Source organism: Kitasatospora sp. NPDC048722 (genome assembly GCF_040650235.1).
Classification (GTDB): Bacteria; Actinomycetota; Actinomycetes; order Streptomycetales; family Streptomycetaceae; genus Kitasatospora.
The window spans coordinates 1-49,936 of the sequence record NZ_JBEZGX010000064.1 but is presented as its reverse complement, the minus strand read 5'-3'; the positions used below and the strand labels follow the sequence as shown (position 1 = coordinate 49,936).

Sequence of the window (49,936 nt, the reverse complement as noted above, 5' to 3'; positions counted from 1 at the left end):
GCACCGCGGCCAGCCGCTCGCCGCCCCGCCGGTCGAGCGCGTCGGGCAGGTCGACGACGCCGCCGAAGCGCTGCGGGTGCTCCAGGGCGGCCGTCCAGCCGAGGCCGTGGACCTGCGCCTGCACCGGGTTGGCGACGGTGTCGGTGCGCCCGGCGGCGACGGCGCCGCGGGTGAGGCACCACAGCGGCGCGTCCTGCCCGGCGTCGCCGAGGGCCTGGATCAGGGCCAGGGTGAGCGCGACGCCCTCGGGCAGGGCGGGGTGTCGCTCGCTCGGCCGCTCGGCGGTGGCGAGCAGGGAGACGATGCCCGCGAGTTCGCCGTGCGTGAGCAGCGCGGCGAGCCGCTGCCGGTCGGCGTGGGTGTCGTCCAGGACGAGCCGCTCGACCGTCGCGCCGTGCGCGGTCAGCGCCTCGGTGACGTCCTCGCCCTCGCCGTCCCGAGCGGTGACGAGCAGCCAGGTGCCGTCCAGGCGGGCGGACGCGGCGGACAGCGGCTTCCAGGTCGCCCGGTAGCGCCAGGAGTCGAGCGTCGAGCGCTCCCGTCGACGGCGGTGCCAGTCGGACAGCGCGGGCAGCACCGGCGCGAGCGCGCCGCTGTCGATGCGCAGCCGGGCCGCCAGCGCCTCGACGTCGGCCTCCTCGACGGCGCTCCAGAACTCGCCGTCCTCCGGCTCCCCGCCGGGGCGCGGCGCGACGGCCCACAGGTGCTCGTGCTGGAAGGCGTAGGTGGGCAGCGGCACGCGGCGCCCGCCGGCCGTGCGGGCGGACCAGTCGGCCCGGCCTCCGCGGACGAAGGCCTCGGCGAGCGAGGTGAGGAAACGGTCGGTGCCGCCCTTGTCGCGGCGCAGGGTGCCCACGGCGGTGGCGCGGTCGCCGCGGTCCTCGGCGGTGGCCTCGATCGCCATGGTGAGCACGGTGTGCGGGCTGACCTCGACGAACAGGCCGTGGCCCTGGGCCATCAGCTCCCGCACGGCCGGGTCGAAGCGGACCGGGTTGCGCAGGTTGCGGTACCAGTAGCCGGCGTCCATGGCGGTGGTGTCGAGCCAGTCGCCGGTGACGGTGGAGAAGAACGGCACCTCGGCGGCACGCGGGCGCACGGGTGCGAGGTCCGTCAGCAGGTCGTCCCTGAGGAGTTCGACCTGGGCGGAGTGCGAGCCGTAGTCCACGCTGATCCGCCGGGCGCGCAGGCCCTCGGCCTCGAACTCGGCCATCAGCTCGTCGAGTTCTCCGGCCGGACCGGCGACGACGACGGTCCGCGGCCCGTTCACGGCGGCGACGGCGAGCCCGCCGCCGCGCGAGCGCAGCCGTTCCTCCGCCTCCTCGGCGGACAGCGGCACGGAGACCATCCCGCCGGAGCCCGCCAGGACGCGGCCGATCAGCCGGCTGCGCAGCGCGGCCACGCGGGCGCCGTCCTCCAGGGAGAGTGCCCCGGCGACGACGGCGGCGGCGATCTCGCCCTGGGAGTGGCCCACCACGGCGTCCGGGTGGATGCCGTGGGCGCGCCACAGGTCGGCGAGGGCCACCATGACGGCGAAGGTCGCGGGCTGGACGACGTCGACCCGGTCCAGCGCGGGCGCGCCCTCGGCCTGGCGCAGCACGTCGGGCAGCGACCAGTCGACGTGCGCGGACAGGGCCGCCGCGCACTCGGCGATGCGCCCGGCGAACACCGGTGACTCGTCCAGCAGTTGGGCGCCCATGCCGGCCCACTGGGAGCCCTGGCCGGGGAAGACGAAGACGGTGCGGCCGCCGTCCTCGGCGAGGCCCTGGACGGCGTTCGGCGCGGAGGCGCCGGCGGCGAGCGCGGCGAGGCCCTCGCGCAGGTCGGCGGCGTCGGCGCCGAGCACGACGGCGCGGTGCTCGAAGAGGGCGCGGGTGGTCAGCAAGGTGTGGGCGACGTCGTGCGGGCGCAGGTCCGGCTCGGTGTCGAGGTGGTCGGCGAGGCGTGCGGCCTGGGCGCGCAGCGCGGCGGGGGTGCGGGCGGAGAGCACCCACGGCACGGCGCCGTCGGGCGCCTCGGCCGTCTCCGTCGGGGTGGCGGCGGGCGCCTCCTCCAGCACGACGTGCGCGTTGGTGCCGCTGATGCCGAACGAGGAGACCGCGCAGCGGCGGGTCCGCTCGCCGGCCGGCCACGGCGTGGCCTCGTTGAGCAGCGTGACGGTGCCCGGCGTCCAGTCGATGTGCGAGGACGGCTCGCCCGCGTGCAGGGTGGCCGGGAGCACGCCGTGGCGCAGCGCCTGGACCATCTTGATCACGCCGGCGACGCCCGCCGCCGACTGGGTGTGGCCGATGTTGGACTTGACCGAGCCGAGCAGCAGCGGCCGCTGCGGGTCGCGGTCGCGCCCGTAGGCGGTCTGGAGGGCCTGGGCCTCGATCGGGTCGCCGAGGGCCGTGCCGGTGCCGTGCGCCTCGACGGCGTCGACGTCGTCGGGGGTGAGGCCCGCGTTGTGCAGGGCCTGGCGGATGACGCGCTGCTGGGAGGGCCCGTTGGGGGCGGTGAGCCCGTTGGAGGCACCGTCCTGGTTGATCGCGGAACCGCGGATGACGGCGAGCACCTGGTGCCCGTTGCGCTCGGCGTCGGAGAGCCGCTCCAGGACGACGACGCCGACGCCCTCGGCGAGGGTCATGCCGTCGGCGGACTCGGAGAAGGCCTTGCAGCGGCCGTCGGCGGCGAGGGCGCGCTGGCGGCTGAAGGCGATGAAGGCGTTCGGGTTGGTCATGACCGTGGCACCGCCGGCGAGCGCGAGGGAGCTCTCGCCGCCGCGCAGCGACTGGCAGGCCAGGTGCAGCGCGACGAGCGACGAGGAGCACGCGGTGTCGACGGTGACGGCCGGGCCCTCCAGGCCGAACAGGTAGGCCAGGCGCCCGGAGAGCACGCTCGGGCTGGTGCCGGTGACGGCGTGCCCGGCGGAGCTGTCGTCCATGCCGAGCCCGTACTCCTGGTACGTGGACCCGATGAAGGTGCCGGTCGCGCTGCCGTGGACGGAGGTCGGGTCGATGCCCGCGGATTCGAGGGCCTCCCACGTGGTCTCCAGCAGCAGGCGCTGCTGCGGGTCCATGGCGAGGGCCTCGCGCGGTGAGATGCCGAAGAACGCGGCGTCGAACTCGCCGGCCTCGTGCAGGAACCCGCCCTGCGTGGAGTAGGTGCGGCCGGGGGTGTCGGGGTCGGGGTCGTGGAGACCGGTGTCCCAGCCGCGGTTCTCCGGGAACTCGGAGATGGCGTCGGTGCCCTCGGCGACGAGCCGCCACAGCTGCTCGGGGCTTGCGGCGCCGCCGGGGAATCGGCAGCCCATGCCGACGATGGCGATCGGCTCGTCCGGGTCGGCGGCGGCGACCGGCGGCGCCGTCACGTCCTGCGGCCCGTCGAGCAGCTCGCCGCGCAGGAAGGCGGCGAGCGCGACGGGCGTCGGGTGGTCGAAGGCCATCGTGCTGGGCAGCGGCAGGCCGGTCAGCGCGGCGAGGCGCTTGCGCAGTTCGACGGCGGTGAGCGAGTCGAACCCGGCGTCGCGGAAGGCGCGCTTCTCGGGCACGCCGTCGACGGAGCCGTGGCCGAGGACCGCGGCGGCCTCGCGGCGCACCAGGTCGACGAGCAGGCGGTCGCGCTCGGTCCCGGACAGGCCGCGCAGGCGGCGGACGAGGTCGGAGGCGGCCCCGGCGTCGGCGGCGGCGCCGCGGGCGAGGGCGCGGACCTCGGGCAGCTCGTCGAACAGGACGCTCGGTCGCGCGGCGGTGAAGACGGGGGCGTAGCGCTCCCAGTCGACGTCCGCGACGGTCACGGCGACGTCCTCGTGGACGATCGCGCGGCGCAACTCGGTGAGCGCGGTCTCCGGGGCGAGGAAGCGCAGGCCCTGGCGGCGCAGTCCGTCGGAGACGGCCTCGTGGGCGGCCATGCCGGCGCCGGCCCACGGGCCCCAGGCGATCGAGGTGGCGGTCAGGCCGCGGGCGCGGCGGTTCTCGGCGAGGGCGTCGAGGTAGGCGTTGGCGGCGGCGTACGCGCTCTGGCCGGCGCTGCCCCAGATGCCGGCGACGGAGGAGAACAGGACGAAGAAGTCCAGGTCGTGGTCGGCGAGGAGGGTGTCGAGGTGGGCGGCGCCGTGGAGCTTGGCGGCGGTGAGCGCGGCGACCTCGGCGACCGGGGTGTCCGAGATCGGGGCGGCCTGGCCGACTCCGGCGGCGTGCACGACGCCGGTCAGCGGGTGCTCGGCCGGGACGGCGGCCAGGACGGCGGCGAGCGCGTCGCGGTCGGCGACGTCGCAGGCGACGACGGCCGCGGTGGCACCGTGCTCGGCGAGTTCGGCGACGAGTTCGGCGGCGCCGGGGGCGTCCGGGCCCCGGCGGCCGGTGAGCACGAGGTGCCGGGCGCCGCTGCGGGCCAGCCAGCGGGCCACCTCGGCGCCGAGCGCGCCGGTGCCGCCGGTGACGAGGACGGTGCCGTCGGCGGTGAACTCCTCGGCGCGGGGCAGCTCGTCGACGGCGTGCCGCACCAGGCGGCGGCCGTAGGCGGCGCTGCCGCGCAGCGCGATCTGGTCCTCCGCTCCGCGCTTGCCGCTTGCCAGGACGCCGACGAGGCCCTGCACGGTCGGCGCGTCCAGCACCGGCGGCAGGTCGACCAGCCCGCCCGGCGCCTGCGGGCGCTCCAGGGCGGCGACCCGGCCGAGACCCCACGCGGCGGCCTGGACGGGGTTGGTGAGCGGGTCGGCGGGCCCGGTGGAGACGGCGCCGCGGGTGGCGGTCCACAGCGGCGCGCCGGAGCGCAGGTCGCCGAGGGCCTGGACGAGGACGACGCCGAGCGCGACGCCCTCCGGCAGGCCGGGCCCGGGGACGGGCCGGTCGGCCAGGGCGACGAGCGACAGGATGCCGCTGAGCTCTCCGAACTCCGCTATCCGGCGGGCGAGTCCGGCGCGGTCACGGCAGTCCTCGTCGAGCGCGAGGCGCTCCAGGCGGGCGCCGTGGCCGCGCAGGGCGTCAAGGAGCTCGGCGTCGTCCACCGCGTCGGTGGTGACGACCAGCCAGGTGCCGTCCAGCACGGGCGCGGCCGCCGGGCGGACGGGCCGCCAGTGGACGCGGTAGCGGGCGGCGTCGAGCTGCGCCTTCTCGTGCCGGGTTCGGCGCCAGTCGGCGAGGGCGGGCAGGAGGGCGTAGAGGCCGGCGTGCTGTTCGTCGCGCAGGCCGAGCAGACCGGCGAGTTCGGCGGCGCTGCCGCGCTCGACGGCGCCCCACAGCGCGGAGTCGGCGGGGTCGGCGACCGGCGCGGCGCCGGGCTCGGCCTCCGGCCAGTAGCGCTCGTGCTGGAACGCGTAGGTGGGCAGGCCGGTGCGGCGGGCGCCGGTGCCCGCGTACAGCGCGGCCCAGTCCAGGGCGTGGCCGCGCACGTGGAGGGCGGCGAGGGCGAGGGCGGCGGTCCGCTCCTCGGGCCGTCCGGCGCGCAGCAACGGGACGGCCGTCACCGCGGTGTCGTCGGCGAGGACGTCCTCGGCGAGCGCGGACAGCACGCCGTCCGGGCCGAGTTCGAGGAAGGTGGCGGCGCCGGCCGCGCGGGCGGTGCGGACGCCGTCGGCGAAGCGGACGGCCCGGCGGACGTGCTCGACCCAGTACTCGGGCGAGCACAGCTCGGCCTCGGTGGCGAGCTCGCCGGTGCTGTCGGAGACGAGCGGGATCGCCGGGGCGCGGAACTCCAGCTCCGCGACGGCGCGCCGGAACTCCTCCAGCATCGGCTCCATCAACGGCGAGTGGAAGGCGTGGGAGACGCGCAGTCGCTTCGTCCGGCGCCCCTCGGCCGCGAACTCCCCGGCGATGCGCAGGACTTCGTCCTCCAGCCCGGAGAGCACCACGGCCCGCGGCCCGTTGACGGCCGCGACGGACACGCCGGGCACCAGGTGCGGCAGCACCTCGTCCTCGGTGGCCTCGACGGAGACCATGGCGCCGCCCTCGGGCAGCGCGTCCATGAGCCGGGCCCGGGCGGCCACGAGCGCGCAGGCGTCGGCGAGCGACAGCACCCCGGCGCAGTGCGCGGCGGCGATCCCGCCGACGGAGTGGCCGAGCAGCACGTCGGCGCGCACGCCGAGCGAGGCGACCAGGCGGAACAGCGCGACCTCGACGGCGAAGATCGCGGGCTGTGCCCAGCCGGTGCGGTTCAGCAGTTCCTCGTCGTCACCGTGGAGGACCTCGCGCAGCGGGCGCTCCAGCCGGGGCCCGAACGCGTGCAGCACCTCGTCCAGCGCGTCGGCGAACACCGGGTAGCGCTCGGCGAGTTCACGTCCGGTGCCGAGGCGCTGGGCGCCCTGGCCGGCGAACAGCACCGCGAGCTTCCCGGCGCCGGTCTCGCCCGCGACCAGCCCGGCGGCGGACCCGCCCGTGGCGAGGGCGGCCAGCACGGCGAGCAGTTCGTCGCGGTCACCGCCGACGGCCACCGCGCGGTGGTCGAAGCCGGAGCGGGTGGTGGCGAGCGAGAGGCCGAGGTCGGCGGGGCTCGCCGCCGGGTCCGCGGCGGCGAACGCCCGCAGGCGGGCGGCCTGGTCGCGCAGCGCGGCCGGACTGCGGCCGGCCAGCGGCCAGAGCAGGACGGGCTCCGGGACCGCCGGAGCGGTCTCGCGCACCACGGTGGCGGGGGCCTGTTCGAGGATGACGTGGGCGTTGGTGCCGCTGAAGCCGAAGGAGGACACGCCGGCCCGGCGCGGGCGGCCGGTCTCCGGCCAGTCCGCCTCCTCGGTCAGCAGCTCCACCGCGCCCTCGTCCCAGTCCACGTGGGAGGACGGCTCGGCCGCGTGCAGGGTGCGGGGCACGACGCCGTGCCGCATCGCCAGCACCATCTTGATCACGCCCGCGACGCCGGCGGCGGCCTGGGTGTGGCCGAGGTTGGACTTCACCGAGCCGAGCAGCAGCGGCAGTTCGCGGTCCTGGCCGTAGGTGGCGAGCAGCGCCTGGGCCTCGATCGGGTCGCCCAGGGAGGTGCCGGTGCCGTGCGCCTCGACGACGTCGACGTCGGCCGTCGCGAGCCCGGCGGTGGCCAGGGCCTGGCGGATGACGCGCTGCTGGGACGGCCCGTTGGGCGCGGTGAGCCCGTTGGAGGCCCCGTCCTGGTTGACGGCGGAGCCGCGCACGACGGCGAGCACCTGGTGCCCGTTGCGGCGCGCGTCGGAGAGGCGCTCCAGGGCGATCACGCCGATGCCCTCCGACCAGCCGACGCCGTCGGCCCGGTCGGAGAACGCCTTGCAGCGCCCGTCCGGGGCGAGGCCGCGCTGGCGGGAGAACTCGATCAGCGACGTCGGGGTGGACATCACTGTGACGCCGCCGGCCAGGGCGAGCGTGCACTCGCCGGCGCGCAGGGCCTGCATGGCCCAGTGCATGGCGACGAGCGAGGACGAGCACGCGGTGTCGACGGTGACGGCCGGGCCCTCCAGGCCGAGCGCGTAGGACACGCGGCCGGAGGCGATGCTGGGCGAGGTGCCGCTGCCCTGGTGGCCCTCGAAGCGCCCGCCCGCGAGCAGCGCGGAGTAGTCGTTGTACATCACGCCGGCGAACACGCCGGTGCGGCTGCCGCGCAGCGACACCGGGTCGATCCCGGCCCGCTCGACCGCCTCCCAGCAGGCCTCCAGCAGCAGGCGCTGCTGGGCGTCGGTGGCCAGCGCCTCGCGCGGACTCATGCCGAAGAAGCCCGGGTCGAAGTCGGCGGCCTCGTGCAGGAAGCCGCCGAAGCGGGTGTAGCTGGTGCCGAGGTGGTCCGGGTCCGGGTGGTAGAGCGACTCGACGTCCCAGCCGCGGTCGGTGGGCAGGCCGGAGATCGCGTCGGTGCCCTCGCGCAGCAGGCGCCACAGGTCCTCGGGCGAGGCGACGCCGCCGGGGTAGCGGCAGCTCATGCCGACGATGACGATCGGGTCGTCGTCGGCCGCCGCCCGCACGGGGACCGCGGCGGCGGGTTCCCGGTCGCCGGTCAGGCCGTCCAGGACGTGCCCGGCGAGGGCGGTGACGGTCGGGTAGTCGAAGACGACGGTGGCGGAGGTGCGCAGCCCGGTGGCGGCGCTCAGGCGGTTGCGCAGCTCGACGGCGGTGAGCGAGTCGAAGCCGAGGTCCTGGAAGGGGCGGTGCGGGTCGACGTCGGAGGCGTCGGCGTGCCGCAGGACGGCGGCCACCTGGGCGCGGACCAGGTCGACGACGGCCTCGGTGCGGGCGCGGTCGTCCAGCCCGGCGAGCCGGCGGGTGAGGGCCCCGGCCGCCTCGGTGGCGGTCACGGCGGCGCGCCGGGCGGGGGTGCGGATCAGGCCGCGCAGGAGCGGCGGCACCTCGCCCCGGGCGCGCAGCGCCGGGAGGTCGAGGCGGACGGGCAGCAGGACGGCCTCGGTGCGGGCGAGGGCGGCGTCGAACAGCGCGGTGCCGTCGGCTTCGGAGAGCGCCGGGGTGCCGAGCCGGGCGAGCCGGTCGAGGTCGGCGTCGGTGAGCGCGCCGGTCATTCCGCCGACGGGTGCCCAGGGGCCCCAGCCGAGCGCGAGTCCGGGCAGTCCGGCGGCGCGGCGGGTGCGCACGAGCGCGTCCGCGAAGGCGTTGCCGGCGGCGTAGTTGGCCTGGCCGGCCGCGCCGACGGTGCCGGAGAAGGACGAGAAGACGACGAACGCGGCGAGGTCGAGACCGCGGGTGGCCTCGTGGAGGTGCCACAGGGCGTCGGCCTTGGGCCGCAGGACGGCGGCGAGCCGCTCGGGGGTGAGCTGCTCGACGACGCCGTCGTCGAGCACACCGGCGGCGTGCACCACGGCGGTCAGCGGGTGCTCGGCGGGCACGCCCGCGACCAGGCTCTCGACGGCGGCGCGGTCGGTGAGGTCGCAGGCCTCCACCGCGACCTGGGCGCCCGCCTCGGTGAGCTGTGCCACCAGGTCGGCGGCGCCCTCGGCCGCGGCGCCACGACGACTCGCGAGCAGCAGGCGGCGGACGCCGTGCTCGGCCACCAGGTGCCGGGCGAGGACGGCGCCGAGGCCGCCGGTGCCGCCCGTGATCAGGACGGTCCCGTCCGGGTTCCACCCGGTCCCTGCGGCGGCCACCGCGCCCGCGCGGGCCAGCCGGGCCGCGAGCACGGCGCCGCCGCGCACGGCCAGCTGCGGCTCCTCGCCGCCCAGTGCACGCTCGGGCAGGGCACCTTCGGGCAGCGGGCCGCCCGCCGGGTCCAGGTCGACCAGGCCGAACCGGCCCGGGTGCTCGGCCTGCGCGGAGCGCACCAGGCCCCACACGGCGGCCGCGGCCGGGTCGGTGACCTCGCCGTCCGCCGCGGTGGCGACGGCGCCCCGGGTCACGAAGACCAGCCGGCCGTCCGTGTCCTCGGCGAGCCACTGCTGGACCCGGGCCAGCGCCAGGGCCGTCAGCGCGTGGGCCGAGCCGACCGGGTCGGCCGGGTCGCCCGCGAGCGGCACGAGCACCACCCCGGTGCCTTCCGCCCCCGCTGGTCCCTCGCCCGCCGCCGGCAGCACGCCGAGGCCGAGCGGGTCCGCGTCCGGGACGGCCACCGAGGCCGGCGCCTGCGCGCCGCCGCGCGGCCGGGACCAGCGCAGCTCGAACATCGCGTCCCGCACCGGCCCGGCGCCCGCGCCGGCCAGTGCCGGGAGCGCCCGAAGCAGCAGCGAGCCGACCGAGGCGACCGGGCCGCCCGCCGCGTCGGCGACCTCGACGGCGACCGAGTCGTCCCCCGTCGCGGACAGCCGCACCCGCACCACCGACGCGCCCGCGGCGTGCAGGCTGACGTCCTGCCAGGAGAACGGCACCCCGCCGAGCCCCAGGAACGTCGTCGCGTGCAGCGCCGAGTCCAGCAGCGCCGGGTGGATCCCGAACGCGCTCGCCTCGCCGCTCACGCCCTCGTCCAGCGCGACCTCGGCGAACACGTCCTCGCCACGCCGCCAGGCCGCGCGCAGCCCGCGGAACGCGGGGCCGTAGCGGAAGCCCGCACCGGCGAGGCGCTCGTCCAGGCCGTCCAGGTCGAGCGCCTCCGCGCCGGCCGGCGGCCAGGCGGTGAACTCCTCCACAGCGGCGCGGTGTTCGTCCGGCGCGAGGATGCCGTCGGCGTGCTGCGTCCACGGGGCGTCCTCGTCGCCCTCGGGACGGGCGTAGACGCCGACGGGGCGCCGCCCGCTCGCGTCGGCCCGCCCGGCCCACACCTGCACCTGCACGCCGCCCTGCTCGGGCAGCGGCAGCGGCGCGGTGAGCGTCAGCTCCTCGACGCGCTCGCAGCCGACCTCGTCGCCCGCGCGCACCGCGAGCTCCAGGAAGGCCGTGCCGGGCAGCAGCACGGCGCCGTCGACGGCGTGGTCGGCCAGCCACGGGTGGGTGCGCAGCGAGAGGCGGCCGGTCAGCAGCAGTCCGTCGGTGTTGGCGAGCGAGACGGCGGCGGCGAGCAGCGGGTGGTTGGCCGAGCCGAGCCCGGCGGCGCGGACGTCGCCGGTGCGCGAGAGCGCGCTCTTCGGCCAGTAGCGCTTGTGCTGGAAGGCGTAGGTGGGCAGGTCGGCGCGGCGGGCGCCGGTGCCCTCGAAGTAGGCGTCCCAGCGCACCGGGACGCCGCGCACGTGCAGTCCGGCGAGGGCCTCGGTGAGCGCCTCGGTCTCGCCCCGCCCGGGGCGCAGCCCGGCGAGGGCGGTCACCGGCTCGTCGAGGGCACCCTGGGCGAGCGCGGCGAGGGCGCCGTCCGGGCCGAGTTCGAGGAACACGGTGGTGCCGTGGCCGCCGAGCCAGCCGGTGGCGTCGGCGAAGCGGACGGCCTGGCGGGCCTGGTCGGTCCAGTGGTCGGCGGAGGTGAGCTGCTCGACGGTGGCGAGCGTGCCGGTGAGGGTGGAGACGATCGGGATCGCGGGCGCCTGCGGGTCCAGTGCGGCGACGACGGCGCGGAACTCGTCGAGCATCGGGTCCATGAGCGGCGAGTGGAAGGCGTGCGAGACGCGCAGGCGCCGGACCTTGCGGCCGAGTTCGGCGAAGTGCGCGCCGACGGCCTCCGTCGCGGCGGTGCCGCCCGCGACGACGACGGCCTGCGGGCCGTTGACGGCGGCCAGCGACACGCCGTCGCCGAGCAGCGGGAGGACCTCGTCCTCGCCCGCCTGCACCGCGACCATCGCGCCGCCGGCCGGCAGGGCCTGCATCAGGCGGGCCCGGACGGCGACCAGGGCGCACGCGTCGGCGAGGGTGAACACCCCGGCGACGTGTGCTGCGGTGATCTCGCCGACCGAGTGGCCGGCCAGGAAGTCCGGGCGCACGCCCCAGGACTCCAGCAGCCGGTAGAGCGCGACCTCCACGGCGAACAACGCGGGCTGGGCGTGGCCGGTGCGGTTCAGGGCGTCCTCGTCGTCACCCCAGATGACGTCGCGCAGCGGAACGTCGAGCCGGCCGTCGAACCCGGCCAGCACCTCGTCCAGCGCGGCGGCGAACACCGGGAAGCGGGCGGCCAGTTCGCGGCCCATGCCGAGGCGCTGCGAGCCCTGGCCGGCGAACAGGAAGGCGAGCTTGCCGCGGCCCCGGGTGGTGCCCAGGACGGCCCGGCCGCCGTCCTCGCCGTCCGCGAGCGCGGCGAGCGCCGCGACGGCCTCGGCGCGTCCTGCCGCGGTGACGACGGCGCGGTGCTCCAGGGCGGCCCGGGTGGTAGCGAGCGCGTGGGCGAGGTCGGTGTCGGACCCCTCGGCGTCCGCCGCCAGGAACGCGACCAGCCGCCGGGCCTGGGCGCGCAGCGCCTCGGGGGTGCGGCCGGAGACCAGCCAGGGCAGCGTCCCGGCGTCGGCGCGCTCCTCCGCTTCCGGCGTGTCCTCCGCCGCCGGGGCCTCCTCGATGATGGCGTGCGCGTTGGTGCCGCTGAGGCCGAAGGACGAGACGCCCGCCCGGCGCGGTTCGGTGCCCTGCGGCCACGGCGTCGCCTCGGTCAGCAGCCGGACGGCGCCGGACTCCCAGTCGACGTGCGTGGACGGCTCGTCCACGTGCAGGGTGCGCGGCAGCAGCTCGTGCCGCAGCGCCAGCACCGTCTTGATCACCCCGGCCATGCCGGCCGCGGCCTGGGTGTGACTCAGGTTCGACTTCACCGAGCCGAGCAGCAGCGGGCGCTGCGGGTCGCGCCCGCGCCCGTACGTGGCGAGCAGCGCCTGGGCCTCGACCGGGTCGCCGAGGACGGTGCCGGTGCCGTGCGCCTCGACCGCGTCGACCTGGTCGGCGGAGAGCCGGGCGTTGCGCAGCGCCTGCTCGATGACGCGCTGCTGGGACGGCCCGTTGGGCGCGGTCAGCCCGTTGGAGGCCCCGTCCTGGTTGACGGCGGTGCCGCGTACGACGGCCAGCACCCGGTGCCCGTTGCGCCGGGCCACCGACAGCCGCTCCAGGACGAGCACGCCGACGCCCTCGGCCCACCCGGTGCCGTCCGCGGAGTCGGCGAAGGAGCGGCAGCGGCCGTCCGAGGCCAGGCCGCCCTGGCGGGCGAACTCGACGAAGGTGGTGGGGGTCGACATGACGGTGACGCCCGCGGCGAGCGCCATGCCGCACTCCCCCGCGCGCAGCGACTGCGCGGCCAGGTGGAGCGCGACGAGCGAGGACGAGCACGCGGTGTCGACGGTGACGGCCGGGCCGACGGCGCCGAGGACGTAGGAGAGGCGGCCGGAGATCACGCTGGTCGCGTTGCCGGTCAGGACGAAGCCCTGGACGTCGTCGTCCGGCCCGGTGCGGTAGTCCTGCGGCATCGCGCCGACGAAGACGCCGGTGCGGGTGCCGCGGACGCTGCTCGGGTCGATGCCCGCGCGCTCGATGGCCTCCCAGGACGCCTCCAGCAGGACACGCTGCTGCGGGTCCATGGACAGTGCCTCGCGCGGCGAGATGCCGAAGAAGCCCGGGTCGAAGTCGGCGGCGCCCTGCAGGAACCCGCCCCGGACGTCGACCGGTCCGTCCGCCGGGTCGAGCTCCCAGCCGCGGTCGGCGGGCAGGCCGGTGATGCCGTCCTCGCCGGCGACCAGCATCGCCCAGAGGTCCTCGGGAGCCGCGACCCCGCCCGGGAAGCGGCAGCTCATCCCCACGATGGCGATCGGCTCCCGGGCGGCCGCCTCCAGCTCGTCCACCCGCTGCCGGGAGCGCTGGAGGTCCGCGCTGGCCCGCTTGAGGTAGTCCCGGAGCTTCTGTTCCTTGTCCATCATCGACGCAACCCATCTGGAAGACCGGCGAACGGCAGGGATCCGCTTGAGGACGGCCCGCGTGCCCGGCACGCGCGGCGCTCGCATTCCCGCACTCCAGCGCCCAGTCTCGATCGGGGCCGCGCCGAATTTCCCTAGGGTCTGTCGATCTTCGCCGAACGGCCCTCGGACTCTAGGGAATTGCCGGGCCGTTCGGCTGGATCGTCAGTTGCGCGAGCCATGGGTGCGGCCCGACCGGGCGCGGCGCCCCGACGTCGACGAGGATCACCGCCATGCCCGAACCGTTCCCGCACGGCGACGCACCGAGAGTGCCGCGGCCCTCCCCCGAGGGCACCGCGGACCCGGCCGCGGCCGAGCTCAGCGAGCTCGACGAGCAGCTGATCGCCCAGCTGGTCCACCGCATCCGGCTGGCCCGCGGCCAGCAACTCAGCCGCCGCGCCGCCGGATTGCCCACCACCAGCCTCGCGCAGGAGAACGCCATGCTGCGCCGCTACGCCGCGCGGCTCGGCGACCAGGGCGCCGGGATCGCGCTGGCGATCCTGGAACTCTCCCGGCCGCCCAGCGGGCCGGCCCTCGAACAACGCTAGGGCGGTGGGGACTTCGCGTCCCCACCGCCCTTCACCGTTCCCCGGCCGGTGTCACCAGCGGGCGCCGGCCAGCACCTCGCCGTAGTCGCGGGCGACGCGCGCCTGCTCCAGGTCGGACTCCACCATCATCCGCATGAGCTCGGGGAAGTCGACCTTCGGCTCCCAGCCCAGCTTCTCCCGCGCGTTGCCGGCGTCGGCGCAGAGCGTCTCCACCTCTGCGGGCCGCACGAGCCCCGGATCCACCTCGACGTACCGCTCCCAGTCGAGCCCGACGCACTCGAACGCGATCCGGGCCGCGTCCCGCACCGAGTGCATCCGCCCGGTGCCGATGACGTAGTCGCCCGGCTCGTCCTGCTGGAGCATCAGGTGCATCGCCCGGACGTAGTCCCCGGCGAAACCCCAGTCGCGCACGGCGTCGAGGTTGCCGAGCAGCAGCCGGTCCTGCAGGCCGAGCTTGATCTGCGCGACCGCGAGGGAGATCTTCCGGGTCACGAACTCGGCCCCGCGGCGCGGCGACTCGTGGTTGAACAGGATCCCCGAGACGCCGTACATCCCGTAGGACTCGCGGTAGTTGCGGGTGATGTAGTGACCGTAGGTCTTCACCACGCCGTACGGGCTGCGCGGGTGGAAGGTCGTCCGCTCGTCCTGCGGGGTCTCCGCCACCATGCCGAACATCTCGGAACTGGAGGCCTGGTAGAACCGGATCCGCCCGGGACCGCCGGCCGTGCCGGCCGGCTTGTTGATCCCGCTCACCATCCGGATCGCCTCCAGCACCCGCAGCACGCCGGTGCCGTTGACCTCGGTGACGAGTTCCGGCTGACGCCAGGACATCGGCACGAACGAGATCGCCCCGAGGTTGTAGACCTCGTCGGGCTGGATCGAGTCGACGGCGGAGACCAGGCTGCCCTGGTCCATCAGGTCTCCGTCGACGAACCGCAGGTCCGGGATCAGCCTGCTGACCCGGTCCTTCCGCGGATTCGCCTGTCCCCGGGTGAGGCCCCAGACCTCGTACCCCAGGGAGATCAGGTGTTCGGCCAGGTACGACCCGTCCTGGCCGGTCACCCCGGTGATCAGTGCACGCTTGGACATCCGTTCCCCTTCAGCCACTGCTCGCGGGCTCGCGGGCCGTTCTCGGCACAGCCAGCGAACCAGAAGCACGGCTAAGGAATTTGCGAGACTTCCGGCCGGATCACGACGTCCACGCCCCACGACGTCCACGCCCCACAGCGGGCCCGGAAGCGGGCTCGACCCGGGCTAGAGAAAAACCGCCGCCCCCGCGGCACGGGCTTAGGGTGCGGACGCATCCGCACACTCCTTCGACGACCACGCCGAGCCCGCACCCAGGGGAGAACCGCCATGCGCATCCAGGTCCTCGGCCCGCTCACCGCCGACCTCAACGGCACCTCGATCGTCCCCACCGCCGCCAAGCAGCGGCAGATCCTCGCCCTGCTCGCGCTCTACCCGAACCGGATCCTCCCCACGAGCACGCTCATCCACGAGATCTGGGGCGACCACCCGCCACGGCGGGCCCTCACCACCCTGCAGACGTACATCCTCCAGCTGCGCCGCCGCATCACCCACGCCCTCGCCGGGGAGCCGCCGGCCGGCCCGGACACCACCGCCAAGGACGTCCTCACCACGAGACACTGCGGCTACCAGCTCACCCTCCCGCCCGCCGACCCCGACCGCCACGCCCTCGACCTCCAGGCGTACAACGACCTCACCACACGCGGCCAGGAGGCCTTCAACCGCGGCCACGACCTCGACGCCAACGCCCGCTTCCACGAGGCCCTCGCCCTGTGGAACGGCCCCGCGCTCGTCGACATCAGTCCGGGACCGATCCTCAGCACCGAGATCATCCGGCTGGAGGAGAGCCGTCTGGTCACCCTCGAACGCCGCATCGACACCGACCTGCGCCTGGGCCGGCACAACGAGCTGATCCCCGAACTGACCCACCTCACCCACCAGCACCCGCACCACGAGGGCCTGCACGCCCAGGCGATGGTCGCCCTCTACCGGGCCGGGCGGCAGACCACCGCGCTCACCACGTACCACCACCTGCGCCACCGCCTCACCGCCGAGCTCGGCATCCAGCCCTCACCCCACCTCCAGCACCTGCACCACGCGATCCTCACGCTCGACCCCACGCTCAACACGCCCGCCACCAGCCTCCACCCCACGACCTACAACCTGTATCCGGCCTGAGCACCCACACCCTCCTCACCCAGGACCCGCCATGACGCCCACATCCGGCAAACCCCTCGCCCTCATCACCGGCGGGACGCGCGGAATCGGCCTCGCCATCGCCCGCGAGCTGGGCAACCGCGGTCACCGCGTCCACATCTGCGCCCGCACGGCCCAGGACATCACCGACACCCTCGGCACGCTCCGCGAGGAGGGCATCGAGGCCGACGGCGCCCCCTGCGACGTCCGCGACCCGGCCCAGGTCACCAGGCTCGTCCAGGACGCCGTGGACCGGCACGGGCCCATCACCGTGCTCGTCAACAACGCCGGCCGCACCGGCGGCGGCCCCACCGCGACGACCACCGACGACCTCTGGTACGACGTCATCGACACCAACCTGAACGCCGTCTTCCTCGTCACCCGCGAGACCCTCAGACACGGGCACATCACCGCCACGGCCCACCCGCGCATCATCAACATCGCCTCCACCGCCGGGAAGCAGCCGGTCACCCTCGGCGCGCCCTACACCGCGAGCAAACACGCCGTCATCGGCTTCACCAAGGCCCTGGCCAAGGAGCTCGCCCCCACCGGCACCACCGTCAACGCGATCTGCCCCGGCTACGTGCACACCCCCAACACCACGCGCATCCACCACGAGTACGCGACCGCCTACAACACGACGCCCGAGACGATCCTCCAGCACTTCCAGACCCAGATCCCGCTCGGGCGCTACACCACCCCCGAGGAGGTCGCCGCCCTGGCCGGCTACCTCACCACCCCCACGGCCGCGAGCATCACGGCCCAGGCCCTCAACGTCTGCGGCGGCCTCGCCACGCAGTAGGCGGCCCGCAGCAGGCGGGCCGCCTCCCCCTCTCCCATCCGAGCCCCCAACACGGCCACCGACGGAAAGGACCCGGGCCAGGTGCCCGCTGATCAATGATGACGACACGTCAGTTCGCCAGCGCACCGGTCACCTTGCTCGTCTCCGACGCCCCGGCACCGCCCCCCTGCCTGCCCGCCCGGCGCCCACCGCGGCGCCTGGACGCCGGCTCGGTCACCGCCGCGCTGGCCCGCACCGCCACCCGGCAGTGGCTCCCACCGGCACCCGAGGAGCGGCAACCCCCGCGCCGGGCTGCCGAGTTCCACCTCGTCGAGCTCTACCAGCCCTACGACAGCACCGTGTTGCGCACGGCCCTGCGCGCCGTCGAACCCGGCGCGGGACCGGACGTCCTGTGGGAGCGCGAGGCCGCGGGCCCGGACGAGCTCGACGGCGTCCTCGCCGAGCTCGGCCGCAGCCTCACCCACGGGCCGCGCGTGCGCGCCGTCCTGGTCGGGCGGCCCGGCGCGGCCCCGCGGCTGTTCGTCGGAATCGCCGCCGGACCGCCCGCCCGCCCCCTCGGCGTCCTGGAGGAGCTGCGCTCCGCGCTCTCCCACCCGCCCGCGCCGGCGACCGTCCCCACCAGCGCCCTCCAGCGCGAGCTCCTGCGCGACACGACCGGTCGGGCCGACCGCGGCGGGCGGCACGTCGAACAGCTGTCCTGGACCTGGCACGGCCCGCTGGACACCGACCGGTTCACGGCCGCCTGGCAGTCCGTCTTCGACCACGAGCTCGTCCTGCGGGCCGCCTTCGACTGGACGGAGGACGCGCACGACGACCCGTGGATCGTCCTCCACGACCGCGCCGTCCCCGAGGTGACCCTCCACCCGTCCGACGCGCCCGGCTGGGAGGAGCTCCTGGACGCCGACCGCCGGCGCGGCTTCGACCTGCGCCGGCCCGCCCTGCTTCGCGCCACGCTGGTCGACACCGACCCGTCCGACGAGGGCCCCGTCACCCGCGTGCTGCTCACCTACCACCACGCCATGCTGGACGGCTGGAGCGTGCGCCTGCTCCTCCAGTCCTTCTACCGCGCCTACCTCACCGGCGGCACCCTCCCCGGCGGCGAGCGCCGCCCGGACCTCCGCGACCACGCCCGCTGGCTCGGCGCCCAGGACACCACCCCTGCCCGGCAGTTCTGGTCCACCCGGCCCGCCGCCACCGTCGTCGCCCCGGCGGGACCCGTCGCCGACGGCCGCGGCAGCGGGCGGGCCCGGCGCCGCCTCACCCCGTACGAGGCGGTGCGACTGCGCGGCTGGGCCGCCGCCTGGGGCGCGGGCGAGAGCAGCGCGCTCCAGGCTGCGTGGGCACTGCTGCTGTACCGCGCCGCGCAGGAGCCCGACCCGCGCGTGGCCCCCCGGGCCGTCCGGGTCGGGTTCGCCGTGACGCTCTCGGGCCGCGGGATCCCGCTGGACGGCGTCGACCGGCTCCCCGGGGCCCTGCGCACCCCGCTGCCGCTCACCGTCCGGGTGCACCCGAGCACGACGGTCCCGCAACTCCTCGCGGCCCTGCGGGACGGCGTGCTCGACGTCTCCTCCTACGAGTGGGTCTCCCCCGGCCAGGCACACCGGTGGAACGGCACGCCGCCCGGCAGGCGCCCGCAGAGCCTCGTCGTCCTCGAACACCTGCCCCTCGCGCCGCACCACCCCCGGCTGGACACCGACCTGGCGGCCCACGGGATCCACGTCGACACCCCGACCCCCGCCGGCACCTTCACGTCGTACCCGATCACGCTCACCGCACACTACGACGCGACGGGCGGGCTCGTGCTCACCACCGTCCACGACCGCGCCCTTCTCGCCGACCGGGACGCGACCGAACTCCTCAGCCAGAGCGCGCACCTGCTGCGCAGCTTCCCCGACCTCCCGAGCGGCCTGGCCACCACCGAGCTCCTGCGTGCCACCCTCGCCGGCCACCCGACGCCGCACCCGGGCGGTCCCTCCGGCACCGCTCCGAGCGAGCCGACCGAGCCGCTCGAAACGGTCCACCTCGACGTCCTACGCCGGGCCACCCGCCCCGGCGCCGGCTGGGTGCTCCTACTGCCCCCGCCCGACACGCCGGACTCCCGCTTCCCCGCCACCGCCCGCACCTGGTCCGGCCCGCAGGCCCTCGCCGTGCTGCGCCCGCTGCGCGACGACGCACCACCCGCCGCCTACCGCCCGCTGCTGGCCCCCCTGCTGGAGTCCCGCGTGCCGGTCGCCCTGGTCGCCACCGCCGGAACCGGCCTCATCGCCTGCGAGATCGCCCGCCTCGGCCCGTCCGCGACCACCCCCCTGGTGGTCCTGGCCACCGCCGAAACCGACCTGGCCTCCCTCGCCGCCGTCCTCGCCCGCACGTAGCCGACCCGACACGTCGGACGGGCCCGGCCCACAGTGATGTGGACCGGGCCGGTGACACAGCCTCAGCTCCGCGGCTCGGGCGCCGCCTCGTGGCTGCCGTAGGGACGGGTGATGATCTCCATGCCGTGGCCGGCGGGATCCAGGAAGTACAGCCCCCGCCCGCCGTGGTGGTGGTTGATCTCGCCCGGCTGCTTCATGCGCGGGTCGGCGTAGTACGTGATCCCGGCCCGCCCGATCCGCTCGAACGCCGCGTCGAACTCGTCGTCGGAGACGAGGAAGGCGTAGTGCTGCATGGTGATCGACTCTTCGGGGACGCTCGCGAAGTCCAGGGTGACGCCGTTGCTCGTGGCGACGGGGACGAACGGGCCCCACTCGGTCCCGACCTCAAGGCCCAGGATCCCCGCCAGGAACCCGGCGGATTCCCGGTTGTCCCGGGCGTGGACGATGGTGTGGTTCAACTCGACTGACATGTGCGGAATGCCTCCGTAAGGCACCTCGCGGACACCTCCATGCCTCACCCGGCCGGTGACCGACACGCGATGCCGCACTCACGACCCTATGCCACACGGCCCTGATCGTCGAGCGCCTCGCACGGACCCGGCGGGCACGCGAACGGCCCCGGCGGGCCGGTGGCCACGCCGGGGCGGAGGAGCGATGCCGGTGTCAGCAGCCGAAGTTGATCAGCCGGAACGTCGCGTAGTGGTCGCTGGTGTAGTAGTCCTCCCGGGCCCGCTTGCCGGTGACGATCCGCCGGGCGCCGCGCGTCGGCGCGCCCGGGGTCACCACGGTGTACTCGTGGTAGTAGCCGTACGACTGGCGCGGCAGCACGCCGCCGTTGTTCTGGAACACGATCCCGTCCTGGCGGTACGGGAACGGCCCGTTGGAGGCGATGAGGTCGAGCGTCGTTCTGGCCTGCGGGGGCAGGGCGGAGACGCACACGCTGCCGCTCACGGCGGCGTCCGCCCCAGTGGCGGCGACGACGGGGGCGAGGGCGATCAGGGCGACGGTGGCGGCGGAGGCAGCAGTCTTCCACGCGCGTAGAGTGCTGGTCATGCCAACGAGTGTGGCGAGCCCCCGACTGTCACGGAAGCCCCGTGACAAGTCTTCACTTCCGGGTAACTCAAGCCACCCACAGGCGACTTGAGCACGTCAGCGGCGGGCCCACCGGCAATCCGATACCGGGCGCAGCAGAAGGACCGTCTGGACCTCGCCGTCGTCGACCGGGCGAACGGCCGCTGCGTCGGCGAGGCCGTGCTCAACGAGTGGAGCCCCGCCAACCGCAGCTGCAACTTCCGCATCGCCCTGACGGCTGCCGGCCGCGACCGGGGTCTGGGCACCGAGGCCGTACGCCTGATCGTCGGGCACGGATTCGAGCGCCTCGGACTGCACCGGATCTCGCTCACCGTGTTCGGCCACAATCCGCGCGGCCTCCGTGCCTACGCGAAGGCCGGGTTCGTCCTGGAGGGCACCCGCCGCGAGGCCCTGCGGTTCGGCGGGGAGTGGGTCGACGACCACGACATGGCGATCCTCTCCTCCGAGTGGCGGCGGCACCGCGGCCGGCCGGAGAGCACGTGTTCGCCCGTCAGCCCGCCGCGTCCCGGGGCCCCGCACCCGCCCAGCACGTCGTAGACCTCCGCTCTCCGTCGGTCAGTTCTCGGTGTTGTTCGTGGCCACGGAGCGCTGGGCCGAGCGGAGGGCGTCGGTTGCCTGGCGTTCGACGAGGATCGGGATGAACGAGCGGATGGGGCTCGCGTCGAAGCCGCGCTGCACTCTCTCCACCACGCGGTCAACCGTGTTCGCGCCGAGGCAGCTGTCGAAGCGCTGGTGCAGGCGCTGTCTCACCGCCCGCAGTGCCGCTTCTTCTTGTGCCTCGGGATCCTGGCCCACGGGGCCTCCTCGATACATCGTGCCGGCCACGGTGCGGCTGACCGAGGCGGTGCGGCTGACCGGCACCGATCGTCATGCCGGGGTCTCGCTCAGGTGTTGACGGCAGCAAGGACGGGCTGTGCCGACAAGGCCGGAGGTGCTGACGGCTCCGACGGAGCAATGCCGCGGGGGCACTCCGCGAATGCGGCTGCACGCGACCGTGCGGGGTGCAGGATGATCTCGACGGAGGCCCGGCAGGTGTCGGCGTGGCTGACCGTGTGGGTGATCAGACGGGCCTCGCTCAGTCGGCCGAGGGTCGCCAGCAGCACGGCCGGTGACATCCCCAGCGCGATCGCGGCAGTGGCGATGGGCAGGCTCAGCAGATGTGCGGTGTAGGCGCGGGGCGCGTCCGCAGCCAGGTCGGCCAGCAGGTTGGCCACCTTGGCCGCGCCCGTCGCCCGCGCTTCGGTGGCCCACTCGTGGGCCCACTCCCACTGCGGCGTGTCGTCCATCGACCCTCCACGACATGCGGTGCGGATCTTCCTCCCGTCATCGTCACTGCCTGCACTCGACTCCGCCCGCTCATTGCGCCAGCGGGGTGCGTCCTGCGCTCGCATGGGGACAGCCACCCCCCGACCCCGTGCTCAGGGGACGCAGCTCGTGCGTGAGGCGCTCAGTGGCAGGACGCGGCCACCTGGACCTGGTGGCTGTTGCGATCTCTCAGCCAGCGCGCAGCTGCGCCGCCGGTCCCGCGTGCAGCGGGCCCGGCGGCGGAGGATCAATCCTGTGAAACCGTCCTGGTCGTTCCGGCGCAGAGAGCCCAGATGACGAAGATGTCGATGGCGATCAGCACGATGGCCCAGAACGGGTAGTAGGGCAGCCACAGGAAGTTGGCGATCGTGCCGAGCCCGACGATGACGATCCCGACGACACGCGCCCACACGGCACCTGAGAAGAGCGCAATTCCTGCCAGGACGATGAGCACCCCGATGATCAGGTGGATCCAGCCCCAGCCGGTGACGTTCAACTTGTAGGCGTAGTTGCGGGTGACGACGATCAGGTCGTCCTTGGCGATGGCGGCGATCCCCTCGAAAATCGCCATGGCACCGCCGAAGATCATCAGAACTGCGGCAAAGACAGTCCAGCCGGTTGCGAACGGCCTTCGGGAAGTCCGGGTACCCGTCGTCGTTCCACTGACGTTGCTGGCCATGTTCGAGCTCCTTCGAGTACAACCTCGTCGCCGAGTTGGACGACCTGGTCGGAGACTCCACATCCAGGCTGACACGGCGGAAGCCAGGCAGCACCTCCGGACCGTCCCGCGCCCTCTCCCGTTCGCGTCCGCCCGTCGGCATCCGCCGCCGAGGATTGCCTGGCGGCCACGACCCCGGCCCGAGTGACGGCCCGGCCGGGGGCCTCGCCATGTGGTCGGATCGGCTCGCGGCTCGGCGCAGCCCTCCGATGACGATCTCAGGAGTTTGCCACGGGCTTGGCCTGACGAGGTCACAAACCGTTACCGTCAAGCACCCTACGTGGCCATCGGATGCGAGCCGGGGGGCGTTGTTCCGGACGGTCCTCGGTCCGGTGGCACGATCTTCCGTGTGGCCAACGACATATGACCGTCCGTCACCGCCCATCCTCCTCGGTCGGTGCGACCGACGGGCCGGCAGGCACCCTTGCGGACCAGCCGGAGGCAGCCGAGGAACACACCGAAGCGAGCACGCGGACGGGCCCGGGAGCGACATCCAGGGCTGACGCAGTCACCACCTGGTGCCACGATGGAGGGACGGGGGGGCTTTGTCGCCGGGGCTTCAGGGAGGCGATCATGGGCCGCGAGTACCACTTTCATTGCGAGCACGCCGGCTGCTCGGTCACCGTGGGCCTGCGAATGGGCGGGACGCGGGAGCTGGAGCTCCTCGTGGACGGGAAGCAGGTCGCCGCCACCCACGTCCATGGCCACCATGCCCAGACGGCGGTGATGGCCACGACCCTGCCCACTGACCCGCCTCGCGACATCGAGGTCGAGGTGACGCTCCCGGGCGCTCTTCGCGGCGAGCCGGCGAGCACCCTGCTCGCGGGTGGCGAACGCAGGCCCATGCCCGCCCGGGAGGTGCCACGGCGGTCGCGGCCGACGGAGGCCTCCTGGTACTCCTGACCGTGCCGGGGCGCCCGACACGGCGTGTCGGTGAAGGTCTCCTCCGCCGGAGACGTCCGTGGCCGGCGAGCCGGGGGCGGACTGACACGAAGCGCGTGCCGGCGACACGCCCGCGCAGCACCCGACGAGCACGTCCTGGCTCACGAGATGCCCGGCCGAGTGTCAGGCTCCTTCCACGGAAGCCTCGTTCACGCGGCTTCCGCAGCGAGCCGACCGGAGGCGACGGCGCCGGCCAGCGCCTCGTGGTCGCGCTCGTTCTGGTCCGCGTAGCTCTCCGCGAAGGCGGTCAACGCCCGGTCGAAGGAGTCGCCGCCGCCCAGGTACGCCGCGATGGCGATCCGGTCTCCCGACCGGGCGTGCGCCCGGGCCAGCGAGAAGCCGCACAACTCGCCGAACATCCCCAGGCCCTGTGGCAGCATCACCGCGGTGTCGACGCTGCCTTTCCAGTCCCGCAACTGCCGAACGTAGAAGTCCCGCTCCTGGCCGTCGATGCCGGTGGCGCGCTCCCAGCCGAGGAAGATGTCACTGGCGGCCTGCATCAGCCGCTGTCCGGCGACCACGCGCTGCCCCTGGTTGTCGTACTCGCTCTCTCCGGCGTACTCGGCGAGTACCGACCGCTCTGCCTCCTTGACCTGGATGAGCAGCGGGTCCTCCTCGTCCCTGCCGAGCATGAGGACGATCCAGCAACGCGTGCCCACACTGCCCACGCCGACCACCTTTCGGGCCATGTCGACGAGGCGGAACTGCGTGAGCAGTTGCCGGTAGTCCGGCCGAAGTGTGCCCGCGTACCGCTCGATCAGCTCGCGGATCTGGTGTTCCAGGACGGCGCGCTCCACATTTGGGAGCAGGTCGCCGATCGGCACGACGAGCGGAGGGGCGGGGATGATCCGGCGCTCCCCGTCGACGATGCCGGTGAGCTTCTCGAACGCCTGGATGTTGTCCCGGCTGCGGGCCTTCTCCAGGGCTTTCGAGAGCTTCCTGCGTTTGTCCTTCCCGAGCTGGTCGGCCACCAGGGCCTCGATCCGTTCGATCTTGGTCTGGGCGTACCAGACGTCGAGGTTGTGCATGCCGGCGAAGGTCCGGATCCACTCGCGATACGACCGCACCGCGGCCGAGATGACGTCCGCGCGCTCCTGGTCGGTGAAGCCGTTCTCCCGGCCGGCGATGGCCAGGCTGGCCGCAAGCCGTTTGACGTCCCACTCCCAGGGGCCTGGCAGGGTCTCGTCGAAGTCGTTCACGTCGAACACCAGGTGGCGCTCGGGCGAGGCGAAGAGCCCGAAGTTCAGCACGTGCGCGTCACCGCACAGCTGGACCCTGATTCCGGTGACGGGGGTGTTGGCGAGGTCGGCCGCCATGGGCGCGGCCGCGCCCCGGTAGTACCGGAACGGTGACTCCGTCATCCGGCTTCGGCGGATCGGCACCAGCTCCTCGACCCGCACGGCCGCCTGCCTTTCGAGGATCTCCAGCGGATCGACCCGACGCTTCGAGGGCTCGAAGTCGGCATGGCTCGATCGAGGTACCCGGGCACGGGCGGCCTTGCCGATGGCAGCACGTTCACGTGGGCTCGGATGAGGGCGGCCCCGAAGGGACCCGGTGTCGTCGGTCATCGGGATGTCCTCCGTCCCGGACGAGGTGCACGCGTTGCGTGCCGGACCTCCCCGTCACCACACTAGGCCGGTGCGGCGGGCGGCGCCCGTCCGGTCCGTGCCCGGAGGTCGGGGACCGCGCACCGGAGTCGGGTCGAAGCCGTGTCCTGCTCGGCTGATCGGTACCGGGAAAGTCACGTCGGGCATTCACTGCGGACCGTGTCGACCCCCTGAGGAGGTGGAGACCTTCCCTCTGCGGCGATATGTCCTCATGACGAGGCCTTGCCCCTTCCTTGGTTTTCGAGAGCCCGCGACCCGCCGGTCTGCGGCGGGCTGAGTCGCTTTGCCGCGACATAGGCGACCACGACCGTGACGATGACGAGCGGCATGACGGTGAGGCCCTGCGATCCCAGAAGCAAGGTGGCCAACAGCACCGAGGTCAGCGGCAGCCCGAGCATGGTGACCGACATGGCGCCGATCCCCATCGCGAACGCAGGGGTGAGCTCCAGCCCCGGAAGGTGGGACATCGCGATCCCGCCCGTCGCCCCCAGGAACATCGCCGGGAAGATCGGGCCTCCTCTGAACGCGCTCAGCGAGGCGGAGTACGCCAGTCCCTTGCACGCTACGAGCAGGGTCAGCGTACCGACGGAGTACTCGGCACTGTTCACGAGCAGCGGGCCCAGAGCGGTCTGACCCGAGTACAGCACCTCGGTCGCGGCCTTCCCCGTGCCTTCGGCGAAGGCGATGGCGAGCCCTGCGACCGCAAGGCCCATCAGCACGGTGGCGGACAGCCGTCGCCGCTCGACACGGGGCTGCGCCAGGAGGGCGAGCCGCCGCATGCCCGTGCCGACGAGGGCCGCCGCCAGTCCGATGACGAGTGCCCAGCCGAACTCGGCCACATTGGGCGGGTTGGCGTGCGGGACCTCCGGAAGCGCCAGGGAGTACGTGCCGAGACCGGTCCAGTTGTCCAGGCCGACGAAGACGAGCGAGCCGATGCCGGCGGCGAGCAGGCCCGGTACCAGGACGATCCCGAGCATCGGCCCGCCGAGTCCCGACGCCTCCATGAGGAGGAACGCCCCGGTGATGGGTGACCCGAGCAGGGTGCTGACCGCGGCGAAGCCTCCGGCGGCGCCGACCACGGCCCCGACCCGCTCCGGCAGGTCCGGCTTGAGCAGGCGTACGAGCCAGATGGCCGCGCCGCTACCGAGGGCGATGAGCGGTGCCTCGGGACCGAGGACGGCACCGAGGGCCAGCGTGGCGACGGCGGCGACGAAGATGCCGGGAAGGTCGAGCGGCTTCGGCGCGCCGGTCGTCGACAGCCCCTCGGCAGGCTTGTGACCGCCGGTCCCGGGGAGGTAGCGGATGGTCGCTCCGACCAGAAGGCCTGCGGCGGCGAGTAGCGGTAGGGGCCACCAGGGCGGGGTCTCCTGAAAGCCCAGCGCTTTGGGCAGGTCGGTGTAGGTCCACGGCTGGAGCTCGTTGACCAGAGCGAGGAAGCCGTACGCAGCTGCGGAGATCGGCACGCCGAGCGCCGCCGCCATGACCAGGAGCCCGACGTAACCGCGGGTCCTGACCAGGGCGAAAGGATCCGGCGGAGAACCGTCCGGTGCTCCGACGGGACTGTCGGCCGACATGCGTATCAGCTCCTTGGCTCGGCATTCGTCGGGATCGCGACGGTTCACCGGCGTCCTCCTGACGTGGTACCACGTGGATTCGCCCCGCACCGGGCGGGCTCACCGCCGCTTGTCGGCATTGGAGTGATGGTCATTCATGCGGCCTACCGTCCTTGCGGAGCGGTTCACCCGACTGGGCCTGCGGGTCGCCGTCGACATCTCGGCGGACACGTCATCGGCTATGGGGCACCGGCCCTCGGCCATGCCGGGTCGCCACGGCCGAGTGTCGCCGGCCTTCCGCCAAGGAACGCATCGCACTTCACCCCTCCGACTGGTCGTACCAAGGTCCGTTACGGGCCGCCACACGGAAGCGACCCCGACACGGTCGTACCGTCGGGGGTGGTGGAGCGTTTGTCGCCACTCCCCATGGAATGCCCGGCCCGGTCACCCCCCGTGCGACCGGGCCCCGCTATGCCGTGCAGTCGCACACCCAGGACTGGGACGGCGCACACAAACCACTCGTACGCCGACCTCTGGTGGTGGGCTGGCCGCTCGGCGCTTCTCCTGGAAGAACCGCGGCGGCCGCGGCCCGCCCACCAGAGGAGGAAGCGATGGCGTCAACCCCACCGGAACCCGGCCCCGGCGGATCCGCCGGCAGCGGGTCCGGCCGAGGAGAGCCGCCCGGGCGACCCCCGGCGCCGCCGTCCCCCGAGGAGCCCCCGACCCCGCCCGGAGCCGGCCGCCCTTCCTCGACGGGCGGTGACGCTGACGAGCTGGCCCGGCTGCATGCGCGGATCGCCGCCCTGGAGGCCGCGCCTCGCGAGAGGGAGCACCACCGGTGGCGGACCTCCGGCGCCGTGGCCCTCATCGTGATCGCCTCACTGCTGTCCCTGATGTCCGTGCTCGCGGTCTGGACGTCGAGCTTCGTCGGCGACACCGACCGGTACGTCCAGACCGTCGCCCCGCTCGCCACCGAACCGGACATCCAGGAGGCCGTCACCAACCGCGTCACCCAGGTCGTCCTGGAGCAGATCGACGTGGACGCCCTGGTGAAGCAGCTCTCCGACGCCGCCGCCCAGCAGGGCGTGCCGCAGAACGCCGCAAACCTCATCGACAACCTCAGCGGCCCGATCAAGAGCGGACTGACCCAGCTGGTCAGCTCCACCGTGAACAAGGTGGTCACCAGCAGCACCTTCGAGACGGTCTGGGTCGACGCCAACCGGGCCGTGCACAGCGCCCTCGACAAGGCCCTCACCGGCCAGGGCGGCGGCGCGGTCAAACTGGAGAACAACCAGGTCGCCATCGACCTCGGACCCGTCATCGCCAAGGTGAAGGACCAGCTCGTCGCCGCCGGGCTCGGGCCCGCGGCAAAGATCCCGGACGTGCACACCGACTTCGTGGTGTTCCAGTCCAAGGACGTCGGCAAGGTCAAGACGTACTTCCGGCTGCTGGAGATCATGGGCGTCTGGCTGCCGATCGTCACCGTGCTGATCGCCGCCGGCGGCGTCTTCCTCGCCGTCAACCGCCGCCGGGCCCTGGTCGGCGCCGCCATCGGCGTCGCGCTCGCCATGCTCCTGCTCGGGATCATCCTCACGGTCTTCCGCGACTTCTACCTCGACCACCTGCCACCAGGCGCCAACCAGGCGGCGGCCGGGACGATCTACGACACCCTGATCCGGTTCATGCGCGCCACCATCCGCGCCGTCGGAGCGGTAGCCGTGGTCACCGCGGTCGGGGCCTTCCTGATCGGCCCTTCCCGGCCCGCGGTCGCCGTGCGGACCGCCTGCCGACGCATCATCGCCTCGGTCCGCGGCGCACTGTACTCGCTCGGCATGAAGCTCGGCCCCGTCGGCCCCTTCGTCCACCGCTTCAAGCGGTGGATCGGCGCGCTCATCCTGCTGATCGCCGCCGTGGTCCTGGCGACCTGGAGCTACCCGACCTGGGGCGTGGTCCTGTGGATCACCTTCTTCGTGGCGTTGGGCTTCGCCATCCGGGAATTCCTCGACACAGGCCCCGAGAGCGACCGGCCCACCCGGCCTGGCGGCGTCAGTGGGCCGCCACCGGCAACCACCTGACCGCCTCGGCGCCGGTCCCCTCCCCGACCCGCCCAGCCCCGTTCCGTGGAACGGACATGCCGCACCATCGCTCTCACGACGGCGATCTCGCGATGGCGGCGTGCTGGGAGCGGAATCTGCTCACCCGGGCATGCGAGTACCCGAGCAATCGGTGGTCGCCGCCGGGGCACGAGGGGCGGGGCGCTCGTGGTGGCACGAGCGCCCCGCCCGGTTCGAGGGGCTCGCACTCGGGCCGGATGCCACTCACCTTGCGGGCCGGGCGTTGGAGGCGGACCCGTCGGACGGGCCATCAGGGGTGGCCCTCCACCCGATTGCAGGAGATCGGGCAGGACGCGGACGGGCTCGTCCCCGGCGAACAACGCGGCACCGAGCGCCCCGCCTGACGGAACGGCACCGCCCGGTCGGTCAGCCCACCGAACGGCGCCGGCGCCGGCGTCGGCGCCTCAGGTACCAGGCCACACCCACCACAGTGGACAGGATGATCAGCACGGTCACGATCGCCGGGTACTGGCTGCCCGCAAGCCGCACGTCAGCCCGGACCAGGAGCACCACCGCGCCGATCGGCACCATCAGTGAGATCAGCACGTTGAGGATGCTGCCCACGAGCGCGGGCTGGGCCTGATCGGTGCCGTCGGACGGCCGGGCGGAATCCTCGCCCAGGTAGTACGCGGAGGCGCGGTCGCCCAGCTCCTGGGTCGCGCGGTGGTACGAGTAGCCGAGGTACGGCAGCCAGATCAGCGGGGCGACGAGGCCGATGAGCAACACGGTCACGATCAGCACCCACCGCCCGACGTGAACCGCTGTCGACACCGGCCGCTCGTCGGGGGTGACCACGCCGAGCAGGTACGCCATCCGCTTCACCACGATCCACAGCGCGGCCACACGGCCGGGAGGGGCATCTGGCCGCGCCGCCGCGGCGGCCTCCAGTGCAGCGGCGGCCTGCTCCTCATCCGGGTACACGCCCTGGATCACCAGCAGCTCGGCCGCCCGGGCGGGGTCGGTGGCCTCCCGCCCGGCCAGCTCCGCCAGCTCCAGCATCATCCGGCTCTGGGTGAGCAGTGCCGTGCAGAACGCGAACGGGGCGAGCGCGATCAGGGGGCCGGCCACGAAGGCGCCCTCGCTCTGGCTGACCCGCCGGCCCCGGGTGATCACCATGGCGCGCAGCTCGGCATCACCGGCTTCGGGGTGGGTCTCGCGGGCGCGGGCGACGGACGCCGTGGCGCGCCGTCCGAGGTGGTGGACGGCAAAGTTGGCAAGGAGTTCGGGCAGGTGAACGGGGTCGGCCAAGGCTGCCCGCAGCACGAAACGGGTCAGCGCGGACTCAGGAGCATCGGCGGGGGGTTCCTCCACGGTGACCACCCTCTCATCGCGCCCCGCAGGCCAGGGTGACGACTCGTTGCCCGCATTGCAGGCGATTCCGAGCCCGCCACCCAGCCGGGGGATGCGAAACCCACTCCGCGCCGCCCTCGTCTCCCCATGCACGCACCACGAACGGGACACCCCAGCCTCAACCGACGGTACGTCATGAGGTCCGAGCGGCGTGGGTGAGCGTCTCCCAGGCGTTGTAGCCACCGAGGAGGTCGGAGACGTCGGCCCGGCCGCGGTGGCGCAGCAGGCTGGCGGCGATGGAGGAGCGGTGGCCGCTGGCGCAGTGGACGACCAGGGGACGGTCGGTGGGGATCTCGTCCAGGCGGGCGGGGAGTTCGGCCAGGGCGATGTGCAGGGACCCTTCGATGAACCCTGTCTCGCGTTCGCCGCAGGTGCGCACGTCCAGGAGGGTGGGGGGCCGCTCGCCCGCGAGTGCGGTCCGGAGCTGGTCGGCGGTGAGGCGGCTGGCGGGGGTGAGGTCGTCGGCGAGGGCGGCCAGGGCGTTGCCGGGGTTGCGCAGGTAGCCGGCGATGTGATCGAAGCCGATGCGGGCGAGGCGGGTGATGACCTCGTCCTCGCGGTCCTGCGGGGCGATGATCGCGATGGTGCTGTCGGGGGTGAGAACGGTGCCGGCCTGTTCGGCGAAGCGTCCGTCGACGGGGACGTTGACGGCACCGCGGATGTGCCCCGCGCCGAAGTCCTGGGTACTGCGGGCGTCGAGGACGACAGCCCCCGCGCTGCGGACCTCCCTGAAGCTCTCGGGGCACAGGGGGCGGGCGCCGTTCGTGCGGTCGAGCAGCGGGTGGTCCTGCCGGTTGAGCGCGGCGTCGTGGCCGAAGTAGGCGGGGGCGACGGACTGTCCGGCGGTGACGATGCGGACGAAGGTCTCCTGGTCCATGGGCTGGCAGGCGTAGTTGGTCAGGCGCTGCGTGCCGATGGTGGACTGCTTCTCGGTCGAGAGGTTCTTGCCGCAAGCGGAGCCGGCGCCGTGAGCGGGAAAGACACGGACCTGGTCGGGCAGGGCCATGAGCTTGCGGTGGACGCTGTCGTAGAGCATGGCGCCGAGATCCTCGGCGGTGACACCGACGGAGGCGAGCAGGTCGGGGCGGCCGACGTCGCCGATGAACAGGGCGTCGCCGGTGAGCACGCCGTAAGGGGTTTCGTCGTCGGCCCGCTCATGGACGAGGACACTGATCGACTCGGGGGTGTGTCCGGGAGTCTCCATGATCTGGAGGGTGACGTCGCCGAGGGAGACGCGTTCGCCGTCCGTGAGGTGGCGGATGGGGTACTCGGTCTCGGCACGGTGGCCGTAGCCGATCCAGGCGCCGGTACGGGCTGCGAGTTCGAGGTGGCCGGCGAGGAAGTCGGCGTGGAAGTGCGTGTTGATGACGCCGACGACGGTCAGCCCGCGTGCCGTGGCGTCGGCGAGGTATTCGTCGACGTCGCGGCGCGGGTCGACGATCACGGCCTGACCGGTGGTCTCGTCGGCGATCAGGTAGGAGGCCTGGGACAGGCAGTCGAGGTAGTACTGACTGAAGATCATGGGGGCGTCTCCTCGTCGGGGTCTGATGGGCTGGCCACCCGCTCAACGATACCCTAGGGGGTATTGATTCCCCATGCCCCGCGGCGAGCCCGTGACGCGAGCGAGGGGCCTACCCACAAAGGCCGACCCCTCGCTCGCCATGCAGTCGGGCCAAGACCGAGGACCTGAGGACCTCAACCTCGGGGCTCGTGGTCGAACGTGTGACGGGGCTGCCATGGCCAAATACCGGGAGGGGTATCGCCCAACCGTTTCGATAATACCCCCGGGGGTACTATGGTGGGCCGCAGGGGGGATCCGGCCGCCGTCGCCGAGAGCCGTACGGGGCCGTCGACACAGCCGCCCACCTCTGGAGAAGCCCATGCCTGCACAGCCGCCCGCCCCCGGGCAGACCACTGCCACGGACGCCCACGCCCTCGCCCGCAGCACCGGGGCCGTCCTGCTCGACGTCCGCGACGCGGCCGAGTACGCCGCGGGCCACGCCCCCGGCGCCGTCCACCTTCCCCTCGTCGCCCTCGCCGCGGGAGCGCCACTCCCACCCGCGTTCGAGGGGCGGACCGTCCTCGCGGTCTGCCGCTCGGGCCATCGATCCCAGCGGGCCGCCGAGCTGCTCGCCACGCGCGGGGTCACCGTCCTGAACGTCGCCGGCGGCATGACCGCATGGGCGCACGCGGGCCTGCCCGTGACCAGGCCGGGCGGTGACGCGGGACTCGTCATATGACCGCCCTGATCCTCGCCCTCGCCGCCGGCGCCGTCGTCGGCCTCGCGCTCGGCGGCCTCGGTGGCGGCGGCAGCATGCTGGCCGTGCCCGCGCTGGTCTACCTGCTCGGCTTCAGCCCGGCCCGGGCCACCACCGCCAGCCTGCTGATCGTCGCCGCCACCTCGCTGACCGGCCTGATCGCGCACGCCCGGGCCGGCCGGGTGCGCTGGCGCACCGGCGCCCTGTTCGCCGCCGCCGGACTGCCGGCCGCCGCCGCGGCCGGGGCGCTCTCCGCGCACGTGCCGTCCGCGCTGCTCACCGCCGCCTTCGCGGCACTGGCCGCGCTCGCCGCCTGGCGGATGCTCGCCCCGCGGCGCGACGGCGAGGCGCAGGACCGCTCCGCCGCCGGTCCGGCCCGCTCGACGGCGGCGGGCGCGGGCCTGGGCGCCGTCACCGGGCTGCTCGGTGTCGGAGGGGGCTTCCTCGCCGTCCCCGCGCTGGTGTCCGTGCTCGCCTTCACCATGGCCGAGGCGGTCGGCACCAGTCTGCTGGTGATCACCGCCAACTCCCTGGCCGCCCTCGTCCCCCGGCTCGGCGCCACCGCCGCCATCGACTGGGCCGTCGCCGCCCCCTTCACCGGCGCCGCGATCCTCGGCGCGTGGGACGGCAAGCGGCTCGCCGACCGTCTCAGCGGCCGGACACTCCAGAAGGCCTTCGCCTTCGCGCTGCTGGGCGTCGCCGGCCTCATGCTCGTGACTGCCCTGCACTGACGATCCGCCCCCACCGGTTCCCCCGTTCAACCGCGCGCTTCCCCGCGCAACTCCCCCCGGAAGGCCCCCATGACCACGCCGCTGACCGTCGAGCAGCTCCGCCCCCGCCTGGAGCAGCTCATCCTCATCGACGTCCGCTCCCCCGGCGAGTACGGCGCCGGCCACGTCCCCGGCGCGCTCAACATCCCCCTCGACCGCCTCGACGACGCCCTCACCGCCCTGCGCGACGCCGCCGCGCGCGGCGAACTCGCCGTCATCTGCGCGTCCGGCCCGCGCGCGACCACCGCGTGCGGACGCCTGACGGCCGCCGGCATCCCCGCCGTGCCGGTGATCGGCGGCACCGGTGCCTGGGCGAGCGCCGGCCACCCGCTGAACCGGACGGAGGGTGCCCGCGCGGTGTGGGCGATGGACCGTCAAGTCCGTCTCGTGACAGGCTCGCTGGTCCTCGCCGCCATGCTGACGGACCTGGTCCGCCCCGGCACCCGCTGGCTCGCGGCGGCGGTCGGCGGCGGGCTGGCGTTCTCCGCCCTCAGCAACACCTGCGCGATGGGCAACCTGCTCGGCCGCTTCCCGCACAACCGCCCCCGTCCGGGCACCCCGACCCTCGACGACACCCTCGCCGCCCTGCGGCGCTGATCCGCGCCACGACGCCCGACCGGCCCCGGTCCGCTGGCTGCGGACCGGGGCCGGAGGGAATCGGCGAGCGCCTCGGTACGGGCGCTGCCAGGCAGTGAAGTCGTCGGTGTCCGCGCGCCACTGGCGCCAACCGGATTCCCGCCGATTTGGCATGTGCACAACGGTAAGGACTCGCGGCCGCCCCCGGAAGTGACCCACCACAAGTGGCACACCCCCTTTCCGGTTGCCCTCCGGCCCCGCACCGGAGCCGGAGGGCGGCGCCTCACGAAGGCATCAGGTCAGCTTCACCGACGCGTCGTCCACCAGGAAGGCGGTCTTCCCGCTCGTCGAGTGCGCGACCAGCTTGATGCCCACCGTCGAGCCGAACTCGGCCGCCACGTAAGGCGTCAGGTCGAGGGACTGCAGGCGGTAGCCGTTCGTCGCGTCCAGGTTGCTCCAGGTCTTGACGGTCGCCATGTAGTTGCCGCTCCACTGGTCGTACAGCTCCAGGGAGAGCGTGTCCACCGCCGGGCCTCCGGGCGCGGAAGACCCCTGGGCACTGCCCGTGACGTTCAGCCAGAAGGACAGGTGCTCCTCGGTGTAGCCCGGGGTCGTCTCGACCCACTGGACGATCGAGTCGTCGCTCGCGGTGTTCTGCCCGAGCCACGCGTAGGCCGCGCCGCCGTGCGCCTGGTGGGCGGTGGACGGCGTGATGATGTTGTAGCCGGACGGGTTCCACACGCCGTGGTCGGCGGTGCCGTTCTCGAAGCCCGGGTCGTTGAGCTGCTCGATCGGGGTGCAGCCGGTCTGCGGGCCGTGGAAGAAGCCCGCCCGGAAGGTCTGGCTCTGCGTGTTGCCCCGGTCGTCGCGGCCGGTCACGGTGATCGTGCGCCAGCCGGTCGCGTGCGTGGTCCCGGTGATGCGGCCCGTCGCCGCGTCGATCCGCAGCCCGGGGGGCAGGCCCTTGGCGCCGTACGTGATCGGGCGCCCGGCACGGTCGGAGGCGAGGACGGCGAGGTCGACGGGCTTGCCGCTCTCGACCGTCTGCTCGCACGGCCGGGTCACGAGGAGCTGCGCGTTCGCGAAGACCGGGTCATCGCCCGCGCACAGGTGGTCGTAGTTCGACCACGTGGTCTGCACCGGGAAACTCCCGGTCGACAGCTGGAGGTTGAACATCCCGCCGTTGCGGCCGACCGGGATCCAGGAGCACTTGTCGCCGTTCTCCTGGCCGGTCGCGTCCGTCCACGCGCCGGAGGCGTTCTGGTCGGTGATCGTCTCGGCGTACTCGTGACCGCCGATGATCCCGTAGCCGTCGAGCCGCCCGCGCGCGCCCGGGTTGATCCAGTTGGTGCCGCACGCGGGCACGTCGGTCAGGTACGGCATGAGCGTGTAGGCGAGGGTGCCGGCCGAGCTGCGCATGAAGGTGTGCCAGGCGCAGTAACCGAGCTCCTTCCACTTGTCGGAGTCCAGGCCCTGACCGGTGTTGATGATGTACTGCACGTCCCGGTTCCGATTCGGGTCCGTATTGCCGAAGTGCTTGGCGGCGGCCACGACTTCGGCCGCGATCTCCGGCTCGGTGGCGGCCTTCGGCGCGGGCGCCGCGTTGTCCACCCACACACCCGCGAGCGTCTGGCCGGCCGCCGGCATGCCGACGTGGTTGGCGTCGGGCGGGCAGTAGGACGACCCGGGCGTGATGCCCTCGCAGTACTGGGTCATCACGCGGGACCACGTGTCGGTCGGGCTGCCCAGGCCCTTGAAGAAGTCCTGCTGGTAGGGCGCGGCGGAATCCGGGTCACCCGAGAGGGTGACGTTTCCGGTCGTCGCGTCGGTGCCGGGGGCGCCCCACTGACTGCCCCAGTAGATCAGGTACACCTTCGGCTGGCCGGTGGTGACGCCGATCGAGTCCTGGCCGCCCCGGTAGGTCATCTGCAGGTCGTAGTTGTTGCGCGGGGCGGCGGTGCCGGCGGTCCTCGCCGCCTGCCGCTGGGCGAAGGTGGTGGCGTCGGGCATCACGTGCGGCCGGGTGGCGCCGACCTGCACCCAGGTGCCGTCGATCTGCCGCCAGCCCTCGGCAGCCGGGTGCGGATCGGCGGGCGCGGCGCCGGCCGCCGGCCCGGGCTGCCGCTCGCCCTGGGCGAGGGCCGTACCGGCGCTGCCGGTGCCGGCGAGCCCGAGGACGAGCGCCCCGAGCAGGAGCTTGCGGAGTGATCCGGCGAGACGTGAACGTGCGGTAGGCACAGGGAGGTCCTGACTCTCGGTCGGAGGAACGGGAACGGGGGAAGCGACGGCGCCCTTGCGCGCCCGTTGACGAGCCCTCGGAGCGCCATGTGAAATGACACATGTCACCGATCACACGGGTCAAGCCCTTCGACCCGAGGTTCGCGCCCGCACTTGTCCCGCCCGTCCGAGCGCGATTTGAACGTTCAACACGCCCCGTCCCAGCGCCCCCGACGTACGCCCAGGAGCAGCTCATGCCTCCCGTGCACAGCACCGTCCTGTCCGGCCTCGCCGCCCTCGCCGTCATCTCCGGAGCCACGCCCACCGCCCGGGCCTCCGGAGACGAGCCGGTCGACGGCGGCACCTACGTCATCTCGTCGACCGTGGACCGCAGTTGCCTGGGCGCGGAGTTCGCCCGACCGGCCCTCGGCACGCCAACCGTCACCACCGCCTGCCAGGGCCTGCTCAGCCAGCGGTGGCAACTGCGCCGCAGCGCGGACGGCTACCTTCTCGCCAACGCCGCGACCGGGCGCTGCCTCGCCGCCGACCTCACCGCCACCGACTGCGGCACCGCAGCACGGTTCACCGTCTCCCCCGTGCCCGGCGGCCGCGCCCTCGCCACGGCCGGCCGCTGCCTCACGCCCCACCACGACGGCCCGGTCCGCGCCCGGCCCTGCACCCCGAGACCCGCCCAGAGCTGGACGCTCACCCGCACCGAGCCGCTCCTCCTCGCCAACCCCGGCTTCGAACAGGGCACCGAAGGCTGGACGTTCAGCACCCGCACCGGCCTCGCCACCAACAACCCGCACACCGGCACCCGCCTCGCCTACCTCGACGCGGGCGCCGGTTACCGGGTGAGCCAGGAGGTCACCGCCGTCGCCGACGGGACGTACGACCTGTCCACGTGGATCGCGAGCGGAGCGGCGGGCGGCACGTTCTCGGCCGCCGTCAACGGCACCGTGGTGCGCCGACTCGCCATCCCCGCCCAGCCCGTCTACGCCAAGTACACCCTCCCCCACGTCCACGTCGCGCCCGGCGACCGGCTGACGGTCGCGATCGGCTCCTCCCCCGCCGGCTGGGTCAACGTCGACGAGGCCTCCGTGGCACCCTCCGCCCCGAACGACCCCCTGATCGACTCCTCCGACCCCGAGGTCGTCGCCCTGTTCGACTGGGCCAAGACCAAGGCCAACAGCTGGGTCCAGCAGGCCGGCGCCCCCGGCGTCCTCGACCTCGACGAGAACCACCCCGACGGCACGGGCACCGCTGCCTACGACACCACCTACTGGGCCGGCTACCCGTTCCGTTCCGACTTCTACAGCCGCGACTTCGCCCACCAGCTCGTCGGCGCACACCTGTTGGGACTCGACGCCCAGAACAAGACCATGCTGCGCGCCTTCGCCGCCTCCGCGACCGACGCCAACGGGCTGGACCCGGTGTGGTCCGTCAACTTCGACGCCAAGACCCCGGGCAGCATCGACTACCGCAGCCCGAGCAGCTTCGTCCGCGAACTCCCCGCCCCCTTCGAGCTCGTGGAGAAGACCGGCGAGGCCTACCGCTGGACCGGCGACCGCGACTACGTCGACGACCCCGTCCTCACCCGCTACATCCGCACCACCCTCGGCCCGTACATCACCCGCCACCCCGGACCCGTCGACAACGGCGGCGTCCCGATCCCCCAGGCCGCCAGCCGCAACATCTTCGCGGGCACCGCGAGCTACGCCGAGAACGCCACGGCCACGTACGCCGAGGCGGGCGACGCCCTCGCCGCCCAGTACCAGGCCTGCCTCGCCGCCTCGACGCTGGCCGACGCACGCGGCGACCACGCCGCCGCGACGGCCCACCGCCAGGCCGCCGAAACGCTCCGCCGGTACGCCAACTCCACCTGGACGGTCGACCCGCAGCACCCCGGCGCCGTCGTCCACGGCTACGACACCAGCGGTCGGCCCCTCACCGACTGGGGCTACGAGGCGAGCATCCTGATGCCCGCCAAGCGCCTCCTGGACGCGGGCCCGCGCCGGGACGCCTTCCTCGCCGACCTGGACGCCCAGGACTCCGGCCCACAACGCTCCGACAACCTGGAGGCCTACACCTATCTCCCGGACGCCTTCTTCGCCGCCGGCGACGGGGACAGGGCATGGAAGTGGATGCGCACCATCTACGAGGCCACCCCGCAGGTCCACACCAGCGGCCACATGCTGAACGGCGACTACCCCGAAGTCCCCTTCACCCTGCTGTCCCAGACCGTCCAAGGCCTCCTGGGCCTCACGCCCGACGCCTCCGACTCCGTCGAAACCACCTCCCACCTGCCGGCCTCGATGACCTGGCTCCAGGTCGCGGACATCCCCGTCGGCGAAACGCGGATCACCCTCCGCCAAGACGGCCACAGCGCCACGACCCTCACCAACACGGGCTCGAGCCCCCTCACGTGGACCCCCCGCTTCCCCGGCACCCACCCCACCATCACCGTCAACGGCACGCCACACCCGGCTCGGACCACCACCGTGGACGGCACCGCCTACACCACGACGACGCTCCGCACAGCCCCGGGCGAGACCACCACAGCCACCACCTCCGACTAGGACGCCGACGGGGCGTGGGAGGTGCCGCTGGGCCGTGGGCCCGTGAACGGTGGCGACGCGTCCCTCCCACCGGCCGCTCCGCCGGGGGGCTGCCCGGCCGGCGGGCGATGCGGTCCCCGTAGTGGGGGCAGCGGTCGTCCGCGATCATCTGGGTGCCGACCCACGTCTCCTCGGAGGCCGTCACAGCGGGACCGCCCGCGCGTCACTGTGTGCCCAACCTCCCGCGGCCGCTCACCGGTCAGCATTCGCCGATGCCGGTGAGCGGCCGCGGGAGGAGACCTCGGTCGGCGGTCGAGGTCGATCGTGAATCACCTCGTACCCGGAGCGACCGTGTCGGCGTGGATCGAGCCACGGGCTCGGTCGAAGTCCCCGGTGCCGCCGGTGATCGCGTTGTCGAACGAAGGGGGCGGGCCCGGGTCGAGGTTGCCGAAGACCATCCCCTGGGCGGTGATCCGGCCACCCGGGAGGGTGTAGGTCACGGTGCACTCCTCGGCTCTGCCACCACCCGGAACGCCCTTGCACGACCCACCGGCAGATTCGACCGCGCGGACCACTCCGGGGCGGGTCCCCGGTCGTTCGCCGGTGTCGGGTGCACCGCGGCTGTTCGACGCGTACGCGGAGGTCCTGGCCGCGGTGGTCCCCGAAACACCCGGGCACTGTGAGCGTTCGTCGGTCGGGGGTGGCAGGGTGGGAGCATGTGCGGCCGTTTCGTCTCCACCACCACGCCCCAGGACCTCGTCGGCCTCCTCGGCGAGCTCCGCTGGGACCCCGCCGAGGCCCTCGCCCCGAGCTGGAACGTCGCCCCGACCGACCCCGTCCCGGCGGTGCTCGAACGGGTCGACCGCGAGACCGGCGAGCTGCTGCGGCAGTTGCGGCCGCTGCGGTGGGGCCTCGTCCCGTCCTGGTCCAAGGACGCGTCCGGCGGCGCCCGCATGATCAACGCGCGCTCGGAGACCGTCCACGAGAAGCCCGCCTTCCGCAAGGCCTTCGCCGCCCGGCGCTGCGTGATCCCGGCGGACGGCTACTTCGAGTGGCGCGAGGTCCCGGCGGAGGCCGACCGCAAGAAGTACAAGCAGCCGTACTTCCTCAGCACCGGTTCGGTGATGCTGATGGCCGGGCTGTACGAGTTCTGGCGCGACCGCAGCCGCGACGAGGACGACCCCGCCGCCTGGCTCGCCACCGCGACCATCATCACCACCGACGCGACGGACACCGCCGGCCGCGTCCACGACCGCATGCCGCTCACCGTCGCCCCGGACGACGTGGCCACCTGGCTCGCCCCGGACGTCACCGACCCCACCGAGCTGCACCACCTGCTGCGCCGCCCCGCCGACGGCGCCCTGCGCGTGCGGGCCGTGTCGACGGCCGTCAACAGCGTGCGCTCCAACGGCCCGGAACTGCTCGACGGCGCCGAGGACCCACTGGGGCTGGCGGACTGACGGTGCGCACCGACGGTGCATCACCCGCCCGCCCGGATCCGCTGACAGCCCGCCGATCCACAACCGCCGCTCCCCGCTCCGGCCCCTGGCCGGCTTCCCCTCGACACCACCCCCCGCCCACCTGCCCAAATCCGCTGACAGCCCGCTGATCCCCCGTTACCGTTGGCGAACAGGCGTCAACGGGGGGGTGGGCAGCACGGTGATCACGTCGATGACGACGCACGCCCGGCCCGAGGGCGGCCTGCCCGACCACGACGCGTTCGAGCAGCGCCGCCGCCCGTCCGCGCCCTCCGCCACCGCCGTCAACCCGCACACCGAGCAGCGCAGCGTCGTCCTGCCGCCCGCCGCCGCGCGGGCCGCGCTCAGCGTCGAGGCCACCCCGCCCTGGCACAACCTCCCGCCGCGCTCCGGCGGCGGCTTCGTCGGGCGGGACGCCGCGCTCCAGGCCATCGGCGAGGCGCTCGCGGGCGGCGACGGCAGCGGGCTCGTCACCCAGGCCACCACGCTGCACGGCCTCGGCGGCGTCGGGAAGACCACGCTGGCCCTGCACTACGCCTACGCCCACGCCGACCACTACCGGCTGATCTGGTGGATCACCGCCGAGTCCGAGGAGCAACTCGCCGAGGCCTTCGCGGACCTCGCCGTCCAGCTGTACCCGTCGTGGGCGCTCACCGCCTCCCCGGGCCAGCAGGTCGAGTGGGCGCTGGCCTGGCTGCGGGCACACGACCGCTGGCTGCTCGTGTTCGACAACGCCGAGGACCCGCTCCACCTCACCCCCTACCTCGGCCGCCTCCTCGGCTGCGGCCACCAGCTCGTCACCAGCCGGCGCGCGAGCGGCTGGCACCCGGGCATCCGACGGGTGCGGATCGACGTCCTCGACGGGCCGGAGGCCGCCCGGCTGCTGTGCGACACCGCCTACCCGGGCGCCGCCGTGGACGCGGACGAGCAGGCCGAGGCCCGCTCGCTCGCCGACGAGCTCGGCCACCTGCCGCTCGCCCTCGCCCAGGCCGGGGCGTTCGTCCAGCAGACCCGCACCACCTTCGCCGCCTACCGCCGCCGCCTGCTGCGCTCCACCGGCCCCAGCACGGGCACCCGCCCGTCCACCCTCGACACGGTCGCGCGGCTGTGGCAGACGACCCTGCACACCGTCCAGACCACCGCGCCGTTCGCCGTCGAGCTGCTGCGCACCCTCGCCTGGTACGCCCCCGAGGCGCTGCCGCGCGAGGCGCTGGTGCCGTTCGGCGCGCGCCGGCCGGACGAGGTCGCCGCCGGGCTCCGGCTGCTCGCCGACTACAACCTGATCACCCTCGGCACGTCCACGGTCGCCGTGCACCGGCTGCTGCAGAGCGTGCTGCGCACCGCGGACGGCGGGCGGAGGATGCGCGGGCGCGCCGAGCAGCAACTCGCCGAGGCGGCGGCGCGGCTGTGGCCGGCGTCCGACCCGCGGATCCGCCGGGCGCTGCTGCCGCACATCCGCGAGCTGGCCGCCACCGGCCCGTCCGAGCGGCCGACGGCGGAGACGGTCGCGCTCTACCGGCTGGCGGCGGAGGAGTTCACCGACAAGGCGCAGCGGGTGTTCGCGCTCCCGCTGGTGACGGCGCTGGCGGACGGCCAGGCGCGCCTGCTGGGCACCTACCATCCGGACACGGTGGCCACCCGCGGCCGGCTCGCCGAGCTGCACGCGCGCGCCGGCGATCCGGCCCGGGCCATCGCGCTGACCCGGTCCGTCATCGCGGACCGCCTGCACCTGCTCGGTCCGGACGACCCGGCGGTACTGGGCGACCGCAACACGCTCGGCCACGCGTACCGGCGGTCGGGCCAGCACGCGCTGGCCGTCGAGGAGTTCGGCTCGGTCGTGGCGGACCGGACCCGGGTGCTCGGCGCCGACCACCCGGACACCCTGTCCAGCCGGGCGGGCCTCGCGTACGCGCTGCAGGTGGCCGGGCGGCACGCGGAGGCGGTGGCCGAGTTCGAGCGCGTGCTGGCCGACGCCGCCCGCGTCCTCGGCCCCGACCACCCGGACACGCTGACCCGCCGGATCGGCCTGGCCTTCGCCCAACTGACGGCGGGCGAGCACCGGTTGGCCGTCGCCCTGTACGAGGAGGCGGTGGCCGACCGCACCCGTGTCCTGGGCCCGGACCACCCCGACACGCTCACGAGCCGCGGCTGGCTGGCCGCCGCGCACGCCGTCGCCGGCGACCACCCGGCGGCGGTGGCGGGCTACGAGGCGGTCGTGCGCGACCGCACCCGCGTCCAGGGCCCGGACCACCCGCAGACCCTCGCCGCCCGGTGCCGCCTCGCACTCGCGCGCAGCGACGCGGGCAGCCCGGCCGCGGCCCTCGCGGAGTACACGGAGGCCGTCGCCGACTACGGCCGCTCCCTCGGACCCGACCACCCCGAGACGCTCGCCGCCCGCACCGGCCTCGCCCGCGCGCACCGCGAGGCGGGCCGCTACCGGCGCGCGGTCGAGCTGCACCGCGCGCTGCTGCGGGACCGCGAGCGCGTCCAGGGGCCGGACCATCCCGACGTCCTGGAGGAGCGCGGCGACCTCGCGTACGCGCTGCGCCTCGCCGGGCCTGCCGCGCAGGAACTGCCGGAGCGGGAGCGGCTGGTGGCCGACCGCATCCGGCTCCACGGCCCGGACCACCCCCACACCCTCGCCGAACGCCACCGCCTCGCCTGGGCGCTGCAGGCAGCCGGGCGTCCGCGCGCGGCGCTCGCGGAGTGGGAGCGACTGGTCGAGGAGCACGGCCGCGTCCACGGCCCTGACCACGGGGAGACGCTCAACGCCCGCCTGGGGCTCGCGCAGGCCTGCGGCGGCGCCGGCGACCACCGGCGCAGGGCCGACCTGTGCGACGCGCTGGTCGAGGACCGCACCCGGATCCAGGGCCCCGACCACCCCGACACCCTCGGTGCCCGCCGCTGGCAGGCGTTGGCCCACGGGGAGGCCGGGGACCACCGCCACGCGCTCACGCTGCTCACGGCGCTCGCGGCGGACGCGGCCCGGATCCAGGGACCGGACCACCCGGACACCCTCGACACCCGCTCCTGGCTGGCCACGGCACACCAGCGCGTGGGTGACCACCGCGGCGCTCTGGCGGTCTACACCGGGCTGGTGGCCGACCGCACCCGCGTGCTGGGCCCCGACCACCCCGACACCCTGGACGCCCGGCACTGGCTCGCCGCAGCACACCGGGACGTCGACGACCCCCGCACGGCCGTCAGGCTGTACGAGGAGCTGGCCGCCGACCGCGCGCGCGTGGACGGCCCGCACCATCCCGCCACCCTGGGCGACCTCCTGGCCCTCGCCCGCTGCCTGACGGTCGCGAGCGAGCACCACCGCGCACTCGCCCTCTACCCGACGCTGGTCACCATCGGCACCCGCGTCCTCGGCGCCGACCACCCCACCACGCTCGGCATCCGCTGGTGGCAGGCCCACGCACACCAGGTGGCCGTCGACCACGCCCGCTCCCTCGAACTCTTCGACACCCTCGTCGCCGACAGCACCCGGATCCACGGCCCCGACCACCACGAAACGCTCACCAACCGCTGGTGGCAGGCCACGGCGCACCGCCTTGCCGATGACCACGCCCGCTCCCTCGAACTCTTCGACACCCTCGTCGCCGACAGCACCCGGATCCACGGCCCCGACCACCACGAAACGCTCCAGGCCCGCTCCGGCCTGGCCTGGGCCTGCTCCGCCGCACGCAGCCACCGCCGTGCCCGGGTCATCGCGGAGGAGCTCGTCGCGGCCCGGACCCGGCTCGTGGGCCCGGACCACCCGGACACCTTCGGCGCCCGGTTCACCCTGGCCTGGTTCGTCCAGGAGGCCGGCGACCACCGGCACGCGATCGCCCTCTTCGAGTCGCTGGCGTCCGACCGGGCGCGTGTCCTCGGTGCCGACCACCCGGGGGCGCTCGGCGACCGGTGGTGGCTCGTGGTCGAATACCGGGAGACGAACGACTTCGGGCGGGCGACGGAGCTGTGCGAAGCCCTGCTCGCCGACCGGCTGCGCCTCGACGGGCCGGACCGCGCGAGCACGCTCGGCACCCGGTACCTCCTCGCCTCGACGCACCAGATGGCCGGTGACAGGCGCCTCGCCGCCAGGCTCATCGAGGAGCTGCTCCAGGACCGCATCCGTGTCCAGGGCCCGGACCACCCCGCGACGCTGACCGAGCGCGCCAATCTCGCCTTCGCCCGCCACGAGGCGGGGATGATCCGTCAGGCCCTGGACGACCGGGAAGCGCTGCTCGCCGACCGGCTTCGCGTCCAGGGCCCCGACCACCCCGCCACCCTGGACCTGCGCCGTGCGATCGCCCGGACCTGGCGCGAACTCGGCGAAGCCGACCGGGCCGTCGAGCTCTACGAGGCACTGGTCGCCGACCGGACCCGGATCCAGGGCCCCGACCACCCAGACACCCTGGGCGAGCGCCGCTGCCTGGCCCGGGCCCTCAACCTCGCCGGCCGCAAGCGCGCGGCCATCGCCGAACGCGGAGCCGTCGCCACCGCATGCGTGCGCGTCCTCGGCCCCGACCACCCGGACACCCTCACCGCCACGGAATCGCTCGGTCACGGGCTCCGCCACGGCTGGCAGCACGACCGCGCCGCCGCCGTCTTCGAGGTCGTCAGGTCCGGCCGCGGCCGCGCCCTCGGAGCCGATCACCCCATGACGCTCGACGCCTGGGACAGCGTCGCGCTCAACCACTGCGACGCGGGGCGCCACGCCGAAGCCGTCGCGTGCTACGAGGACGTCCTCGCCGCGGCGACCCCTGCCCTCGGCGCGAACAGCCTCCAGGTGCTGATGACGCGCCGCGACCTCGCCGACGCCCGGCTCCTGGCCGGTGACGCCGAGACCGCCGTCGCCGACTACACCGCCCTGGCCACGGACGCGGCCCGGCACCTGGGCGCCGGCCATCCGATGGTCCTCGGGACCGAGGGCAACCTCGCGCTCGCGCACCGGGCGAACGGCGACCAGGAGGCCGCCACGCTCCTGGCGGCGGAGCTCGTCGCCCGCACCCGCGACACCCTGGACCCGACCGACAACCGGTCCCTCCTCGCCCGCGAGATCCAGGGCCTCGTCCTCGCCGACGGCCCCCGCCCGCTGCGCGCCGTCGTCCTCCTGGAAGAACTCGCCGAGGAAGCCACCGAGGCGCACGGCCACCGCCACCCGGGCACCCTGAGCATCCGCCAGAGCCTCGCGTACGCCCGCCTCCGCGCCGGGGACCACGCCGGGGCCGTCCGCGTCTACACGGGTGTCGTCGCGGACCTGCTGCCGCTCGCCGGATCGAGCGCGCCCACCGTGCTGGCCGGCGGGCACCGGAGGATCGACGAGCGGGCCCTGTCCGCCGGGGCCGAGCGGCCCCGCGTGCTCGGTCTCTACCCCACCCTCGCCGTCGGCCTCGCCCGAGCCCTCGCCGGGGCAGGCCGGCCGGAAGCCGCGCAGGAGCTGCTCGACGCCGTCCGGGCCGGGCGGGAGGCCGTCATGGGCCCCGGACACCCCCTGGCCGTCGAGAGCCGGGCGACGCTCGGCGGTTCTGCCCAGCCGCCCGCCCTCACCGCCGTGCCCGACCTGCCGCTCCCCGCCCGGCGGGCCCGGCGGACGGCCGTGACGTTGTCCCGCAGCGCCTGGCGCCCCCGGCTCACGCTGCTAGACGAGCCCGCGCCCGGCACCACCGTGCGGCTCGAACTGCGGCTGGAGCCCGACTCGCCGGGCGCCGACCCCGGCGAGCTGCCGGACCTGCGGCTCGTCGCCGCCGTCGCCTCGGACGCGGTCCTCGAAGTGCCCGTCGCCGCCTACACCCCCGGCCGCGAGCCGGCCGTGCTGGCGCTGACACCCGCCGCGCCGGGGCGGCACCGGGTACGGATCACCGTGTACGACGCGGGCCACGGCGCCGCCCTCCAGGACCTCACCGCCGTGGTGGACGTGCCGCAATGACGCCCCGTCCCGTCCGCGCCCTCCCCTCCCCTCCCCCCAGTCCCCGCAGGAGTGACCCACGTGCCCCAGGAGCTCCTCGTCGAGATCCGGCAGAACCCGTCCGCGGACTTCACCCGGCTGCCCCGCCAGCGCGGCCCGAGGGAAGCCGAGGACGTCAGGGACGCCGAGGACGTCAGGGACCCGCTCCCGCTCGACCTCATCGTCTCGCTGCGCCGCCGGCGCGACGACACCCTCGACGTCCACGCGTTCCGGCCCGGCGAGCGCACCCCGCGCACCCGCCCGCACCGCGCGGAGCTCGCCGTCACGGGCACCAAGCTCCTCGCCAGGGCCGCCCGGCTGCGCACGACCTGGCGCGACCAGCTGGTCCGCTACGCGACGGTCGACGACTTCGGGATGCCCGACGACTACCCGTTCGCCTCCGCCGTCGACGTGTCCCACCTACGCCCCGTCGCCGAGGGCCGGGCGGCCGAACTCGCCGAGGAGGGGCGGTACTTCCTGGAGACGATGCTCGACGGCCCCGGCCGGGAGCTGACCGTCTTCCGGGAGTACCTCAACCGGACGCTCACCGAGCACGGCCCGCTCCGGATCAGCTTCGACTCCGACCTGCACCTGCCGTGGCCGATGCTCGCCGTCGACGGCGGCCCGGGTCACGACGGCCGCCCGGACCCGTGGGCGGACTTCCTCGGCCACCGTCATCAGATCGAGCAGACCGGGGCGGCCTACCCGCCGATCCAGCCGCCCCACCCGGCCCGGGAACGGCCGGTCACCAGCCTCAACACCGACGACACCCTCGAATCCATCGGCCGCGCCCCCGAGGTCCGCAAGCTGCTGGAGGACCGCTCGCACCTCACCGTCCGCACCGAGTCCCGCGGCCTGCTCGACGCCCTGTCGCGCGCGGTGCTGGACGAGGACGTCATGTACTTCTGGTGCCACGGCCAGTTCGTCGCCGACGGCTCCGCCTTCAAACAGCTCGCCGTCCGCCTCTCCGACGACCGGCACATCGACGCCGACCTCGTGCGCCGCCACCGCCGTCGGCACCTGGACGCGCCGGAGGCGATGTTCCGGCCCTTCGTCCTCCTGAACGCCTGCCACACCGGACAGTCCGCGGAAGGCGAACTCGAACACCTGGGGCGGGCGTTGGTCGATCTCGGGGCGGAGGGCGTGCTCGGGCCGCAGATCGAGATCCCCCAGGTGTTCGCCGCCGAGTACGCGTTCGCCTTCCTCGACCTCTACCTGACCGGCGGGCTGACGGCGGGCGAGATCACCCAGACCCTCGTCCGGCGCTTCGCGCGCGAGCACGGCAACCCGCTCGCGCTCACCTACTCCCTGCACTGCGGCATCGACAGCATCCTGGAGCTCACGCCTTGACCCGCCGCCCGACCCCTCCTTCCGTCCGGCCCGTCACCGTGGACCTCGACGAGGACGGGCGGCTGCTCGTCCCCGGCACCCGGACCCCGGTGCCCGAGGCGCGCGTCGCCGAGCACCTCGCCCGCCACCTGCGCGTGCCGGAGCGGGCCACCGACGTCTACGTGTACGTCCACGGCTGGCAGACCAGCCCCGCCGCGGCGGACCGCGCGGCCACGGCGCTGCTCTCGCGCGCCGCCGACCTGCACCGGGCCCGCCCGGCCGCGTACCCGGGCCTGGAACGCGGGTACCGGCCGTGGTGCGTCGTGGTGCGCTGGCCGTCGTCCAGCCTGCCCTCGCTCGGCGGGTACCGCCGCGTGCGCGACCGGGCGCACGCGATGAGCGCGCCCGGCCGCGGCCAGGCCGGGTACGTGCTCGGCCACCTGCTCGGCTACCTCGACGCCGACCGCGGCCACCCGGCCGACCCCGCCGTGCTGGCCAACCGCAACGGCCAGTACCTGCACCTGGTCGGGCACTCCTTCGGCGGGCGGTTCCTGTGCGAGGCCGTCCAGCACGCGGCCGCGCGGCCCACCGGGCCCAGGGTCCTGAGCTGGAGCCGGCCGGGCGATCCGGCTCGGCCGTTCACCGTCGACAGCGCGCTGGTCTTCCAGATGGCCGCGCCCCGCGACGCCTTCTCCCGGCTCTTCCCCCGCCTGTTCCCCGGGTCCGACCGCAGGCCGGCCCACGCCGCGCCGCTGCGCGGGCCGCTCGTGCTCACCCACTCCCGCTGGGACCGCGCCACCGGCTTCTGGCACCTGCGGGCCGAGGGCCGGCCGGGCATCGGCCACTCCGGCACGGGTGTGGCGCCGGTGCACCAGTTCTCCACGCTGCTGCGCCCGGCCGGTTCGCCCTACCCGCACGACGTGCTGGACCACCCGATCGTGAACGTCGACGCGAGCGCGGTCTACCGGGGCGGCCCGGCGACCCGGCTGGCACCGGCCGGCGCCCACTCGGACTTCCAGCACCCGGAGTCGGCGCACCTGATGCTGAGCCTGGCGTCGCACGCGCGCTGAAAACCCGCACGGTGCCGGCCGGGCGTCTGGCAGGATGCCGCCCGTGGACCTGGAAGCGATCTTCGAAGCGATCGACGCCGTCGACTGGGACTCCTTCCCGTCCCGCCGTTCCGACATCGGCAGGACGGGTGCGCTTCTGCGGGCCCTGGCCGGAGCGAGCACGCTGAACCGTGCCGCCGATGCCATGACCGCGCTCCTCGACAGCGCTCTGACCGACGACCTCGAAGGCGAGATCTTCCCGGCCGCGGTCGAGGCGGCGCCGATCCTGCTCGACATCGTCGAGCACGCCCACCGGCGGGCCGGGTCAGCCGCATTGGGCCTGCTGTTCGAGCTGCTGGAGCGCCCTCCCGATCCCAGCACCGCCCGCGTGGGCGCCCCGGGTGCCTCCGGGCTCCGGTCGTGCTGCGCGATCGCCGATCTCGTCCGCGGCCGGCGGGCCGTCCTCTCGGCGCACCGCGACTCCGGTCGGAGGCTGCTGTACCTGGCCGCCGCGCACTGGCGGTTCGAGGTCCGCGAGGTGCTCGGCACGGACGCGCAGGGTGTCGGGGTGTTCGGCGTCCTCACGGGACGGTCGCCCGACCGGCCGAGGCGGGCGGAGCTCCTGTTCGACCGCGGGGTCCTCGGCATCCCGGAGGTCGAGGTAGAGTGCCGGCCGGAGGACGAGAGCGGCGAATCGTTTCTCCTTCTGATCGGAATCCCCGAGGAGTTCGTGGCACCGGGCACGTTCGTCGCGCCCTGGGACTGCCACGGCTTCGAGGGCTGACGACGCCTTCGGGGGCCGGGCCCCTTGAGCGGTCCTTCGCCTACCGAAGAACTTCGATGAGCAGCAGTCTGATCATCGGCTATATTCGCCGGGCGGCCCGCCGGGAGCGGGCCCTTCGCCCACCGAACCGCCCCGGGGAAAGCAGCCACCGTGTCACGGCCCATTGACGACCCGTCCGCCGAACCCGCCACCGGTCCGTCGGCCGCCCAGCCGACCCCCGACGTCGAGCCGAAGCCGAGCGCCGGGCCGAAGCCCGAGGACGCCCAGCCCGCAGCCGAAGTCCCCGCGCAGCCCGCCGCTCCGGACGTCGACGCCAATCCCTACGCCACCACCAACCCCTACACCGCCGGCCCGGCCGGCGCCGGCCTCGCCGCCGGGCGGCAGTTCGGACCGGTCCCCGGGCAGCAGGCCTGGCCGCCGTACGTGCCCGGCGCGCCCGGCGCACCCGTCCCGCCGCCCGTCACCCCGCAGCCGACGGCCAAGGTCAGCGGGATGGCCGTCACCTCCTTCGTGCTCGGGCTCATCGGGTTCCTCCCGCCGCTGTCGCTGGTCTCGATCGGCCTCGCCGTCGGCTCGTTCGGCCGGATCTTCCGCCGCCGGCAGGGCGGTTTCGGCTTCGCCGCCGTCGGCCTGGTGCTCTCCGTCACCTGGACCCTCTTCCTCGCCATGCTCGGCGGCATCATGGCCTTCGCCTACCACGACCTGACGTCGGGTCCGACGCGCGGCGCCGACGGCCACCCGGTCGTCGCGGGGCGGGCCGGCTCCTGGTACCTGAAGGAGGGCGACTGCGCCGTCGACGACATCCACACGTACCGGAGCGGGTCGGACCACTACCAGATCGTCCCGTGCGCCCAACCGCACCGGCTGGAGGTCTTCGCCACGGTGACGCTCCCCGGCAACGGCTCCTACCCCGGCGTGGCGAGCGTCGAGGCGAGCGCGCGCCAGCTGTGCCAGGCCCGGGCGAGCTCCGCCGACCTTCCGGAGGACGGGATGATCGGGTACCTCTACCCGAGCCAGGGCCGCTGGTGGCTGTTCGACGACCGCGAGGCGCTGTGCGTCTACTCCTCCCTCACCTCGTGGTCGGGACCGGTGAAGCCCAAGGACTCCGCCAAGCCCGGCAGCCCGGTCTGACGCCGTGGCCGGACAGGTCCGCCCTGTCCGGCCACCGCCCCAGGCGGTGCGACGGGGGGCACGCACAAG

Annotated in this window: 30 protein-coding genes; 17 read left to right on the top strand and 13 right to left on the bottom strand. The window is 74.3% G+C overall.

What is annotated here, in order from left to right:
• A partial coding sequence (locus AB0C76_RS34060) for a type I polyketide synthase (protein ID WP_359973092.1) occupies nucleotides 1-13,120 on the bottom strand: 13,120 nt, incomplete at its 3' end.
• 269 nt (nucleotides 13,121-13,389) lie between these two features.
• Here AB0C76_RS34060 and AB0C76_RS34055 point away from each other — a divergent pair.
• Complete coding sequence (locus tag AB0C76_RS34055; protein ID WP_359973089.1) at nucleotides 13,390-13,704, top strand: hypothetical protein; 315 nt, start codon at nucleotides 13,390-13,392, stop codon at nucleotides 13,702-13,704.
• A gap of 51 nt (nucleotides 13,705-13,755) precedes the next feature.
• On the opposite strand, the gene AB0C76_RS34050 is transcribed toward AB0C76_RS34055, so the two are convergent.
• Nucleotides 13,756-14,793: a GDP-mannose 4,6-dehydratase gene (locus AB0C76_RS34050; RefSeq protein ID WP_359973087.1), complete on the bottom strand. Its 1,038-nt coding sequence runs from the start codon at nucleotides 14,791-14,793 to the stop codon at nucleotides 13,756-13,758.
• Between the two features lie 267 nt (nucleotides 14,794-15,060).
• On the opposite strand from AB0C76_RS34050, the gene AB0C76_RS34045 reads away from it, so the two are divergent.
• The 3 genes from AB0C76_RS34045 (at nucleotide 15,061) to AB0C76_RS34035 (ending at nucleotide 19,101) form a co-directional block, all read left to right on the top strand.
• Nucleotides 15,061-15,909 carry an AfsR/SARP family transcriptional regulator gene (locus tag AB0C76_RS34045; protein ID WP_359973084.1) on the top strand — a complete coding sequence of 283 codons (849 nt, stop codon included), beginning with the start codon at nucleotides 15,061-15,063 and terminating at the stop codon, nucleotides 15,907-15,909.
• 31 nt (nucleotides 15,910-15,940) lie between these two features.
• Complete coding sequence (locus AB0C76_RS34040) at nucleotides 15,941-16,729, top strand: SDR family NAD(P)-dependent oxidoreductase (protein WP_359973082.1); 789 nt, start codon at nucleotides 15,941-15,943, stop codon at nucleotides 16,727-16,729.
• Nucleotides 16,730-16,824: 95 nt separating this feature from the next.
• Nucleotides 16,825-19,101 carry a condensation domain-containing protein gene (locus AB0C76_RS34035; RefSeq protein ID WP_359973080.1) on the top strand — a complete coding sequence of 759 codons (2,277 nt, stop codon included), beginning with the start codon at nucleotides 16,825-16,827 and terminating at the stop codon, nucleotides 19,099-19,101.
• A 62-nt stretch (nucleotides 19,102-19,163) separates the two neighbouring features.
• On the opposite strand, the gene AB0C76_RS34030 is transcribed toward AB0C76_RS34035, so the two are convergent.
• Nucleotides 19,164-19,571, bottom strand: a complete 408-nt coding sequence (locus tag AB0C76_RS34030; protein ID WP_359973078.1) for a VOC family protein — start codon at nucleotides 19,569-19,571, stop codon at nucleotides 19,164-19,166.
• 193 nt (nucleotides 19,572-19,764) lie between these two features.
• Nucleotides 19,765-20,154: a ribonuclease domain-containing protein gene (locus AB0C76_RS34025; RefSeq protein ID WP_359973075.1), complete on the bottom strand. Its 390-nt coding sequence runs from the start codon at nucleotides 20,152-20,154 to the stop codon at nucleotides 19,765-19,767.
• 87 nt (nucleotides 20,155-20,241) lie between these two features.
• Here AB0C76_RS34025 and AB0C76_RS34020 point away from each other — a divergent pair, with 87 nt between their 5' ends.
• Nucleotides 20,242-20,730 (top strand): GNAT family protein, encoded by a 489-nt coding sequence (locus AB0C76_RS34020; protein WP_359973073.1) that lies wholly within the window; start codon nucleotides 20,242-20,244, stop codon nucleotides 20,728-20,730.
• An 18-nt stretch (nucleotides 20,731-20,748) separates the two neighbouring features.
• Here the strand turns inward: AB0C76_RS34020 and AB0C76_RS34015 are convergent, their stop codons facing one another.
• The 3 genes from AB0C76_RS34015 to AB0C76_RS34005 all read right to left on the bottom strand — a co-directional run bounded on the left by AB0C76_RS34015 (nucleotide 20,749) and on the right by AB0C76_RS34005 (nucleotide 22,177).
• A complete protein-coding gene (locus AB0C76_RS34015; protein ID WP_359973071.1) occupies nucleotides 20,749-20,988 on the bottom strand; it encodes a three-helix bundle dimerization domain-containing protein in 240 nt (79 codons plus the stop codon).
• An 89-nt stretch (nucleotides 20,989-21,077) separates the two neighbouring features.
• A complete protein-coding gene (locus tag AB0C76_RS34010; RefSeq protein WP_359973069.1) occupies nucleotides 21,078-21,479 on the bottom strand; it encodes a hypothetical protein in 402 nt (133 codons plus the stop codon).
• A gap of 266 nt (nucleotides 21,480-21,745) precedes the next feature.
• Entirely contained in the window at nucleotides 21,746-22,177 is a 432-nt protein-coding gene (locus AB0C76_RS34005; protein WP_359973068.1) for a hypothetical protein, read from the bottom strand.
• Nucleotides 22,178-22,789: 612 nt separating this feature from the next.
• Here AB0C76_RS34005 and AB0C76_RS34000 point away from each other — a divergent pair.
• A complete protein-coding gene (locus tag AB0C76_RS34000; protein WP_359973066.1) occupies nucleotides 22,790-23,119 on the top strand; it encodes a hypothetical protein in 330 nt (109 codons plus the stop codon).
• Nucleotides 23,120-23,307: 188 nt separating this feature from the next.
• On the opposite strand, the gene AB0C76_RS33995 is transcribed toward AB0C76_RS34000, so the two are convergent.
• Nucleotides 23,308-24,726, bottom strand: a complete 1,419-nt coding sequence (locus tag AB0C76_RS33995; protein WP_359973064.1) for a DUF2252 domain-containing protein — start codon at nucleotides 24,724-24,726, stop codon at nucleotides 23,308-23,310.
• Between the two features lie 248 nt (nucleotides 24,727-24,974).
• The gene (locus AB0C76_RS33990; protein ID WP_359973094.1) at nucleotides 24,975-26,339 is read right to left on the bottom strand and encodes a chloride channel protein; all 1,365 of its coding nucleotides are present in this window, start codon (nucleotides 26,337-26,339) and stop codon (nucleotides 24,975-24,977) included.
• Nucleotides 26,340-27,175: 836 nt separating this feature from the next.
• Here AB0C76_RS33990 and AB0C76_RS33985 point away from each other — a divergent pair.
• Nucleotides 27,176-28,393 carry a hypothetical protein gene (locus tag AB0C76_RS33985; protein WP_359973062.1) on the top strand — a complete coding sequence of 406 codons (1,218 nt, stop codon included), beginning with the start codon at nucleotides 27,176-27,178 and terminating at the stop codon, nucleotides 28,391-28,393.
• Nucleotides 28,394-28,798: 405 nt separating this feature from the next.
• On the opposite strand, the gene AB0C76_RS33980 is transcribed toward AB0C76_RS33985, so the two are convergent.
• The gene (locus AB0C76_RS33980; protein ID WP_359973060.1) at nucleotides 28,799-29,743 is read right to left on the bottom strand and encodes a hypothetical protein; all 945 of its coding nucleotides are present in this window, start codon (nucleotides 29,741-29,743) and stop codon (nucleotides 28,799-28,801) included.
• A gap of 172 nt (nucleotides 29,744-29,915) precedes the next feature.
• Nucleotides 29,916-31,304 (bottom strand): MBL fold metallo-hydrolase, encoded by a 1,389-nt coding sequence (locus AB0C76_RS33975; RefSeq protein ID WP_359973058.1) that lies wholly within the window; start codon nucleotides 31,302-31,304, stop codon nucleotides 29,916-29,918.
• Nucleotides 31,305-31,662: 358 nt separating this feature from the next.
• Between AB0C76_RS33975 and AB0C76_RS33970 the strand changes: the two genes are divergently transcribed.
• The 3 genes from AB0C76_RS33970 (at nucleotide 31,663) to AB0C76_RS33960 (ending at nucleotide 33,407) form a co-directional block, all read left to right on the top strand.
• Nucleotides 31,663-32,022, top strand: coding sequence for a rhodanese-like domain-containing protein (locus AB0C76_RS33970; RefSeq protein ID WP_359973056.1), 360 nt, complete (start codon nucleotides 31,663-31,665; stop codon nucleotides 32,020-32,022).
• Entirely contained in the window at nucleotides 32,019-32,771 is a 753-nt protein-coding gene (locus tag AB0C76_RS33965) for a sulfite exporter TauE/SafE family protein (protein ID WP_359973053.1), read from the top strand. The genes AB0C76_RS33970 and AB0C76_RS33965 overlap by 4 nt, the downstream gene beginning before the upstream one ends.
• A gap of 69 nt (nucleotides 32,772-32,840) precedes the next feature.
• On the top strand, nucleotides 32,841-33,407 hold the full coding sequence (locus tag AB0C76_RS33960; RefSeq protein WP_359973051.1) for a rhodanese-like domain-containing protein: 567 nt from the start codon (nucleotides 32,841-32,843) through the stop codon (nucleotides 33,405-33,407).
• Nucleotides 33,408-33,680: 273 nt separating this feature from the next.
• On the opposite strand, the gene AB0C76_RS33955 is transcribed toward AB0C76_RS33960, so the two are convergent.
• Nucleotides 33,681-35,624: an Ig domain-containing protein gene (locus AB0C76_RS33955; protein ID WP_359973049.1), complete on the bottom strand. Its 1,944-nt coding sequence runs from the start codon at nucleotides 35,622-35,624 to the stop codon at nucleotides 33,681-33,683.
• A 233-nt stretch (nucleotides 35,625-35,857) separates the two neighbouring features.
• Here AB0C76_RS33955 and AB0C76_RS33950 point away from each other — a divergent pair, with 233 nt between their 5' ends.
• The gene (locus tag AB0C76_RS33950; RefSeq protein WP_359973047.1) at nucleotides 35,858-38,182 is read left to right on the top strand and encodes a hypothetical protein; all 2,325 of its coding nucleotides are present in this window, start codon (nucleotides 35,858-35,860) and stop codon (nucleotides 38,180-38,182) included.
• 308 nt (nucleotides 38,183-38,490) lie between these two features.
• On the opposite strand, the gene AB0C76_RS33945 is transcribed toward AB0C76_RS33950, so the two are convergent.
• Nucleotides 38,491-38,661, bottom strand: a complete 171-nt coding sequence (locus AB0C76_RS33945; protein WP_359973045.1) for a hypothetical protein — start codon at nucleotides 38,659-38,661, stop codon at nucleotides 38,491-38,493.
• 216 nt (nucleotides 38,662-38,877) lie between these two features.
• Between AB0C76_RS33945 and AB0C76_RS33940 the strand changes: the two genes are divergently transcribed.
• The 6 genes from AB0C76_RS33940 (at nucleotide 38,878) to AB0C76_RS33915 (ending at nucleotide 49,867) form a co-directional block, all read left to right on the top strand.
• Complete coding sequence (locus AB0C76_RS33940; protein WP_359973042.1) at nucleotides 38,878-39,621, top strand: SOS response-associated peptidase; 744 nt, start codon at nucleotides 38,878-38,880, stop codon at nucleotides 39,619-39,621.
• Between the two features lie 211 nt (nucleotides 39,622-39,832).
• A complete protein-coding gene (locus tag AB0C76_RS33935) occupies nucleotides 39,833-45,556 on the top strand; it encodes a tetratricopeptide repeat protein (protein WP_359973040.1) in 5,724 nt (1,907 codons plus the stop codon).
• 60 nt (nucleotides 45,557-45,616) lie between these two features.
• Nucleotides 45,617-46,924: a CHAT domain-containing protein gene (locus AB0C76_RS33930; protein ID WP_359973038.1), complete on the top strand. Its 1,308-nt coding sequence runs from the start codon at nucleotides 45,617-45,619 to the stop codon at nucleotides 46,922-46,924.
• Nucleotides 46,921-47,973, top strand: coding sequence for a hypothetical protein (locus tag AB0C76_RS33925; RefSeq protein WP_359973036.1), 1,053 nt, complete (start codon nucleotides 46,921-46,923; stop codon nucleotides 47,971-47,973). The genes AB0C76_RS33930 and AB0C76_RS33925 overlap by 4 nt, the downstream gene beginning before the upstream one ends.
• 43 nt (nucleotides 47,974-48,016) lie before the next feature.
• Entirely contained in the window at nucleotides 48,017-48,736 is a 720-nt protein-coding gene (locus AB0C76_RS33920) for a hypothetical protein (protein WP_359973033.1), read from the top strand.
• A 150-nt stretch (nucleotides 48,737-48,886) separates the two neighbouring features.
• Nucleotides 48,887-49,867 carry a hypothetical protein gene (locus tag AB0C76_RS33915; protein WP_359973031.1) on the top strand — a complete coding sequence of 327 codons (981 nt, stop codon included), beginning with the start codon at nucleotides 48,887-48,889 and terminating at the stop codon, nucleotides 49,865-49,867.
• The last annotated feature ends 69 nt before the right edge of the window (nucleotides 49,868-49,936 follow it).

Bases quoted from the DNA above. Each gene is read 5' to 3' on its own strand.
- AB0C76_RS34055 (WP_359973089.1), top strand. From the start codon at position 13,390: ATGCCCGAACCGTTCCCGCACGGCGACGCACCGAGAGTGCCGCGGCCC.
- AB0C76_RS34050 (WP_359973087.1), bottom strand. From the start codon at position 14,793: ATGTCCAAGCGTGCACTGATCACCGGGGTGACCGGCCAGGACGGGTCG.
- AB0C76_RS34045 (WP_359973084.1), top strand. From the start codon at position 15,061: ATGCGCATCCAGGTCCTCGGCCCGCTCACCGCCGACCTCAACGGCACC.
- AB0C76_RS34040 (WP_359973082.1), top strand. From the start codon at position 15,941: ATGACGCCCACATCCGGCAAACCCCTCGCCCTCATCACCGGCGGGACG.
- AB0C76_RS34035 (WP_359973080.1), top strand. From the start codon at position 16,825: ATGATGACGACACGTCAGTTCGCCAGCGCACCGGTCACCTTGCTCGTC.
- AB0C76_RS34030 (WP_359973078.1), bottom strand. From the start codon at position 19,571: ATGTCAGTCGAGTTGAACCACACCATCGTCCACGCCCGGGACAACCGG.
- AB0C76_RS34025 (WP_359973075.1), bottom strand. From the start codon at position 20,154: ATGACCAGCACTCTACGCGCGTGGAAGACTGCTGCCTCCGCCGCCACC.
- AB0C76_RS34010 (WP_359973069.1), bottom strand. From the start codon at position 21,479: ATGGACGACACGCCGCAGTGGGAGTGGGCCCACGAGTGGGCCACCGAA.
- AB0C76_RS34005 (WP_359973068.1), bottom strand. From the start codon at position 22,177: ATGGCCAGCAACGTCAGTGGAACGACGACGGGTACCCGGACTTCCCGA.
- AB0C76_RS34000 (WP_359973066.1), top strand. From the start codon at position 22,790: ATGGGCCGCGAGTACCACTTTCATTGCGAGCACGCCGGCTGCTCGGTC.
- AB0C76_RS33995 (WP_359973064.1), bottom strand. From the start codon at position 24,726: ATGACCGACGACACCGGGTCCCTTCGGGGCCGCCCTCATCCGAGCCCA.
- AB0C76_RS33990 (WP_359973094.1), bottom strand. From the start codon at position 26,339: ATGTCGGCCGACAGTCCCGTCGGAGCACCGGACGGTTCTCCGCCGGAT.
- AB0C76_RS33975 (WP_359973058.1), bottom strand. From the start codon at position 31,304: ATGATCTTCAGTCAGTACTACCTCGACTGCCTGTCCCAGGCCTCCTAC.
- AB0C76_RS33970 (WP_359973056.1), top strand. From the start codon at position 31,663: ATGCCTGCACAGCCGCCCGCCCCCGGGCAGACCACTGCCACGGACGCC.
- AB0C76_RS33965 (WP_359973053.1), top strand. From the start codon at position 32,019: ATGACCGCCCTGATCCTCGCCCTCGCCGCCGGCGCCGTCGTCGGCCTC.
- AB0C76_RS33960 (WP_359973051.1), top strand. From the start codon at position 32,841: ATGACCACGCCGCTGACCGTCGAGCAGCTCCGCCCCCGCCTGGAGCAG.
- AB0C76_RS33950 (WP_359973047.1), top strand. From the start codon at position 35,858: ATGCCTCCCGTGCACAGCACCGTCCTGTCCGGCCTCGCCGCCCTCGCC.
- AB0C76_RS33940 (WP_359973042.1), top strand. From the start codon at position 38,878: ATGTGCGGCCGTTTCGTCTCCACCACCACGCCCCAGGACCTCGTCGGC.
- AB0C76_RS33935 (WP_359973040.1), top strand. From the start codon at position 39,833: ATGACGACGCACGCCCGGCCCGAGGGCGGCCTGCCCGACCACGACGCG.